This is a genomic window from Klebsiella sp. CD33, from assembly GCF_051992865.1.
GTDB lineage: Bacteria > Pseudomonadota > Gammaproteobacteria > Enterobacterales > Enterobacteriaceae > Klebsiella > Klebsiella pneumoniae.
Genome location: NZ_CP197023.1, coordinates 56783 through 112809, shown reverse-complemented (window position 1 = coordinate 112809; position 56027 = coordinate 56783). Strand labels below are relative to the sequence as shown.

The following is a 56027-nucleotide window of genomic DNA, read 5'->3' as shown; positions in this document are numbered from 1 at the left end:
GACTTACTGCGCGATCAGGCGATGATCCCCGATGTCCAGCGCATTGCTCGCCACATTCATGAACGCTATCCGCTGCAGGCCCAGGCGCTTATCGAGCGCTGGATGCCGGAAACCGAACGCTATTCCAACGCGTAGCGCGCTTTTGCCGCGCTGCGGGCAATTTTTCTACACAACGAGTGGATTATGAAACGAGAACTGGCCATCGAATTTTCGCGTGTCACCGAAGCCGCCGCGCTGGCGGGCTATAAATGGCTGGGCCGCGGCGATAAGAATACCGCCGACGGCGCAGCGGTTAACGCCATGCGCATTATGCTTAACCTCGTCAATATCGACGGCACCATCGTCATCGGCGAGGGCGAAATCGATGAAGCGCCGATGCTCTATATCGGCGAAAAAGTGGGTACCGGCAAGGGCGATGCGGTAGATATCGCCGTCGATCCCATCGAAGGCACCCGCATGACGGCGATGGGCCAGGCCAACGCCCTGGCGGTGATGGCGGTCGGCGATAAGGGCTGCTTCCTCAACGCGCCGGATATGTATATGGAAAAGCTGATCGTCGGCCCGGGCGCTAAAGGCGCTATCGACCTTAATCTGCCGCTGGAAGAGAACCTGCACAATATCGCCCGCGCCCTGAACAAGCCGCTGGGCGAGCTGACCGTCACCGTGCTGGCGAAACCGCGCCACGACGCGGTCATTGCCCAGCTGCAGCAGCTGGGCGTGCGCGTGTTCGCTATTCCCGATGGCGACGTCGCGGCCTCTATTCTCACCTGCATGCCGGATAGCGAAGTCGACGTACTGTACGGCATCGGCGGCGCACCGGAAGGGGTGGTTTCCGCCGCGGTGATCCGCGCCCTCGACGGGGATATGCAGGGGCGCCTGCTGGCTCGCCACCACGTGAAGGGCGATAACGAAGAGAACCGCCGCATCGGTGAAAATGAGCTGGCGCGCTGCAAAACCATGGGCATTGAAGCGGGCAAAGTGCTGCGTCTGGATGAAATGGCGCGCAGCGATAACGTCGTCTTCTCCGCCACCGGGATCACCAAAGGCGATCTGCTGGACGGCATCACCCGCAAGGGCAACATGGCCACCACCGAGACGCTGCTGATCCGCGGCAAGTCGCGCACTATCCGTCGTATTCAGTCGATTCATTACCTCGACCGTAAAGATCCGGACATTCAGCAGCACATCCTGTAATACCGCTTTTTCTCTCCCAGGCAACCGTCCGCAGGCGGTTGCCCTGTTCTTCGTTTATATTTGATCAATAGAGCTTTCTTGCGCCTTCGGGGTGGAAATCTGGCTCGTCTGGACCGAAGATAAGGCATCGCTTGGCAACAGGAGAAGACGATGGCGGACTGGGTTAGCGGCAAAGTGACAAAAGTGGAGTACTGGACGGACGCCTTGTTCAGTTTATACGTGCGGGCGCCTGTTCATCCGTTTACCGCCGGGCAATTTACCAAGCTCGGGCTGGAAATCGACGGCGAACGCGTGCAGCGCGCCTACTCCTACGTCAACGCCCCCGGCAATCCCGACCTCGAGTTCTATTTGGTCACCGTCCCGGAAGGCAAGCTGAGCCCGCGTCTGGCGGCGCTGAAGCCGGGCGATGAAGTCCTGGTGGTGAGTGAAGCGGCAGGTTTCTTCGTCCTCGAGGAAGTACCGGATTGCGATACCCTGTGGATGCTGGCGACCGGCACTGCGCTGGGGCCGTACCTGTCAATTTTGCAGGAAGGCAAGGACCTTGAGCGCTTTAACAACCTGGTGCTGGTCCACGCCGTCCGCTACGCCGCGGACCTGAGCTATCTGCCGCTAATGCGCGAACTGGAGCAGCGCTATGCCGGCAAACTCCGTATTCAGACGGTGGTCAGCCGCGAAACCGTGGAAGGCTCGCTGACCGGCCGGGTGCCGTTTCTGATTGAAACCGGCGCGCTGGAAGAGGCCGTCGGCCTGCCGATGACCACCGACACCAGCCATGTGATGCTGTGCGGCAACCCGCAAATGGTGCGCGATACCCAACAGCTGTTAAAAGAGACCCGGCAGATGACCAAACATCTGCGTCGCCGGCCAGGCCACATGACGGCTGAGCACTACTGGTAATCAGGCGTCCGCTTTCCAGCGCACGTCCTGGGTCTCCTTGCCGAACTTATTCTCGCCCTGGGTGCCGACAAACGCCCCCAGGTCGATCAGCATCATGACGATAATCAGCGTCGGCACAAAGCGCCCGACGCCCCACTGCCAGACCTGCGGCAACATCGCCCAGTTCCCCGCCAGCAGCATCCACGCCAGAACCATCAGCAGCGCCCACAGCCCGGATTTGCCGCGATCGTGCAGCCGCTTGACCACCACCGCCGCCGTCGGCCACAGCAGGCAGACGATAATAAACGCCGCCGTCTGCAGGTTGAGCAGATTGCTGCCTGCCAGGGTAAACAGGGCGCTCATGGTCACCAGCCAGATGGCAATCCAGATCCAGAAATCGCGGCGGCCAATGCGCCCTTTAATTGAGAATAACCACTGCTGTAGGGTCATGCGTTTTTCCTTATCATCATCGTCTGCGTAGTTTACCCTGGCGTCGTGACTTTTTGACAAGCGCCGCGCTTCCCGATTTAATCGTCAGCAGGCAAAAAAAGGAACGACGGGCATGAAGAAGTGGACAATTTTGTGGTTAAGTGGGCTGATGGGCCTTGCCGTCGGCCCGCACGCGTTGTCCGCAGAGAGCGAATCGACGACCGCGGCAGCGCCCTACCTGCTCGCCGGCGCGCCGAGCTTTGACCAGTCGATCAGTCAGTTCCGCGAGAAATTCAACGCCGATAACCCAAAGCTGCCTCTGAACGAATTCCGTTCCATCGCCACCAGTCGCGATCGGGCTAACCTGACCCGCGCCGCCAGCAAAATTAACGAAAATCTCTATGCCTCCACCGCGCTGGAGCGCGGCACGCTGAAGATCAAATCCATGCAGATCACCTGGCTGCCGATCCAGGGGCCGGAGCAAAAGTCGGCCAGGACCAAAGCGCTGGAGTATATGAGCGCCATGATCCGCGCCTTCGTGCCGACTTTTAGCCAGGCGCAAAGCCAGCAAAAACTGCAGAAACTGCTGGCCGCCGGCAAGGGCAAGCGCTACTTCGCCGATACCGAAGGCGCCGTGCGCTATGTGGTGGCAGATCATGGGGAAAAGGGCCTGACCTTCGCCATTGAACCGATTAAGCTGGCGCTATCTGAAACGCTGGAAGGTAACAATAAATGACAAAAAGCAAAGCCTTTCCAGTGACGAGTCTCTATACTGTTTCACAGACCATGCTGCCCTCTGGGGCGGCTATATTCCTTAATTCGCTTAAGTAGCGTGGAGAATTAAAATGCGACATCCTTTAGTGATGGGTAACTGGAAACTGAACGGCAGCCGCCACATGGTAAACGAACTGGTTGCGAACCTGCGTACCGAGCTGGCTGGCGTAAGCGGCTGTGCAGTTGCCATCGCCCCGCCGGAAATGTATCTGGACCTGGCTAAGCGCGCGGCAGAAGGCAGCCACATTCACCTGGGCGCGCAGAACGTTGACGTGAACCTGTCCGGCGCATTCACCGGTGAAACCTCCGCCGAAATGCTGAAAGATATCGGCGCGCAGTACATCATCATCGGCCACTCCGAGCGTCGTACCTACCACAAAGAATCCGACGAGCTGATCGCGAAGAAATTCGCGGTGCTGAAAGAGCAGGGTCTGACCCCGGTTCTGTGCATCGGTGAAACCGAAGCCGAAAACGAAGCGGGCAAAACGGAAGAAGTTTGCGCGCGTCAGATCGACGCCGTGCTGAAAACCCAGGGCGCTGCCGCTTTCGAAGGCGTGGTTATCGCTTACGAACCAGTATGGGCTATCGGTACCGGCAAATCAGCGACCCCGGCTCAGGCGCAGGCGGTGCACAAATTCATCCGTGACCACATTGCTAAAGCTGACGCCAAAATCGCTGAGCAAGTGATCATCCAGTACGGCGGTTCCGTTAACGCTGGCAACGCCGCAGAGCTGTTCACCCAGCCGGACATCGACGGCGCGCTGGTTGGCGGCGCCTCCCTGAAAGCTGACGCTTTCGCGGTGATCGTTAAAGCAGCAGAAGCAGCGAAAAAAGCGTAATTCGCTTTTCCCGGTGGCGACACGCGACCGGGTTGACTGACAAAACGTGGGAGCCCGGCCTAGCACAGCGCAAGCCGGGCTTTCTTTTGCCGTTACAGTTTTCCCAACAGCTGATACCAGGCGTAGTCCAGCGGCAGTAAAATCAGATAACTCACCGCCGCCAGCGCCAGACACAGTTGCATCCCCGCCCTCGCCGGGACCTTGCCTAACCCCATCGCCACCACGATCGGCGACGCCTGATAGGGCAGCAGCGGCGTGGAATAGCCCAGCACCTGAATCATAATCACGCTTAGCAGCGGGAAGCCGGTGGCGTCGGCAAAGCTCTGGGCAAAGGTGGTGTAGAGCGCCGGCACGCCGTTGGCGGTCATAATAAAGTTCAGCGCGCTGGTTATCCCGGTCAGGGCGAGAAAGCTGGTGAAAGGATTGTCTTTATCCAGGGGCATCACCTGCAGCAGCGCATTGCCCACCGCGCCGCCAATCCCGGTTTGGGTGACGGCGATCGCTAGCCCCAGAATCCCGGCGACGTAAATGCAGGTGCGCATATTCACCCCGCTGGCAAACTCCTCGCCGTTGATAAAGCCCACCCGCGGCAGCAGCGTGATCACAGCCGCCGCCAGGCCGGTCCACGCCGGGCCGACGCCGTGCCAGCTCTCGGTCACCCATAGCGAGAGGACCACCGCCAGCAGCCACGCCAGACGTTTCTCGTCGCGGCTCATCGGCGGCAGCGGCGTCAGGTCGCGCGGTGGATGCGGCTTGCCGGGAAACAGCCAGCAAATCAGCGCCACCAGCACCGCCCCTTTCAGCCAGCCAAGCACCGGCGTATGCAGCAGTAAATAGGGAACATAATTCAGATGGATACCGTACGAGCCTTCCGCCGCGCCACTCATCACCAGATTCGGCACGTTGGCGGGCAAAATCGTCGCCGACAGCTGAAAGGTGCCGAACCCCACCGCCAGCGCCAGGCCGAACCAGCCGCGGCTACCGTCGGCAATGCCCGCGCGGCGGGCCATCGCCGCCACGATCGGCATCAGCAGCGCGATGCGCCCCATGTTGGAGGGCATCACGAACGCCAGGGCGTAGCTCAGGAGTACCACGCTGGCGACCATCCGCGGCCAGGAGTCGGTGAGCCTGGCCGACAGCGCCTGCGCCGCCCGGTCCGCCAGTCCGGTTTTACGGATGGCGATGCCGAGCACAAAGCCGCTGAACACCAGCCAGAACGCCGAAGAGGCAAAGCCGCCGAAGATCACCTCCGGCGGAGCGATTTTCGCCATCATTGCCGCTGCGAAGAACAGCAGCGCGGTGATAAATTCCGGCAGCAGCGACGTCGCCCAGAGCACGATGGTGACGCCGACAATCAATGAAGGAAGGAACAGCGGGTGGGTAAGCCAGAGCGACATGCCTGTCTCCTGTCGTTTTTTTCAGCAAGAATACGACGACAGGTAAGACAGGTAAACGCCAGAACTAGTGGTTTGCGTTAAGGATGGCGCAGCGATGATCCTGAATTTCTTCCGCTGAAGCCCGGTTCAGGGTCAGCAGGTTACGCTCCGTCGCCAGCAGCACCAGCGAGCCGTCGCTCTGTTGCGCCATTGCCAGCGCGAAGCGTCCCATATGTTCACGCGCCTCCGGCACCTCTTCCGCCAGCATCAGGAACGGGCTACGCTGGGTCAGCTCCGCCTCCGTCACCCGGCGCGCCAGGTATTCGTGGCCCTGAAGCCCGCCCGGTAGCGGCAGCCAGCGGCTGCTGATCGCTGCGGCATCCTTATCTAACTGCGCGCGCACATCGGGGCGCAGGCAGGAGATATGAATATGGAAATGGTTTTGCGTACGTCCACTGCGCGAGTTGATCGCCAGCGATACCGCGTTATCAGGAACCGGCGCGCCGTGGCGCTGGCTCATGATTTCACGCCCCTGCCAGGCCTGCCAGAAAAAGTTCGGCGTCAACGGATCCAGCAGCAGCGGGCTTTCGGTGCCGTTGATGCGGTAGGTCGGCATCAGCAAATACTGCAGCGGGCCGTTACGGTCTTTAAACAGCACATAGCCGCCCTTGAGGTTCACTTCCGCGCACGGCGACGGGTTTTGCTGCTGTTGCTGATGGGGTACGCACTGCTGCAGGACAATCTTGCGTAATGCGTCCGGGTTGCCAGAGTGCAGCCAGTAGTAGCCGCCCGCCAGCGCCGCGAGGATCGCCACCAGCAGCGCCAGCAAAAAGTATCTTACTCTTCTCATTTTCATTCCCTGTTAAGCCTGAAGCGGAAGAGTAGCGTAATTTGATGACTAAATGAAAACAGATGATGGACGGGGCGTTATCCCGGGTAGCGGCTGATGCCTTACCCGGGCTACGCACCGCACAAAACTGTAGCCCTGCTAAGCGTAGCGCAAGCAGGGACAAGAGAATTAACGCTGGCTAATCTGGTCGAAGGTGCCGCCGTTGGAGAAGTGCTCTTTCTGCGCTTTCGTCCAGCCGCCGAACTCCTGATCGATGGTAAACAGCTTCAGTTTCGGGAACTCGTTAGCATATTTCTTCGCCACATTCGGATCGCGCGGGCGGTAGAAGTTCTTCGCCGCAATCTCCTGGCCTTCCGGCGAGTAGAGATACTTCAGGTACGCTTCCGCCACCTGACGCGTGCCTTTCTTATCCACCACTTTGTCGACCACCGAGACGGTCGGCTCAGCCAGAATCGACTCACTCGGGGTCACGATTTCAAACTTGTCTTTGCCCAGTTCGTTGGTCGCCAGCAGCGCTTCGTTTTCCCAGGCGATCAGCACATCGCCGATGCCGCGTTCTACGAAGGTATTGGTCGAACCGCGCGCGCCGGAGTCCAGCACTTCCACGTTTTTATACAGCGCCTTGACGAATTCCTGGGCTTTCGCCTGGTCGCCGTGATTCTGATGCAGAGCATAGCCCCAGGCCGCCAGGTAGTTCCAGCGGGCGCCGCCGGAGCTTTTCGGGTTCGGGGTAATGACCGACACGCCCGGTTTGATCAGATCGTTCCAGTCATGGATCTGTTTCGGATTGCCCTTGCGGACGAGGAACACGATGGTGGAGGTATACGGCGCGGAGTTATCCGGCAGGCGTTTCAGCCAGTTTTTATCGATGCGGCCGCGTTCGGCAATAGCGTCGACATCGTAGGCCAGCGCCAGCGTGACCACATCCGCTTCAATACCGTTAATCACCGAGGTCGCCTGTTTGCCAGAGCCACCATGCGACTGGCGGATCACCACGTTGTCGCCGGTCTCCTGCTTCCAGTGTGCGCTAAACGCTTTGTTGTACTGTTCGTACAGCTCGCGCGTTGGATCATAAGATACGTTTAATAGCTGAATGTCTTTTGCCAGAACGCTGGCGGATGCCAGCAACAGAGTTAACCCTACGCCCCACTTATTCATCGCACCGCTCTCTTTATGTGTGTTGTGATGGGTTAAGCGTGCCAGAAAGCGATTCAATGATTAAAGAATAAAAAAAGATTGGCTATAACTTGCGGGTATAAAGACGCGAGTAAGGATGACCCCCTCCCGGGCGGGAGAGGGCGCGAAGCGATTAGACTTCTTCCATGCGACCCAGCAGCGCCTGCAGACGTTCCTGCCAGCCCTGCTGCTGCTCTTTCAGCTGGCTGTTTTCGCGCTCCAGCTCTTCACGACCATGCTGCGCGCTCTGAACTTCCTGCACCAGGGTGTTGTTCTTTTCTTTCAGCTCTTCGATTTCCATCTGCAACAGAGTGATGGTATCAATCGCCTGCTGAACCTTAGATTCTAATTTCTCAAACACTTCTAATGACATCGTCATACCTCTCCTGAACTTGCAAGGCGTTGATAGAAACTCGTGTTTCGTATACGCGGTCCCGCCTTAACGAAAATTAGCGCACATAGCGGTGTTATCGTCGATTGTATGAATCCCCGCCGCCCCTGTCCAGCGGCAAGCCGCGTAGATTGCGGTTTGCAACACTTTTCAGTCTTTACCTGGTGCTTTCAGCGCAGTTCGCTCGTAGTTCATGGGTCAATGTTAATTTTATGGTTAACAAAATGCGTGGTGAAACGCTCCGGCAGCGCTCTCGATGCGCGCAAATGGCGCGAAAACGCTCATTTTCTTGACGAGGCACACACATTTGAAGTTCGATATTTCTCGTTTTTGCTCGTTAACGATAAATTAACACTATGCCTACATGGCAATATGGTCGTCTGTGACCACCCTACATACAATAATCATCACCACGCTTCAGGATTCGATTATGAGCCAAACATCAACCTTAAAAGGCCAGTGCATCGCAGAGTTCCTCGGTACCGGGTTGTTGATCTTTTTCGGCGTTGGGTGCGTGGCTGCGCTCAAGGTCGCGGGAGCCAGCTTCGGACAATGGGAAATCAGCATCATCTGGGGTCTGGGCGTCGCCATGGCGATCTACCTGACCGCCGGGGTCTCCGGTGCGCACCTTAACCCAGCGGTGACTATCGCGCTGTGGCTGTTCGCCTGCTTCGAAGGCCGCAAAGTGGTTCCTTTTATTATTTCGCAATTCGCTGGCGCCTTTTGCGCTGCGGCATTAGTTTACGGGCTTTACTACAATCTTTTCCTCGATTATGAAACCACCCACCATATGATTCGCGGCAGCGTGGAAAGCCTCGATCTGGCCGGCATTTTCTCCACTTACCCGAACCCGCACATCAATTTTGTGCAGGCCTTCGCGGTAGAGATGGTGATTACCGCTATCCTGATGGGCGTCATCCTGGCGCTGACCGACGATGGCAACGGCATACCGCGCGGCCCGCTGGCCCCTCTGCTGATTGGCCTGCTGATTGCGGTGATTGGCGCCTCCATGGGACCGCTGACCGGCTTCGCCATGAACCCGGCGCGTGACATCGGCCCGAAAGCCTTCGCCTGGCTGGCGGGGTGGGGTGACGTCGCCTTCACCGGCGGCAAAGATATTCCTTATTTCCTGGTGCCGCTGTGCGCACCGGTGGTCGGCGCGGCGCTGGGCGCATTCAGCTATCGTAAGCTGATTGGCCGTCACCTGCCTTGCGACACCTGCGTGGAGGAAGAGCAACAGAGCCCCTCCTCTTCCACCGCTCAACATAAAGCTTCGCTGTAATCTGACTACGGGACACCGACTATGACCGACAAAAAATATATCGTTGCGCTTGACCAGGGCACTACCAGCTCCCGGGCCGTTGTGATGGATCATGATGCCAATATCGTCAGCGTCTCCCAGCGAGAATTTGAACAGATTTATCCTAAGCCAGGCTGGGTCGAACACGACCCGATGGAAATCTGGGCTTCCCAAAGCTCGACGCTGGTCGAAGCGCTGGCCAAAGCGGATATCAACTCCGATCAGATCGCGGCCATCGGCATCACCAATCAGCGTGAGACAGTGGTGGTGTGGGAGCGAGAGACCGGTAAACCCATCTACAACGCTATCGTCTGGCAGTGCCGCCGTACCGCGGAGATCTGCGAGCAGCTCAAGCGTGACGGGATGGAAGAGTATATCCGCAAGGCCACAGGCCTGGTGGTGGACCCGTACTTCTCTGGCACCAAGGTGAAATGGATCCTCGACCATGTCGAAGGTTCCCGTGAGCGTGCGAAGCGCGGCGAGCTGCTGTTCGGCACCGTTGATACCTGGCTTATCTGGAAGATGACCCAGGGCCGCGTGCACGTCACCGACTACACCAACGCCTCGCGTACCATGCTGTTCAACATCCACGAGCTGGACTGGGACGACAAAATGCTCGACGCGCTGGACATTCCGCGCGCCATGCTGCCGGAAGTGCGCAAGTCTTCCGAAGTGTACGGCCAGACCAACATCGGTGGTAAAGGCGGGACCCGTATTCCTATCGCCGGGATCGCCGGTGACCAGCAGGCGGCCCTGTTCGGCCAGCTGTGCGTCAAGGAAGGGATGGCGAAAAACACCTACGGCACCGGCTGCTTTATGCTGATGAATACCGGCGAAAAAGCGGTCACCTCCACCCACGGTCTGCTGACCACCATCGCCTGCGGCCCGCGCGGCGAGGTGAACTACGCTCTGGAAGGGGCGGTGTTTATGGCCGGGGCGTCTATTCAGTGGCTGCGCGACGAGATGAAGCTCATCAGCGATGCCTTCGACTCCGAGTACTTCGCCACCAAAGTGAAGGATACCAACGGCGTATACGTGGTACCCGCGTTCACCGGTCTTGGCGCACCGTACTGGGACCCGTATGCCCGCGGCGCGATTTTCGGCCTCACCCGCGGCGTGAACTCCAACCACATTATCCGTGCGACGCTGGAGTCCATCGCCTTTCAGACCCGCGACGTGCTGGAAGCGATGCAGGCTGACTCCGGCATTCGTCTGCACGCCCTGCGCGTAGACGGCGGCGCGGTGGCTAACAACTTCCTGATGCAGTTCCAGTCCGATATCCTCGGCACCCGTGTCGAGCGTCCGGAAGTACGCGAAGTGACGGCGCTGGGCGCGGCCTATCTGGCCGGTCTGGCGGTCGGTTTCTGGCAGAATCTGGATGAACTGCAGGAGAAAGCGGTGATTGAGCGCGAATTCCGCCCGGGGATTGAAACTACTGAGCGTAACTATCGTTACAGCGGCTGGAAGAAAGCGGTGAAACGCGCGTTAGCGTGGGAAGAGCACGACGAAGCGTAAGATTGTGAAGTTATTCCCGGCTTGCGGCGTAAACGCCTGAGCCGGGCTACAAAACCCCAAACAGCACGATCTTGTAGCCCGGATAGGTGCGCAGCACCGCTTCCGGGTTTTTTATCAACCAAACATCGGCAGCAGCAGGTACAGCTTAATCACCAGCGCGTTGACGATATCGATAAAGAACGCCCCCACCATCGGCACGACCAGGAAGGCCATATGCGATGGCCCGAAACGGTCGGTAATCGCCTGCATATTGGCGATCGCCGTCGGCGTTGCCCCCAGGCCAAACCCGCAATGCCCGGCTGCCAGCACCGCGGCATCGTAGTTTTTGCCCATCATCCGATAGGTGACGAACACCGCATACAGCGCCATCGCCAGCGCCTGCACCGCCAGGATAATAATCATCGGCAGCGCCAGCGAGGCCAACTCCCACAGCTTGAGGCTCATCAGCGCCATGGCGAGGAACAGCGACAGGCTGACGTTGCCCAACACCGATACCGCGCGATCGAACACCCGATACAACCCCGCCAGCGCCAGGCTGTTGCTGAGGATCACGCCGATAAACAGCACGCAGACGAAGGTCGGCAGCTCGAAGACGCTCCCCGCCAGCAGTTGCGCAACCACCTTGCCCAGCGTCAGACAGATGGCGATCAGGGCGATACTTTCGATCAGCACCAGCGAGGTGATCACCCGCCCCACGTCCGGCTTTTCAAAGGCGGTTGGCGCCACCTGATCGTCCGGTGTCCCGTCCGGTGAGGAAGAGTGCTTCACCAGATAACGCGCCACCGGGCCGCCGATCAGGCCGCCCAGCACCAGGCCGAAAGTCGCGCAGGCCATCGCCACCTCGGTGGCGTTGGCAAAACCGTAGCGCTCAACGAACAGCTTACTCCACGCCGCCCCGGTGCCGTGGCCGCCGGATAAGGTAATCGACCCGGCCAGCAGACCCATTAGCGGATCCAGCCCCAGCAGCGTCGCCATGCCGATACCGAGGGCGTTCTGCAGCAGCAGCAGGCCAACCACCACGATCAGGAAAGTGCCCAGCACCTTGCCGCCGGCCCGCAGGCTGGCGAGGTTGGCGTTAAGACCGATGGTGGCGAAGAACGCCAGCATCAGCGGATCTTTCAGACTCATATCGAAATCAATTTCGATATCCATGCTTTTTTTCAGCGCCAGCAGCGCCAGCGCCACCAGCAGACCGCCGGCAACGGGTTCAGGAATAGTGTATTTCTTAAGGAAGGGAACGGTTTGTACGAGTTTTCTGCCGAGTAACAGCACGAGCGTTGCGGCAACGAGCGTCGATAAGGTATCGAGATGAAACATAAAAAGCTCCTTATGGGCGCATGATCCATTCACACGCGACGATATTCCTGGTGTCTTTAGCTTCTCATCATGAGGAGTCAGAGGGGGATTTTACGCAGAACGGCGGAAAAATTGACAGAAAAAGATATTTTGTATCCTTAATGATGCGATTTAGCATACAAAATGTTAATTACCTCGTTGCGCATATTCACGGTATAAATTTTTATGAGCAAACGCTGGCAAACGTTTGCTTTTGGTCTACAGTCCGATAAAATTCCCGCTTTGCCACCTTGGGATTGCTTGTGATGTCCGTAAACACCGCAGAGTCAGAAAATGCGCAACCGGTTGCGCATAAACCAGCCAGCGAATTAATCTACCGCCTCGAAGATCGCCCGCCGCTACCGCAAACCCTGTTCGCCGCCTTCCAGCACCTGCTGGCGATGTTTGTCGCGGTGATCACCCCGGCGCTGTTAATCTGCCAGGCTCTCGGTCTCCCGGCGCAAGATACCCAACATATCATCAGCATGTCGCTGTTCGCCTCCGGCGTCGCCTCTATTATTCAGATCAAAGCCTGGGGCCCGGTCGGCTCCGGGCTGCTCTCCATCCAGGGCACCAGCTTCAACTTTGTCGCCCCGCTGATCATGGGCGGTACCGCCTTGAAAACCGGCGGCGCCGACGTCCCCACCATGATGGCCGCCCTCTTCGGCACCCTGATGCTGGCCAGCTGCACCGAAATGGTCCTCTCCCGGATCCTGCACCTGGCGCGCCGTATCATTACCCCGCTGGTTTCCGGCGTGGTGGTGATGATTATCGGCCTGTCGCTGATTCAGGTCGGACTGACCTCCATCGGCGGCGGCTACGCGGCGATGGCTGACCACACCTTTGGTGCGCCGAAAAATCTGCTGCTGGCGGGTATCGTGCTGGCGCTGATTATTATCCTCAACCGCCAGCGCAACCCGTACCTGCGCATCGCCTCGCTAGTGATTGCCATGGCTGCCGGTTATCTGGCGGCGTGGTTCCTCGATATGCTGCCAGCCAACACCGCCCCGACCAACAGCAGCCTCATCACCGTCCCGACGCCGCTCTATTATGGCCTCGGCATCGACTGGAGTCTGCTGCTGCCCCTGATGCTGGTGTTTATGATCACCTCCCTGGAAACCATCGGCGATATCACCGCCACCTCCGACGTCTCCGAACAGCCGGTCTCGGGTCCGCTGTATATGAAACGCCTGAAAGGCGGCGTGCTGGCTAACGGCCTGAACTCCTTCGTTTCCGCGGTCTTCAACACCTTCCCGAACTCCTGCTTCGGCCAGAACAACGGCGTGATCCAGCTGACCGGGGTCGCCAGCCGCTACGTCGGCTTTGTGGTTGCCCTGATGCTGATCGTCCTCGGCCTGTTCCCGGCGGTGAGCGGCTTTGTCCAGCATATCCCTGAGCCAGTGCTCGGCGGCGCCACGCTGGTGATGTTCGGCACCATCGCCGCGTCCGGCGTGCGCATCGTCTCCCGTGAACCGCTGAACCGTCGGGCGATCCTGATTATCGCTCTGTCGCTGGCGGTAGGCCTCGGCGTGTCGCAGCAGCCGCTGATCCTGCAGTTCGCCCCGGACTGGCTGAAAAACCTGCTTTCCTCCGGGATTGCCGCCGGCGGTATCACGGCGATTGTTCTGAATTTAATTTTCCCGCCAGAAAAGGCGTGATCTCATGCGTTCCCGGTCGCGCATCGGCCGGGACGTCCTCCAACCACCTGCCCCATCACGGAAATAAACCACGCCTGCCTTGAGAAGTGCGCCTAAATCGGGCATAACACGGTGATGTGCATCTCACAGAATGGAAGACCATGAAATTTCTTGGAAAGCTGATTCTCTGGCTGCTAGTCGCTCTGCTGCTCGTCATTATTGGCGCGTGGTTCCTGCTGCAAACCCACTGGGGCGCCCGCCAGGCCAGCGCCTGGCTCAGCAATGGCACCGGCTGGCAGGTCTCCTTCGATGAGATGGAGCACGATTTCTCCTCCCCCCTTCATGTACAGTTGCGAAACGTCACCTTTGGTCGGGAAGGCAAGCCTGCCACTTTGGTGGCAAAAACGGTCGATATTGGCTTCAGCACCCGCCAGTTTAGCGATCCGCTGCATGCGGATGAGATAGTCCTTAACGACGGCACTCTGAATCTGTCACCCCACTCTGCAGACCTGCCGTTCGCTGCCGACCGGCTGATGTTGCGCAATATGGCTTTCAACAGCCCGGAAACCGGCTGGGCGCTCAGCGCGCAGCGCGTCACCGGCGGCGTCAGCCCATGGACGCCGGAGGCGGGCAATGTGCTGGGGAAAACGGCGCAGATCCAGATGAGCGCGGGCTCGATGACGCTCAATGGCGTCGAAGCCAGCAACGTTCTGATTCAGGGTAAGATTGATCAGGGCGAGGTCACCCTCTCCACCCTCGGCGCCGATGTCGCCCGCGGCACCTTAACCGGCAATGCCAAACGCAGCGCCGATGGCAGCTGGCGGGTGGATAACCTCCAGCTCAACGAGATTCGACTGCAGAGCCCCGCCTCGCTGGCCGAGTTTTTCGCACCGTTAACCACGGTCCCCTCTCTGCAGATTGGCCGCCTGGACATCACCGACGCCCGCCTGCAGGGACCGGACTGGGCGGTAACCGACCTCGACCTGAGCCTGCGCAACCTGACCCTTAGCCACGGCGGCTGGCAGAGTGAGGACGGCACGCTGTCGATGAACGCCAGCGAATTTATCTACGGCTCGCTGCATCTTTTCGACCCGATCCTCAATGCCGAATTCTCTCCCCAGGGCATTGCGCTGCGCCAGTTCACTTCGCGCTGGGAGGGCGGCATGGTGCGCACCTCCGGCAACTGGCTGCGCGCCGGGAACGCCCTGGTGCTCGACGACACCGCCTTCGCCGGACTGGAGTACACGCTGCCGGCGAACTGGAAACAGCTGTGGATGACGCCGCTGCCAACCTGGCTGCAAAGCCTGACGCTGAAAAAATTCAGCGCCAGCCGCAATCTGATCATCGATGTGGACCCTGCTTTCCCGTGGCAAATTACCGCCCTCGATGGCTATGGCGGCGAGCTACAGCTGGTGAAAAACGGCAGCTGGGGAGTATGGAACGGCAGCGCGACGCTGAACGCCGCGGCGGCGACTTTCAACCGGATCGACGTGCGCCGCCCATCACTCAAACTGAACGCCACAGCCTCGACGGTCAATATCACTGAGCTTAGCGCCTTCACCGAGCGCGGCATTTTGCAGGCCACCGCCGCGGTATCCCAGCTGCCGCAGCGCCAGGTCAATCTGAGCTTCAGCGGCCGCGGCGTGCCGCTGAATATTCTGCAAGCCTGGGGCTGGCCGTCGCTACCTATAAGCGGGGATGGCAATCTCCAGCTGACCGCCAGCGGCAGCGTGCAGGCCGATGCCCCGCTCAAACCGACGGTCAACGGGCAGCTCAGCGCCGTGAATATGGAGAAACAGCAGGTGGCGCAAATCATGCGCAACGGCGAGGTCAGCCCCGCCCCCGCCGCGCCAGCGCCCACTCCCGTCACCCCATAGCGATGCCCATTCCCTCTCCTCTATGGGGAGAGGGATTGCTTCCCGGCAAAACTCCACTCTGACAACTCTCTCCCTTTCAGGGAGAGAGTTGGGGTGCGAGTCCTGAAACCTGTGCGCAATACGCGGCTATCTGTACCTATTTAGCGCAACAGGTTCCTTTCAAATATCAGAGTTGCTATAACCAAATCACTGGAAGTCGATAAAAAACCGCTCCCTGTACCTACAAAAATATAAAAGGATCAATCATGCCTGAAATACGTCAGCGTATTCTGGAGAATATGCAAAAATTCTCCCGGGCCATGATCGGCGCCGTATTGTTCTTGCCGGTCATTGGCTTAATTCTGGCCCTCAGTTCAGTATTAACTAATCCGACATTAATTGCTGAAACCAGTTTCTTACATCAGCTTGGGCAAATGCTCGGCGACACCTTTTGGCCTTTATTTGGCAACCTCGGCTTATTATTTTGCGTCGGCATCAGCTATGGCCTGGCAAAGGATAAAAAAACCGAAGTCGCACTGGTTTCAGTGATGTGCTTTATTATGTTTCTTGGCGCCAACCACTCCTGGCTGGAACACACCCATGGACTCGCCGAAAAAATTAACGGTGAATATTATGGCACCGGGCAAACCCAGCTGCTGGGCTTTGTGGTGGTGGATATGGGCGTTTTCCTGGGCATTATTCTCGGCTGCACGATTGCGTGGGTGCACAATAAAGTCTCTGCCATTGAGCTGCCTGGCGCGCTGTCGATGTACGGCGGCGCCAAGCTGACGCTGGTGGCGATGACGCCGGTGGTTATCTTCTACGCCATCGCCTTTACCTGGATTTGGCCCTTTATGACCCACGGCATCTCCGCCCTCACCGGTTTTATGAAAAATGCCGGGGTCGCCGGGGTCTTCGTCTATGGTTTCTTTGAAAAATTCCTTATCCCCACCGGCCTGCACCATTTCGTCTGGTCCCCCTTCCAGCTCACCCAGATTGGCGGCACGCTGAACGTGGATGGTCAGGTGGTCTCCGGCACCCAGGCCATTTTCCTCGCCTATATGCGCCATCCCGACCTGACGCCGGTCATGAACGACGCATTACGTTTTTCGCAGCAAGGGATGACCACTATCTTTGGCCTGGCGGGCGCCTCGCTGGCGTTCTACCACACCGCGAAACCGGAGAAGAAAGCGATGGCGAAGGCGATTCTGCTGCCGGCGATTATCACCTCGATGCTGACCGGCATCACCGAGCCGATTGAGTTCACCTTCTTATTTGTCTCACCGCTGCTGTGGGTGATCCACGCGACGTTAACCGCCGCCTCGCAGGCCATTTGCGACATCTTCACCGTACGTCCCTGGGGAGCATCGGGCCTGATCGAGTTTCTGATCTATAACCTGCCGCTGCCGGTCTCCTTAACGCGCTGGCCGGGCTATGTCCTTATCGGTATCGGCCAGTTCGCCGTCTACTACGTGATTTTCCGCACCCTGGTGGTGAAGCTGAACCTGAAAACGCCGGGCCGGGAAGATGACGAGAACGTGAAGCTCTACAGCAAAGCAGAGTACCGCCAGAAAGTCGCGCAACCGCAGTCGGTCACCGATGACATTATCCGCGGCCTCGGGGGCAAGGAGAATATTCTTTCCGTCGATAATTGTTTTACTCGCCTGCGCGTGGCCGTGCGCGATATGGCGCGGGTTGATGACACGCAATTAAAAAATACCGGCGCCAACGGCGTCGTACGCAATCGAAATGAAGTTCAGGTTATTTATGGCGTCAAAGTGGGACAGGTACGTTCCCGGGTTGATAACTGGTTAGCAGAAAATTAATGAGGAGTATTTATGAAATTAACCGTATTAGGCGGGGGCGGCGTTCGCTCTGCATTTTTAGCGAAATCTCTGGCCTATAACGCTCACCGCATTGGTTTAACAGAAGTCGTTTTTCTCGATAACTCTGCTGATAATCTGGCGATATTTGGCGAAATTGCCCGCTATGTATTTAATACCATTCGCCCGGATATTCAGTTTAGTACCACCACCGACCCGGTCGCAGCGCTGCAGGACGCCAACTATATCATTACCACCCTGCGGGTTGGCGGCGATGAAAGCCGCATTCGCGACGAACGTATTGCGCTTGAGCATAACACTCTCGGCCAGGAGACCACCGGCGCCGGCGGTTTCGCGATGGCCATGCGCTCGATCCCGGCGATCCTTCGCTATTGCCGGCTGATCGAAGAACATGCCGCCGAAGACGCCATTCTGTTTAACTTTACCAACCCGTCAGGTCTGGTGACGGAAGCGATTATTAAGTCCGGCTTTAAGCGCCGGGTCTATGGGATCTGCGATGCCCCCTCCGAGCTGATTCGTGAACTGCCGGCGATCCTTGGCTGTGAGGAGCGCGACCTCAGCGTGGAATGCTATGGGCTGAACCATTTCTCCTGGTTTACCCACTTCACCGTCCGTGGGGAAGAGGTGACCGAACGGCTGATCGCCAGCCCGGAACTGTACCAGAAGACGGCGATGCAGTACTTCTCCCCGGAGCTGGTACGGCTTTGCGATAATCAGCTCCTCAATGAATATCTCTATTATTACTACTATCGCGACGAGGCGCTGAAGGCGATTCAGGGGGCCGGCGAGACGCGCGGAGAGCAGATCGCCCGCATCAATCAGGAGATGCGCGAGGCACTGCGCACCGTGGATGCCAGAACGCAACCGGAGGCCGCCTTCACCATCTGGATGCAGCATTACCTACGCCGGGAAAACAGCTATATGCAGAACGAATCCCGGCAGGAGAAATTCCACACCCGCGAACCGCTGACGCTGCGCCAGTTTATCGAAGAGCCGGACACCGGCGGCTATGCCGGAGTGGCGCTGGATATCCTGGAAGCGGTGAACAGCACCACCACTAAGCGGATCGTGGTGTCGATCCAGAATAATGGCACGCTCGATTTTTTACGCCCGGACGACGTGATCGAGATCAGCTGCGACCTGAGCCGGGATGGCCTCAAGCCGGTGACGCCGGTGAAGGTGCCGACGGCGCAGAAGAATATGATTGCCTGCGTGAAAGAGTATGAGCGGCTGGCGGTGGCGGCAATCCTGCAGCAGGATAAATCGCTGGCGGTGCGGGCGCTGATGGCGCACCCGCTGATCGGTTCCTATTCGCTGGCGAAAACCCTGGTCGAAGCCTATCTCGACGATGAGCAGTTCGCCGCCTGGCGGTAATCCGCTGCCGATGGGATTCCCCCGCTCGCACCGCGCTTAGCGGGGGCTAACTATTGCTACGTAGACTGGTAAACCACATCTTCAATAGTCGCTCAAAGCCTAAGATGCAGTAGCCGAAAAACGGGTTGCTCCAGTAAATATCATCATCGAACTTCTGCGGGTCGTGAATAATAAACGCCGTATCCGCGGCCTGCGCCAGCGGGCTTTGGTAGTCGCCGGTAAAGCAGACCAGATTAATCTCCTTCCCCTCCAGGGCCTTAACCCAGTTGAGCGCCGAGCTGCTGAGCCCGGATTTAGAAATGATCCAGATGGAGTCGAAGCAGGCGGCGTTTTTCTGTTCGAGGATTTCGTAATCGGGCCACAGCGCCAGGCTGGCATTCACGCCGGTGACGAGAAACTTGTTGTAAATATACTGGGCGATCAGCTGTGAAAAGCCGCTGCCGTGGATCAGGATGCGCTGCTGTTTAAGGCTTGCCAGCAGCGGCGTCAGCGCTTCTTCCGGCTGAACGCTCATGTAGTCGATATCGTTGGTGACATCGAGCTTCGGCATGGTGATATTGAACTTGATAAAGTAAACCAGCTCCAGCCAGCCGCTGAACTTCAGTTTCTTTGCCAGCCGGACCAGGGAAGAGGGGTTGCTGTAGCACTGTTCGGCCACAGCGCGAACTCCCTGGCGGATACACTGCTCCGGGTCGTTCTGAATAAAGCGCAGCACGGTCATTTCCGTTTTGCTTAGCTTCACGTCACGAAAGATATTTTCTACGTCCATGGCGGGCTCCTCTCAGCGGCAGAATACGCTAACACCGTTCGACAACCGCGTCTGCGGCCTGAGTCACCACAATGAAATGAACGTTACTTTTTGTACAAAAATGGAATAAAAAAACCCTCTCCGCCTGGCGAAGAGGGCTGCTGCTGTTAACCTATTTACAACGTAATCGTCAGCGTATTACCCTCGGCGCTCACCACCACGCCCAGTTCGCTACCGGTCTGCGTACCGCCCTGCACGCCCGCGACCTGCGGGATATTGCGCAGACACAGCGTCCAGCCGCGGGCCTCGCCTTCGCCGCTCACAGCGATGGCGTTACCCTGGCGCCTGGCCTTCAGGGTGAAGATCGTCGAGCCGTCTGCCGCCGGAACGTCACAGCGTGCCTCGCGTCCATCCTCAAGGTGGAACAGCTGGAAGGCGGTGCCCTCATGCCAGGCGTAATCCGGCTTCTGGTCATTGTTGCCCAGCGCCAGCAGGCTGTTGTCGCGAACGTAGACCGGCAGGCTCAGCGCATCGTGATGCTGCTTATGCCAGCGGCTACCCGGCAATTCATCGTTATGCCACAGATGCGTCCAGTGCCCTTCCGGCAGATAAAACTGCACTTCGCCGGCCTCGGAGAACACCGGCGCCACCAGGACCGAATCGCCCAGCATATACTGGCGGTCGAGATAGTCGCAGGCCGGATCGTCCGGGAACTCGAGCAGCATCGCGCGCAGCATCGGCGTGCCGCACTCGTTGGCCAGCGCCGCCTGACGATAGAGATACGGCATCATGCGGCATTTCAGCTGCGTGAAGTGGCGCACCACGTCGCAGGACTCGTCATCGTAGGCCCATGGCACCCGATAGGATTTGCTGCCGTGCAGGCGGCTGTGGCTGGAGAGCAGACCGAAGGCGCACCAGCGCTTGTAGACGTGGGCCGGCGCGGTGTTTTCGAAACCGCCGATATCGTGACTCCAGAAACCGAAGCCGGACATGCCGATCGACAGCCCGCCGCGCAGGCTTTCCGCCATCGATTCGTAGTTGGCGTAGCAGTCGCCGCCCCAGTGCACCGGGAACTGCTGCGCGCCCACCGAGGCGGAGCGGGCGAACAGCACCGCCTCCTGCTCGCCGACGGTCTCTTTCAGCACCTTCCACACCAGCTCGTTATAGATGAAGGCGTAGTGGTTGTGCATTTTCTGCGGATCGGAACCATCAAACCACTGGACGTCGGTCGGGATACGCTCGCCAAAGTCGGTCTTGAAGCAATCGACCCCCATCGCCACCAGGCTTTTTAGTTTGTCAGCGTACCACTGGCGGGCTTCCGGATTGGTGAAGTCATAAATCGCCAGCCCCGGCTGCCACTTATCCCACTGCCACAGCGAACCGTCCGGGCGCTTCAGCAGATAACCCTTCTCTTTCAGCTCCTTGAACACCGGCGAGCGCTGGCCGATGTACGGGTTGATCCACACGCAGACCTTCAGCCCTTTCGCCTTCAGGCGCTTGATCATCCCTTCCGGGTCCGGGAAGGTCTGCGGATCCCATTCAAAATCGCACCACTGGAAGGCCTTCATCCAGAAGCAGTCGAAGTGGAAGACGTGCAGCGGCAGATGGCGCTCAGCCATACCGTCGATAAAACTATTCACCGTCGCTTCGTCATAGTTGGTGGTGAACGAGGTCGTCAGCCACAGACCAAACGACCATGCCGGCGGCAGCGCCGGGCGGCCGGTGAACTGCGTATAGCGGTTAAGCACCGCTTTCGGCGTCGGGCCGTCGATGACGAAGTACTCGAGGTATTCGCCTTCAACGCTGAACTGGACTTTAGAGACTTTCTCCGAGCCCACCTCGAAGGAGACGCGCTGCGGATGGTTGACCAGCACGCCGTAGCCGCGGTTGGTCAGATAGAACGGGATATTTTTGTAGGATTGCTCGGTGCTGGTGCCGCCGTCCTCGTTCCAGGTTTCTACCGTCTGGCCGTTGCGCACCAGGGCGGTAAAGCGCTCGCCGAGGCCGTAGACGGTTTCGCCGACGCCGAGGTCGAGGCGCTCAAACATGTAGTTGCGCTGGGTCTTACTATCCTGCACGTAGCCGTTGTTTTTTAGCTGGCTACCGGTGATACGCACGCCGTCGCGCAGAAAATCCAGCCCCCAGAATTCGCCTTTTGTCACCCGCACGCTTAGGCTGCCGCTTTTCAGCTCGGCGAACCCGGCCGTATTTTCTATTTCGACATGGACGTCTTTCTGCACGTTCAGCGGATAGTGCGGACCGTTATCCAGCGCGCCCTGAAAGTGCTCCATGCGCACGCCGATTATCCCTTCCTGCGGCGAGAAAAAGCGCAGGGTGAACAATGGCGTATCCAGCTGCCAGGCGCGTTCGCGGACATCGCGCGGCGCGGCATAGACCACCATTTCATTCCCCTGCTGCTCTACCTCGTAAACCTGTACGGGTTGGATCAGGTTGAGCCCTGGTTGAATGAGCCAGTTTCCATCACTGATTTTCATTAAAACGTCCTCTTAGTTTTGCCATTCTTTTTCGATCGGGGCTGCCGTGAATTCTTGTTCGTTGCGACGCGCGCCCTTGGCCAGCTCGGCCATCATTTTTTTCAGGAACGGCGTTTTTAGCGTGTAGTAGCGTTTGGCGATTACCGCGCTCAGCAGGTAGCACACCGCCGGAACGAGGGTGAACAAGGCGATAATGATGGTGAGGGTGGCGCTGTTCTGGGTTTTAGCGGCGGCGTCATAGCCGCCGCCGGCCAGCATCCAGCCGATCAGCGCGCCGCCCAGCGCCAGCCCCAGCTTGAGCACGAACAGGGTGCCGGCGAAGCTGATGCCGGTCAGGCGTTTGCCGTTACACCATTCGCCGTAGTCGACGGTGTCGGACATCATTACCCACTGGATTGGCGTCACCAGCTGGTGCAGTACGCCAATGACGAAGATAAAGACAAACATGGTGATTTCGGCGTCCATCGGTACGAAGAACATCGCCACGCTGAGCACCGCCAGGAGGGCGTTGGTCCACCAGAAGACGCTGACTTTGCATTTCCAGTCGGTCAGCGGTTTCGCCAGCGCCGAGCCAATCAGGTTGCCGACGCAGTAGGTCGTGAGGAAGGCGGTGAACAGCGCCGCCGAGCCCATGATCCAGGTGGTGTAGTACATCATCGCGCCGCCGCGAACGCAGACCGCGAGGATATTGAGGATGGTGAGTACTCCGACCACACGCCACTGGTCATTGCGCCAGATATCGCGCAGGTCTTCACGCATCGAGGTACTGCTCGGCGGCGCTTCGACACGCTCTTTGGTGGTAAAGAAGCAGAAGGCCAGCATCAGGAAGGCAATCACCGACAGCACCGCGATGCCCCCCTGGAAGCCGAGCGCTTTGTCTTCGCCGCCGATAAAGTTGACCAGCGGCATCATCAGCACGGTGGAGAGCATGCCCCCCGCCGTCGCCAGCACGAAGCGCCAGGACTGCAGCGAGATGCGCTGCGTCGGGTTGTCGGTGATCACGCCGCCCAGCGCGCAGTAAGGGATATTCACCACGGTGTAGAGCAGGGTCAGCAGCGTGTAGGTCACGGCGGCGTAGATCAGCTTGCCGTTGTGGCTTAAATCCGGCGAGCTGTAGGCCAGCACGCAGACGAGGCCGAACGGGATAGCGCCGAAGAGGATCCATGGGCGGAACTTACCCCAGCGGCTGCGGGTACGGTCGGCAAGCAGACCCATACACGGGTCGGAAATCGCGTCCAGCGCGCGCGCCAGCAGGAACATGGTGCCGACAAAGCCGGCGGGGATACCAAAAATATCAGTGTAGAAAAACATCATGTACAACATGACGTTATCAAAAATAATGTGGCTGGCGGCATCACCCATGCCGTAACCAATTTTCTCTTTGACGGACAAAATGTGATCTTTCATATGCGCACTATTCCCTTAGTGGCACCGAGGGTTGGTACCGGTTACGGTTTTTGTAAACCTTTGCCGCACTAAGATGAATTGCGATATCTCGTTATCAGATTACGTTTCTTGTTTTCTGTGATCGCGGTAGGGAATCAGGGAGTGAAAAAGTGTAACTCACGGATTTTGTGAGGATTTGTCCAGGACTGTTCTGTAAAGTCCAGTTTTAACAGTAAAAAAGTGCGTTTAGGTATGTGGTAAACGGCTGAAAGTAGCTATAATGCGCCCCGCCTCCATGTAGCAATCGAGGCGCGGAAGATCGTCATCTCCGGTGAGGTGGCTGGACTTCAAATCCAGTTGGGGCCGCCAGCGGTCCCGGGCAGGTTCAACTCCTGTGATCTTCCGCCAGTTTGCCCCTGCTCCCCCACAGCCACGCCATACCAACCTGACCCCCCCCAAACTCATCATCCCAGCCAATCATTTTCATCCAAACCCTGCGTTATTTTGTCTCTCGCAAACCCGTTACACTGGCGCGGTGGCCGCGTGCCGTTACCAACCGAAACAGGAGAGCCATAATGACCCCCGAACTCAGACACTGTTTTTCCATTACCATCCAGGTTGATAAACCGATAATCGTCTCCCGCAGCCCGCAGACCGGTAAGCGCCAGCTGATCCCGATTGTCGGCGGCAGCGTCTCGGGTCAACTTCGCGGCCACGTATTACCCGGCGGCGTCGACAGCCAGATAATCGAACCCGACGGCACCTGCAGGCTGTCCGCCCGCTATGCCCTGCAGGTGGCGGAAGGCACGGTCTATGTGGAAAACAATGGCATCCGCCGGGTGCCGGCCCAGTATCATGACCAGCTTTTCGCCGACGATATGCGCTTTTTTAGCGATATTCCGCCTGAAGCCATCTATTTTCGCACCGTGCCCACCTTTGAGGTGGATGCTCCCGCGCTCAGCTGGCTAACCACCTCGCTGTTTATCTGCGCCGGTGGCCGGACCCAGGATGGGGTGATGCTCGACTTCTATCAGGTGGGCTGATTTTCACTTTCTGCATATAACTGTTATTGCCGTTAGCCCGTTTTTCCCCTCCCGGCAGCGGTCTACGATGGCTCCATCTTTTCATTCACCCGAATCACAGACCGGAGCAGTTATGAAAGCTATCGCCATTACTCAAGCCGCCGCTGACGGCAACAACATCCCTTCTTTAACCGAGATCGACCTGCCGATCCCCACCGCCCACGGGCGTGATCTGCTGGTCGCTGTGAAGGCTATCTCGGTCAATCCGGTAGACACCAAAGTGCGCGCCGGCTTTCAGGGTGACACGCCGCGGGTGCTGGGCTGGGACGCCGTTGGCGTGGTGCAGTCCGTCGGTGAGGAAGTGACGCTGTTCGCGCCCGGGGACGAGGTCTGGTACGCCGGCGCGCTGGGCCGGGCCGGCAGCAACAGTGAATATCAGCTGGTGGATGAGCGCCTGGTGGCGCACAAACCGCGCACCCTCGATAATGCCTCCGCCGCCGCGCTGCCGCTGACGGCGATTACCGCCTGGGAGCTGCTGTTTCACCGTCTCGGCGTTGAGGAAGGCGGCAATGCGGGCGACACGCTGCTAATCGTCGGCGCGGCGGGCGGCGTGGGGTCTATCCTGACCCAGCTGGCCAGTAAACTGACCGCCATGACGGTGATCGGCACCGCCTCGCGTCCCGAGAGCCAGCAGTGGGTCCGCGAGGCGGGCGCGCACCATGTGATCGATCATAGCAAGCCGCTCGCCGACGAGCTGGCGCGCATTGGTATCACGTCGGTAACCCATGTCGCCAGCCTGACCAATACCGAGCAGCACTTCAACGCGCTGATCGACGCCCTCGCCCCGCAGGGCAAGCTGGCGCTGATTGATGACCCGGAGACCCTGGACGTGGTGCCGCTGAAAGCGAAAAGCCTGTCCCTGCACTGGGAATTTATGTTCACCCGTTCAATGTTTGAGACGGATGATATGATCGCCCAGCATCAGCTGCTCACCCGCGTGGCGGCGCTGATCGACAACCACACTATCAAAACCACCCTTGGCGAACACTACGGCGCCATCACCGCCGCCAATCTGCAGAAAGCGCATCGCCAGCTGGAAACCGGACGCGCCGTCGGCAAGATCGTGCTGGAGGGGTTTTAAGATGATATCGCTTATCGCCGTGCTCAAGGCGAAACCGGGCCAAACGGACGCCCTGCGCCAGGCCCTGCAGGCGCTGCTCCTGCCGACGAGACAGGAGCCGGGCAACCTCGACTATGCCCTGTTTCAGCTGCGCGACGCGCCGGACACCTTCTATATGCGCGAGGCGTGGCAGGGACAGGACGCCCTCGATGCCCATGTCGCGATGCCCTATTTTCAGGCGTTTATGGCGCAGATGGAGTCTCTGCTGGCTGAGCCGCTGCGGCTGGACTTTCTGACGCCGGTTGAGCCTTAGCCCACCGGCTGACGAGGGGTGGGAAAATCACGCCCCTCCGCCGCGCGGGTTTAAAAGTGGGCGGGAAGCGTGCGGGTTATCTTTTCCAGCACCCCGCGATGGACCGTAATGTAACCACCTTTGCGCAGCTCTGCCAGAATCGACATAACACGGCTGCGCGACAGGTTGGTGCGGCGCTGTATAAAGCTTAACGCGTTAATTTGGCGACGATATTCCTCCGGGTAGTCCGCCAACTCTGTTAGCAGGGTTCGCACCATCGGATAAGAATCCACCCCCACCATCTCCTGCGAACGCATCCTCAACACCATCAGTCGCTGCGCCAGAATATGAGCCATCTCCTGCCACAGGTTTTTCTCATTGAGGATCTCGACCGCCACCTGGTGTCCTATCCAGCCTCCGCGCAAATCCGTCTCAGCAAATACGGAACAGTGGCTTTTTTCCGGGATACCATTAAACGCGCCGTAACCATCGATTAATCCCAATAGCGAAGGGGCAAATATCGTTGATACAACCATGCTCTTCTCCGCATGGCAAACGGAGGCAATCCCCTCTTCGATTAAAATTATTCCAGATTCTTCCCGGGTCGGCGGAAAACGATAATAGGTCGATCGCGGCAGCGCAAAGGGTGAGCTGACGGGCAGGAACGCAGATAACAGGGATTTCACCGCCAATAACGGCTTTGTCTGTCTTCCGTAGTAAAAGGACGTTAACGCCTGGTCGGTAGAGGGGCTGGCTGCAGGTATCGACATGGTTTTTATGCCATCAGGTCTGGTTGAAAAAGTGATTCGTTGAGAATCATAGTATCAACAGGTGAAATAACGAATAAAAGACAAGACGTTACGGGGATAAAAAGAGTGTAAGCATCATTATCTGCAATAACTATTTATCTCTATTCTACAGGAATAAATAATACTATATGCCGTAAATACCTATAAGGCTTAGCGGCGATAAAGATAAGGCCATCTTATTATTTACTGCGCTGGTTAAGGCCGCGCCTGAGGGTTTCTCTACCGCTTTCCCCCTCGCATCTCGGCCAGTCCAGGCTACGCTTATCGATGCCACTGACTACCCGCATTCCCCTCCCGTTCTATTGAGTCCATTCATCAAGAAGAGGTTTCGCTATGCTGATCAACGCTATTGGTACCTACTCCGCCAGCCAGCCGCTGGAATCAATGGCCATCACCCGCCGCGACCCGGGGCCGCAGGATGTACAGATCGCCATCGCTTACTGCGGCGTCTGCCACTCCGATCTCCACCAGGCGCGATCGGAATGGGCGGGAACGCTGTATCCCTGCGTGCCGGGGCATGAAATTGTGGGTCGGGTGACCGCGGTCGGCAACGCCGTCTCGCGCTACGCCGTCGGCGATCTGGTGGGCGTCGGCTGTATGGTCGATAGCTGTCAACAGTGCGAAGAGTGCGCTGAGGGGCTGGAAAACTACTGCGACCACATGGTGCTGACCTATAACGGGCCGACCCAGGACGCGCCGGGACACACGCTTGGCGGTTATTCACAGCAGATCGTGGTCAATGAACGCTACGTGCTGCGGATAACCCATCCCGAAGCGCAGCTGGCCGCCGTCGCGCCGCTGCTGTGCGCTGGGATCACGACATACTCGCCGCTGCGCCACTGGCACGTCGGGCCGGGTAAAAAAGTCGGCGTGGTCGGCATCGGCGGCCTGGGGCATATGGGGATCAAGTTGGCCCATGCCATGGGGGCCCACGTGGTGGCCTTTACCACCTCCGAATCCAAGCGTAATGCGGCCAGAGCGCTGGGCGCCGATGACGTGGTGGTGTCGCGCAACGACGACGAAATGGCGGCCCACGTCAAAAGCTTCGACTTCATCCTCAACACCGTGGCGGCGCCGCACAATCTCGATGCCTTCACCACGCTGCTGAAACGCGATGGCACCATGACGCTGGTTGGCGCCCCGGCTACGCCGCATCCGTCGCCGGAAGTGTTCAATCTGATCTTCCGCCGCCGGTCAATTGCCGGCTCGATGATCGGCGGTATTCCGGAAACTCAGGAGATGCTCGACTTCTGCGCCGAACACGGCATCGTCGCCGATATCGAACTGATCCGCGGCGATGAGATCAACGAAGCCTGGGAAAGAATGGTCAAGGGTGACGTGAAATACCGCTTCGTGATCGACAGTGCGACCCTCGCCGGCTAAGCGCCGCGACGAAAGGTACGCCGCCATTCCGTCGGGCTGACGCCAAAGCGCGCTTTAAACTGCTGGCGCCAGGTGACCGCTGAAAGATAGCCCACCGCCTCCGCCACCTGCTCGACCGGCAGATCGCCCGCCTCAAGCAGAGTCTGGCTGCGGCGCAGACGTTCGGCGGTCAGCCAGTCGGTAATGCTCATCCCGGTTGCCCGGGCGAAGTGGCGGGTCAGGGTACGGCGGCTCATCGCCACCACCCGGGCCAGCGAATCGAGACTGTGCGGCTCGGCAATATGCTGCTGCAGATAATCCAGCAGGCAGTTGATTCGCGCATCGCGGGTGTTTTTCGGCACCGGCTGGGCGATAAACTGCGCCTGGCCGCCCTCGCGGTGCGGCGAAACAATCATCCGCCGGGCGATCTGGTTGGCCGCGAGGCTGCCGAAACGCTGGCGGATGATGTAGAGGCAACAGTCCAGCGCCGCCGCGGTGCCCGCCGAAGTAATGATCCGCTGGTCGTCGACGTACAGGGCGTTGATATCCAGCTGCACCTGCGGAAACCGGCGCTGGAAATCCTGCTCGAACTCCCAGTGAGTCGCCGCTCGCCTGCCATCCAGCAGCCCGGCGTAGCCGAGGACAAACGCGCCGAGACACAGGCCGACAATCTCCGCGCCGTTATCCCGGGCCCGCACCAGGCTATCAAGCAGCGCCTGCGGCGGACGTCGATCGACCTCGCCCCAGTAAGGCACCACCACGATATCCGCCTGTTCCAGCGCGGCATAATCGCCGGTGGCGTACAGCGCAAAACCATCGCGGGCGCGCAGCAGCCCCGGCCGCTCGGCGCAAATGTGCAGATTAAAGCGTTTGATTTCCGAAACCGAATCGCCAAACAGCATGCAGGGGACGGCGTAGTGAAACGGGCTAAAGCCCTCTACAGCGACAATCGCCACGTCGGTGAGTTTCATCGTCTCTTCCCCTTACGCATGTTAATAAACGACGGTTTCTCCATCCTGCGGGATAGAAACCACATCGGCAATCTGATTATCCAGCGCATACTGGCGCATCTCTTCCCGACTCACCAGGCAGTGGTTGACCGCCTCGAGGTGGATAGCCATGATTTTCGCTTCCGGCAGGGCGAAGTGCACGTTCAGGAGATCTTCCTTGCCCATGATAATCGGGCCAAAGCCGATGACGTGGGCGTAGCCGGCGTTGAGGACCACCACGTCCGGGCGCAGCTTCAGCAGGTCGGCTGCAATATCATCGCGCCAGATAGTATCCCCCACCAGCCACAGCGTCTTCTCCTGCGGATGGCGAAACACCACGCCGCAGGCCTCGCCCAGGCGTTCAGCCATCGCCGGCACCGCGTAGGTGCGGTCGCTGCCGTGTTGGCCGGAAGTGGTTTTCTGCAGGCGCACGCCGGCAAATTCGCTGTCTGCCGACAGCAGGCGCAGATCCTGAAATCCCTGGCTGCGCAGCAGCGCGGCGTCGGCCTCATGCTGGACGAACACCGGCAGGGTTTTCGGGATCGCGGCGATCGCCGCCGCGTCCCAGTGATCGTCATGGGTGTGGGTGACGATCACCGCGTCAACGTCGACAATTTTATCGCGGGAAAACGGCAGCTCAACCAGCGGATTGCGCAATTCGCTGCGCGCGGTGCCCGGAAAACCCGGCCAGGCGCCTTTGTCCGCCAGCATCGGATCGATGAGAAATCTTTTCCCGGCGTAGTGAATAATCTGGGTCGCATTACGGATGTGGGTGATGTTCATGTTGGCATTCCTCTGGGGTCATCTGACGAACATCGTACTGAGTCCCCGCCTGGCTCAACAGGGGCGTTTGGGCAATGATCGATGAAATCGGGCCAACCTGCGGCGGTTGCCATCCGCCTCCGGCTATGTTGTTCTTAAGGCTCAATTTTTGACAGGAGTGGCAGGATGAAAAAGAAACTGACCGCCGCCGATATGCACGACCCGCAGGTCATCGCCGAGACGCCGTGGTTCAGCATGCGCAAGGTGGGTATTGATATCGCCCCCGGCGAGCGCCGCGACTTTTACGCCATTCACTATCCCCGCCCGGCGGTGGGGGTTGTGGCTATCCAGGAGGGCAAAGTGCTGCTGATTCGCCACTACCGCTACCTGATCGACAAGGTGGTGTGGGCCATTCCGTCTGGCGGCGTTGACGAAGGGGAAGATCCGGCGGCGGCCGCGCTGCGCGAGCTGCGGGAAGAGACCGGCTGGCAGGCGCAACGCGTCGAGGAGATCATTCGCTTCAACCCCTCCTACGGCAGCAGCGATCAGCTGTTTATCACCTGGCTGGCTACCGGTTTACGCTGGGTGGGGATGGATGCGGATCAGGATGAGGTAATGGAAACCGGCTGGTTTACCTTTAAGGAGATAAACCAGCTGATCGCCCGTGGCGAAATGCCGGACGGGCTGTCGCTGGTGCCGCTGCTGCAATTGATGGCGCAGCCGCGCACCGGGCAGGCTACGGCTTAAGCATTCGCCAGCGGAACCACAGCTGGGCAACCAGGATCAGCACGCCGCCGATAATTTTCTGCAGCGGCAGCTGTTCGCCGTACCACAGCGCGGCGGCAATGACCGTCAGCAGCGGTTCGAGCACCATAATGATCGCCGCGCTGGCCACCGCCGCGTACTTTTGCCCCTTCATCTGCAGACCGAAGCGCAGGCTGGTGGCGATGATTATGCTGGCCACCAGCCAGCCGAAGGTCGGCAGGGTCATCGGCTGGTCCCAGCGTTCAACGGCAGCGGAGATGGTCAACCCGACGATACCAGTGATCGCCAGCTGCACGGTGGTCAGGGGGATCAGCGGTACTTCACGCGCGCAGCGGTTGGTGTAACAGAACCAGATCGACTGCACCAGCGCCGTCAGCAAAAACCAGCCCTGGCTGGGATGGAAGGCTATCGGCATGTGCAGGCTGAGCAGGCCCAGGCCCACCACCGCGATCGGCAGGCACTCCCACCAGGCCCGCGGCGGACGCACCTTCATCATCACCCACGCGGTCAGCGGGACGAACATCATCGACAGGCTCATAATAAACGCCCCTTCGCCGAGCGACGCCGTCGTGGAGACCGAGTAGATCCACAGGCAGAGGTTGAGCGCAAACCACAGCCCGCTGATGATGAGCTTTGGCCAGTGCTGCTTTTGCGGGCGAAACCCGCGGCAGAACGGCAGCAGCAGCAGGGCGGCGAAGAAGAAGCGCAGCCCAAGGAACGCGAATACCGGCATGCCGGCGATCGCCTCGCGGGAAAAAATCCAGCCGCAGGCGGCAATCACCGTCGCGGCAATCAGCAGCAGGTCAGCCTGCCGTTGGCGTACCATACGCGCCTCTCCCTGTGTGTTGGCTTACCAGCCCGGCACCGCGCCGCCGTTGAAGATAGTCTCAGCCGCCTTCGCCACCTCCGGCGACTGGTACGACTGCATAAACTCCTTCACGTTTTCCGCGTCTTTATTGTCTTCCCGGGTCACGATGATGTTCACGTAGGGCGAGTTTTTATCTTCGATAAAGATGCCGTCACGAACCGGCGACAGCCCGGTTTGCTGCAGGTAGGTGGTGCTGATGATAGCCACGTCGACTTTGGGATCGTCGAGTACGCGCGGCAGTTGCGCCCCTTCCAGCTCCATGATCTTCAGGTTATGCGGGTTGTCGGTGATGTCCACCGCCGTCGGCAGCAGGCCGGTCCCGGCTTTGAGGGTAATCAGCTTCTCTTTTTGCAGCAGCAGTAGCGCCCGCCCGAGGTTGGTCGGATCGTTGGGGATAGCGATCGTCGCGCCGTCTTTCAGTTCGGCGACTGACTTGATCTTGCGCGAATAGCCGGCCATCGGGAAGACGAAGGTATTCCCGACCGCCACCAGATGATAGTTATGCGCTTTGTTGTCCTGCTCAAGGAAAGGCCGATGCTGGAAGACGTTGGCGTCCAGATCCCCGGCGTTGGTCGACTCGTTGGGCAGCAGTGAGCCGCTGAACCCCACCAGCTCGACCTCCAGACCGTACTTCTCTTTGGCCACCTTCTTCGCCACTTCCGCCACATCCTGCTCGGCGCCGTTAATCACACCGACCTTAATGTGCTTCGCTTCATTACCCTTTTGGTCGCAGCCGACCAGCGCCAGACCCGCCAGCATCACTGCGGCGGCGGCCCGTAAACGTAATCTCATCCTCTTCACCCTGTCTGTCCTGACTGTCATTGTTTTTTTCGTGCAAAACTATAGCGACTTTCGGGTCGGGTAATAAACAGCAAACCACGCAACTGGAAATAAAATCATCTTCGCGAAACGCGAGGCGCTAGCCCCGTCGCCACTCGCCCGGCGTCACGCCATAGCGCATTTTGAAGCGCTTCGAGAAGGACGCCAGCGACTGAAAGCCGCAGCGTTCGGCAATGACCTCGAGGTTGGTCTGACGCTCCAGGCGCAGCAGCCGGGCGGCCAGCGCCATTCGCAACTGCGACAGCCACGCCTGCGGCGTCAGGTGATAGACGCGGGCAAAATGACGGGCAAAGGTGGCCCGTGATAAAAACGCGCGGGCGGCCATACTCTCCAGCGTCCACGGTTGCTCCGGGGTCGCCATCACCGCCAGCACCGCCGGCATCAGGCGTTCATCGCTCATCAGGCGCAGCAGCCCGCCGGGCGGCTGTTGCTCGCCAAGCAGCATGCGCAGCAGGAGCACCAGCAGCGTATCGCCGAGGCTGCGCACGATAGCGCTGCCGCCGGGACGCTGCGCCAGGCTCTCGCGCACCAGTATATTAAGCAGCGCGTCCAGCTCCGGGCAGTCTTCACGCGCATCGGTATGGAGATGGATCAGCGTCGATGCTTCACTGAACAGCCAGCTGACGTGCGGACCAAAATAGAATTCGCCGCACAGTATCTCCAGCGCCCCCTCCGCCGGGCCGGCGCGCATTTCCGTCACCGTGCCGTTAAACCGGTGCGCCACCGGCAGCACCTGGCCCCACTCCACCAGGCTCTCCATCAGATGCGGCGAACCGTGCGGCAAGAGGACCACATCTCCCGCGCGCAGGTGATGGGTCTGGCCGCCGACGTTGAGCCGCCCCTCGCCGCGCAGCACCACGTGCCAGGGCACCACGCCGCTGCGCATTTGCTGGTGCCCGGCCTGCCAGCGGCCGCCGAAGCGACAGTGCAGGTTCACTTCGCAGCGCGGCGCCAGCAGCGCCAGCAGATGACTGAGACTGTCCATGCTTCTCCTGAGACGATAAGACAAAAAGGTGAGACGAAGACCGCCAGTCTAGCATGCGGCAAGCGCCTAAGATGACCCCATTGCCAACACACCCTCGATAACAACAGGAGTTAATCATGAGCCGTTTAGCAGATATCCGTGAACAAGACGCCACCGGCAAAGCCGCCGATATTTTCGCCGGGATCAAAAAAGCGATGGGCAAAGTGCCGAACGCCTACCTGACCATCGGCGGCCACTCGCCGGCGGCGCTGCAGCAGGCGCTGGCGCACAATGCGATGCTCCATAAAGGCAGCCTCAGCGCCCAACAGCTGGAGGCGATTAATCTGTCGGTCAGCGAAGCCACCGGCTGTGACTACTGCCTGGCCGCGCACACCCTGATGGCGAAAAAAGCCGGCTTCAGCAGCGAGCAGATCCATGCCCTGCGCCGCGGGGAGTATGCGGAAGAGGCGCAGCTTGATGCGCTGGTGAAATTCGCGCAGACCCTGGTGACCACCACCGGTACGCTGCCGAAAGCCGACGTCGCCGCGCTGCGCAACGCCGGTTTTAGCGACCAGCAGGTGATTGAGATTATCAGCGCCATCAGCGCCATCCTGTTCACCAACATGGTGAACCGGGTTAACGACACGGTGGTCGACTTCCCGAAAGCCGATTAATCCGTCGCGCAGCGCCGGTTTTACAGCCCCAGATCGCTGAGCCCCGGATGATCGTCCGGGCGGCGCCCCTGCGGCCAGTGGAACAGGCGCTCGCTTTCGCTAATTGGCAGATCGTTGATGCAGGCGTAGCGCGTCTGCATCAGTCCATGCTTATCAAACTCCCAGTTCTCATTGCCATACGAGCGAAACCAGTTGCCGCTGTCGTCGCACCACTCATAGGCGAAGCGCACGGCAATGCGATTCTCCTGCCATGCCCACAGCTCCTTAATCAGCCGGTATTGCTGCTCCTTGCGCCATTTTCGCTGCAGGAACTCAACAATTTGCCCCCGACCGTGGACAAATTCGCTGCGGTTGCGCCATTCGCTATCCACGGTGTAGGCCAGGGCGACTTTTTCCGCATCGCGGCTGTTCCAGCCATCTTCCGCGGCGCGGACCTTCTGGATAGCGCTGTCGCGGGTAAACGGCGGTAACGGGGGACGTTGTTCGGTCATGCTTACTCTCCTCTACGGGCTAATTGCTGCTGCAGGCGCTGATTCTCCTGCTCCAGGTCATGAATACGTTGCTGCAGGTTCTGGCTGTACTCCGCCACCTGCTGCGCGCTGTAGCGCGGCGTAATGTGCTGCGGGCAGTTCCAGTCAAACGCCTGCAAATGAAAAAGAAACAGACGTTCAATGCGGGCGCGATAGTTGGCCGGCGCCACCTGCGCCAGCAGCTGCGGGTGGTCCTCTGCCGCCAGGACCTCGACGGTGGCGTAGATTTTCAGCCTGGCACGGCGCGGATAATCCATCAAAAACAGGCAGGCCCGGTCGCTGCCGCGCAGATTGCCGGTAGTAATGTACTGGCGGTTACCACCGAAATCGGCCATCGCCAGGGTGGTGTCATCCAGCAGATGCAGAAACCCCGGCGGGCCGCCGCGATGCTGAATGTAGGGCCAGCCGCTCTGCGACACCGTCGCCAGATAAAAGCTGTCGCGGGTGGCGATCATCCCCGCTTCGCTGTCGCCGAAGCGGTCGGCCTGGCGGCGACTGCGCGGCGTTTGCCACAGCGAGTCGCTGCCCATTTCATGCTGCACATCCATCACGTCCGGGGTGATAGCGATATCAAGAAAGGTTGCTGCCATAGCGCCTCCTGTTGTCTGGCGCCATCATGGACTGTACTGTAAAGAATGATAATACGGGTAAAGTGGCAATCATCTTTCCGCAAAACGGGAGAATAATGGATCGATTAAGCGCGATGGCGCTGCTGGTGAAAGTGACCGAGCTGGGGAGCATGTCGGCGGCAGCGCGGGCGCTGAATATGCCGTTGACCACCGTCAGCCGCCATATTGGCGAACTGGAGAGCGCGCTGGGCGTACGCCTGCTGGCGCGAACCACCCGCAAACTGACGCTCACCGACGCCGGGGTCGATTATGTTGCCGCCGCGCGGCGGATCCTTGAGGAGGTGGAAAACGCCGAACGCCAGGCGACGGGCGAATATCAGGAGCCAAAAGGCGAGCTGGTGATCTCCGCGCCAACGATGTTTGGACGCCAGCACGTTCTTCCGGTAATCAGTGAATTTATAGCCCGCTACCCGCTAATTCGCGTCCGTTTGCTGCTCAGCGATCGCAATGCCGACCTGGTGAGCGACCATGTCGATCTGGCGGTGCGGATTGGCGACCTGGCGGACAGCAGCATGGTGGCCACCCGCCTCGGCACCATGCGGATTGTGGCCTGCGCCCATCCGGCGCTGCTGGCGAAATACGGCGAGCCGCAGCGGCCACGCGATCTGGCGGCGCTGCCGATCATCCGCATTGAATCGCCGATGCCCTATCGCGGCTGGCGCTTTCGCGCCGCTGAGCGCGAGGACCAGCTGATTAACCTGCCGCCGGTGCTATCCGTCACCACGCCGGAGAGCGCCGCCGATGCCGCGCGGCTGGGGGTGGGGGTGGCCCGCTTACTGCATTATCAGGCGCTGGATGGCCTGCGCCACGGGGAGCTCCGTCTGCTGCTGGAAAACGTCGAGCCGGATCCGGCGCCGGTCCATTTGCTGTATACCGCTCGGGATCTGGCGCCGCTTAAGCTGCGCAAATTTATCGATTTTGCCGCACCGGCGCTGCGTCAGGCACTGCTGCGCATCGCCGGGGCCGCTTAATGCGTCGCGGTCTTCAGCGGCGCCTCCTTTAACAGCCATGAGAGGACAAACGCCACCGCCATAATGCCGGCCGCCATCAGAAACGCCGCGTGGATCGCCGCGCCGAAGGCGTCGAGGTAGTCGAGGCGGATATCCGCGGGCAGGTGCTGGACCGCCACCGGATTCATTCCCGGCGGCAGCACCGCGCCTTCCGGCAGCAGTTGTTGCAGGTTGCTCTGCAGCACGTGCGTGAACACCGCGCCAAACAGCGCCACGCCGATGGAGCCGCCAATCGAGCGGAACAGGGTCACGCCGGAGGTGGCGACGCCGTACATCTGCGCCGGCATCGCATTCTGCACCGCCAGGACCAGCACCTGCATCACCAGCCCCAGACCCGCTCCCAGCACGCCGGTAAACAGGTACAGCTGCCACAGCGGCGAGTGAATGGTGATGCGGGTCAGCAGTACCATGCCGGTCACGCCGAGCAGGGTGCCGAGGATCGGAAACAGGCGATATTTACCGGTACGGCTGATAATCCGCCCGCTGATAATCGAGGTCAGCAGCAGGCCGCCCATCAGAGGGATCAGCTGCAGCCCGGCTTCGGTGGGCGTCGCCTCCTTCACCACCTGCAGATAGAGCGGCAGGAAGGTGACTGACCCGAACAGCGACATGCCGATGACGAAGCCGATCAGGCTGCACAGCAGGAAGCTGCGGTTGCGGAACAGCGCCAGCGGAATAATCGGCTCGGCGGCCATCCGTTCTTCGTAAATAAAGCCGATGATCCCCACGATGCCGAAGGCCAGAATGCACCACAGCTGCGGGTCATTCCACGCATGGACGCTGCCCCCTTCCGAGGTAAACAGGATGATGCACAGCAGCGCCATGCTGAGATAAATCGCCCCCAGCCAGTCAATCTGATGCTGGCTGCGTTTATTGCTGCTGCGGAATACCGCGCCGATCACCAGCAGCGCGAACAGGCCGAGCGGCAGGTTGATATAGAAGATCCAGCGCCAGGAGGCGTGCTGCACCAGAAAACCGCCGATCAGCGGGCCGATCACCGTCGCCAGGCCGAAAACGCCGCCGAACAGCCCCTGATAGCGGCCGCGGTTGGCGGGCGGGATGACGTCGGCGACCGCCGCCATGCTGATCACCATCAGGCCGCCGCCGCCGAGCCCCTGCAGGCCGCGCATCAGCACCAGTTGGGTCATATTCTGCGCCAGCCCGCAGAGCGCGGAGCCGACGAGAAACAGCCCAATCGCCACCTGCAGCACGATTTTGCGGCCGAACAGATCGCCAAATTTACCGTACAGCGGCACCGCGATGGTGGAGCTGAGGATATAGGCCGTGACCACCCAGGAAAGCTTGTCCAGCCCGCCCAGTTCGCCGACAATCGTCGGCAGCGCGGTGGAGACAATGGTCTGATCCAGCGCTGAAAGCAGCATCACCAGCAGCAATGCGCTGAACAGCAGGCGTATCGACTGCACCGGTGGGTTAGCGACTTGAGAAGTCATTACAACGCTCGCTTGAAATTAATTAAATGCATAATTAATATTTAGTGAAAGAATGAGTCGGGTCAAGAGATCGCCATATCATGACAGCACAAAAGGATCAGGATGCTCCCCGCCGCCCGGGTCGGCCGCGCGGTAAAAAACCGGGTACCGCCAACCGCGAACAGTTGATGGACATCGCCCTGACGCTGTTTGCCCGCGACGGGGCGGGCCGCGTATCGTTGAACGCCATCGCCAAAGAGGCCGGGGTGACGCCGGCGATGCTGCATTACTACTTCAGCTCGCGGGATGCGCTGGTGACTCAGCTGATTGAGGAGCGCTTTATGCCGCTGCGCAATCACATCAGCCGCATCTTTGTCGATCATCCACAGGACCCGGTACTGGCGCTGACGATGATGGTCGAGACGCTGGCGCATATGGCGGAGAAAAACGCCTGGTTCGCGCCGCTGTGGATGCAGGAGATCATCGGCGAAATGCCGATTCTGCGCCAGCATATGGATGCCCGCTTCGGCGAGGAGCGTTTTCAGGTGATGCTGGGGACGGTGCGTCGCTGGCAGCAGGAAGGCAAGATCAATCCGGCGCTGGCGCCGGAGCTGCTGTTTACCACGGTGATTAGCCTGGTGCTGGTGCCATTTTCACGCATCCACAGCGATCCGCGTTTACAGGCGGTCAACCGTCAGACCATCGTCAGCCACGCGCTGGCGTTAATGGGCCACGGCGTTGGAGGTTAAGGCGTGGTTTTGACGCTTTTGTAGTCCGGATAAGACACCATGGGTCGCCATCCGGGATTTTCCCTGCTCGCGCTACGCTTAGCAGGGCTACAGAAATAACGGCACAACCGGAAATGTCCCTGTTCGCACTATGTTTAGCAGGGCTACAACTTCTATGTTAATTCCCGGCAGATTGCGCTCCCGGTTGATCTTCTGCGTTATGTCTCTTATGCCGCAGGGAGCGCACAGGGGGCGGCCAGTCGCCGCCGCCCCCCTGTACCCCCGGGCTCCGGCCAGCACCGGCAGTTTCAGTCGCGCATGTGGTTAAATTAACAACAGGTCGCACGAACCCCAGGACGGGTAAGGCGACAGCCGCCACCCGGCAAGAATACAGGTGCCGTGCCTGATATCCTGCCCGGCGGCGCTGCGCTTGCCGGTCCTGGGTGGGGCGAAACTACGGGAGGACTGTGTAGGCCGGATAAGGCATTTATGCCGCCATCCGGCACAACCACAGGTACGGTACCTGACCGCCCGGGGATACCAGGATCGTTACAGCCCCTTCGACAAATAGTGGCGCTGCATGCCTGCGTGCGGGAAGTCGGGCAGCGACATCTGCAGCTGATAGCCTAATTTCTGATAAAACGGCAGCGCCTGGAAGCTAAAGGTATCCACCAGCAGATGGCTGCAGCCTTGCGCCTGCGCCTGCTGTTCCGCCTCCTGCATCAGTTCGCTCCCCAGCCCGCGCCCGCGCGTCGTCTCGCTAACCCACAGATACTCAATGCACAGCCAGTTGCCCTTGCGTTTGGCAATCAGCCCGCCCTGCATTACCCCTTGCGCATCGCGCGAGTAAATCCCCAGATCGCCAAACTGCGCCGCATCGAGATACTGCTGATTATACTGCCGCAGACCGGAAAATAATTCTTGTTGATCGTTGGGATTAATGCTTTTTGTAATGATTAGTGTCATTAACTATCTCCAGTATCGCGCTGCCGAATGGTTATTTTCCCTCTCCACTTTCACAAAATATTCTTATTTTCTCCATGATTATTTGCCTTAATTTTTTGCGTTCTAAAAGTAAGCAAAAAAACCTTTCCATTATCGCGACGGATCGTATAATGGGGAAAAATGAGAATGATCATTCTCACCACAAAACCAGAGGAGATGCGCTTTTCACCTCCTGAAGACCGAAGAGGTTGGCTTCAGCGGAGACACAATAACAATCACGTTCAGGAACATCTGTGTTCCTTTTTTGTCATTTTCGCTCACCCGAAAATGCCTCAGCGCCCAACCTATTCCCTCGTTTTTAAATAAACGGGGCGGACGTCTTATATCTTGAGAAAATATAATGAAATACATCATAGCTCCCATCGCGACAGCATTATTTCTCCTTAGCGGATGCGATAATGCGCAGACATCTGCTCCGCAGCAACCCACGCCGGAAGTGGGCGTGGTCACCCTGCAAAGCCAGCCGGTGCCGGTAGTCAGCCAGCTCACCGGCCGCACCACCGCCTCGCTCAGCGCCGAAGTTCGCCCGCAGGTGGGCGGCATCATCCAGAAACGCCTGTTTACCGAAGGCGATATGGTGAAGGCCGGGCAGGCCCTTTACCAGATCGATCCCTCCAGCTATCGCGCGACCTGGAACGAAGCGGCGGCGGCGCTGAAACAGGCCCAGGCGCTGGTGGTCTCCGATTGCCAGAAGGCCCAGCGCTACGCGTCGCTGGTCAGGGATAACGGCGTTTCCCGCCAGGATGCTGACGACGCCGCCTCCACCTGCGCCCAGGACAAGGCCAGCGTGGAATCGAAGAAAGCGGCGCTGGAGAGCGCGCGCATTAACCTGAACTGGACCACCGTCACCGCGCCGATTGCCGGGCGCATCGGCATCTCGTCGGTTACGCCGGGGGCGCTGGTCTCCGCCGATCAGGATACCGCGCTGGCGACGATCCGCGGGCTCGACACCATGTATGTTGATCTGACGCGATCCAGCGTCGATCTCCTGCGTTTACGCAAGCAAAGCCTGGCCAGCAACAGCGACACCCTCAGCGTGACGTTAACCCTGGAAGATGGCAGTACCTATCCCGAAAAAGGGCGTCTGGCGCTCACCGAAGTCGCCGTCGATGAATCTACCGGCTCGGTAACCCTGCGCGCTATCTTCCCCAACCCGCAGCACGTCCTGCTGCCGGGGATGTTCGTCCGCGCGCGCATCGATGAAGGCATCATGAACGACGCGATCCTCGCCCCGCAGCAGGGGATCACCCGCGATGCCAAAGGCGACGCCACGGCGCTGGTGGTCGATGCCGCCAACAAAGTTGAGCAGCGTACCGTGGAAACCGGCGACACCTACGGCGATAAATGGCTGGTGCTGAGCGGCCTGAAAGCGGGCGACAAGCTGATTGTCGAAGGCACCGGTAAAGTGGCCCCCGGACAGACAGTGAAGGCCGTCGCCGTCAACAATAACGGAGGCAACGCCTGATGTTCTCCCGTTTCTTCGTGCGTCGCCCGGTCTTTGCCTGGGTGATCGCCATTCTGATTATGCTCGCCGGGGTGCTGGCGATCCGCACCCTGCCGGTAGGCCAGTACCCGGACGTCGCCCCGCCGGCGGTGAAAATCTCCGCCACCTATACCGGGGCGTCCGCCGAAACCCTGGAGAACAGCGTCACCCAGGTCATCGAGCAGCAGCTCACCGGCCTCGACCATCTGCTCTACTTCAGCTCCACCAGCAGCTCCGACGGCTCGGTCAGCATCACCGTCACCTTTGAGCAGGGGACCGATCCGGACACCGCCCAGGTGCAGGTGCAAAACAAAGTGCAGCAGGCGGAATCGCGGCTGCCGAGCGAAGTCCAGCAGTCCGGCGTAACGGTGGAAAAATCGCAGAGCAGCTTTCTGCTGATCCTTGCGGTGTATGACAAAACCAACCGCGCCACCAGCTCCGATATCTCCGACTGGCTGGTCAGCAATATGCAGGACCCGCTGGCGCGCGTGGAGGGCGTCGGCAGCCTGCAGGTATTCGGCGCCGAATACGCGATGCGCGTCTGGATGGACCCGACCAAACTCGCCTCCTACTCGCTGATGCCTTCCGACGTCCAGTCGGCGATTGAGGCGCAGAACGTGCAGGTCTCCGCCGGTAAAATCGGCGCCCTGCCGTCGTCCAATGCCCAGCAATTAACCGCCACCGTGCGCGCGCAGTCCCGGCTGCAAACCCCTGACCAGTTCAAAGCGATCATCGTGAAAAGCCAGGCCGATGGCTCGGTAGTACGCCTGAGCGATGTCGCGCGGGTGGAGATGGGTAGCGAGGATTACACCGCCACCGCCAATCTGAACGGCCACCCGGCCGCCGGGATCGCGGTGATGATGGCCCCCGGCGCCAACGCGCTGGACACCGCGACCCTGGTGAAAAGCAAAATCGCCGAATTCCAGCGTCAGATGCCGCAGGGTTACGATATTGCCTATCCGAAGGACAGCACCGAGTTCATCAAAATCTCGGTCGAGGACGTGATTCAGACCCTGTTCGAAGCGATTATCCTCGTCGTCTGCGTGATGTATCTGTTCCTGCAGAACTTCCGCGCGACGCTCATTCCGGCGGTGGCGGTGCCGGTGGTGCTGCTTGGCACCTTCGGCGTGCTGGCCCTGTTCGGCTACTCGATTAACACCCTGACGCTGTTCGCCATGGTGCTGGCGATCGGCCTGCTGGTGGATGACGCCATCGTGGTGGTGGAGAACGTGGAGCGCATTATGCGCGACGAAGGGCTCCCCGCTCGCGAAGCCACCGAAAAATCGATGGGCGAAATCTCCGGCGCGCTGGTGGCGATTGCCCTGGTGCTGTCGGCGGTGTTCCTGCCGATGGCCTTCTTCGGCGGTTCGACCGGGGTCATCTATCGCCAGTTCTCGGTAACCATTATCTCGGCGATGATGCTGTCGGTGGTGGTAGCGCTGACCCTCACCCCGGCGCTGTGCGGCGCGCTGCTCAGCCACTCCAAACCGCACACCAAAGGGTTCTTCGGCGCCTTTAACCGCCTGTGGGGACGCACGGAGGCGGGCTACCAGCGCCGGGTGCTCGGCGGCCTGCGCCGGGGCGCAGTGATGATGGGCGCTTACGCGCTGATTTGTGGGGCGATGGCGCTGGCGATGTGGAAGCTGCCGGGCAGCTTCCTGCCGGTGGAGGACCAGGGGGAGATCATGGTCCAGTACACCCTGCCCGCCGGGGCGACGGCGGTGCGTACCGCCGAGGTGCGCCGCCAGGTCACCGACTGGTTCCTCACCAAAGAGAAAGCCAATACCGATGTCATTTTCACCGTCGACGGCTTCAGCTTTAGCGGCAGCGGGCAGAACGCCGGGATGGCCTTCGTGTCGCTGAAAAACTGGTCGCAACGCAAAGGGGACGACAACACCGCCCAGGCCATCGCCCTGCGCGCCACCAAAGAGCTGGGGACGATCCGCGACGCCACCCTCTTCGCCATGACCCCGCCGTCGGTAGACGGTCTCGGGCAGAGCAACGGCTTCACCTTCGAACTGATGGCCAGCGGCGGTACTGACCGTGACAGCCTGATGAAGCTGCGCAGCCAGCTGCTGGCGGCGGCCAACCAGAGCAGCGAACTGCAGTCGGTGCGCGCTAACGACCTGCCGCAGATGCCGCAGCTGCAGGTGGATATCGACAGCAACAAAGCCGTCTCGCTGGGGCTGTCGCTGAGCGACGTGACCGATACGCTCTCCAGCGCCTGGGGCGGTACCTACGTGAATGACTTTATCGATCGCGGCCGGGTGAAGAAGGTCTATATCCAGGGCGAAAGCGACGCGCGCGCGGTGCCGTCGGACCTTGGCAAATGGTTCGTTCGCGGCAGCGATAACAGCATGACGCCGTTCTCCGCCTTCGCCACCACCCACTGGCAATACGGCCCGGAAAGCCTGGTGCGCTACAACGGCTCCGCCGCCTTTGAGATCCAGGGCGAAAACGCCGCCGGCTTCAGCTCCGGCGCGGCGATGGACAAGATGGAAAAGCTGGCCGACAGCCTGCCGGCGGGCTCCACCTGGGCGTGGAGCGGCATTTCGCTGCAGGAAAAGCTGGCCAGCGGCCAGGCGATGAGCCTGTACGCCATCTCGATTCTGGTGGTGTTCCTGTGCCTGGCGGCGCTGTATGAGAGCTGGTCGGTGCCGTTCTCGGTGATCATGGTCATCCCGCTCGGCCTGCTTGGCGCGGCGCTGGCGGCGACGCTGCGCGGCTTAAGCAACGACGTCTACTTCCAGGTGGCGCTGCTGACCACCATCGGCCTGTCGTCGAAAAACGCCATCCTGATCGTGGAGTTCGCTGAATCCGCCGTGGATGAGGGGTATTCGCTCTCCCGGGCGGCGATCCGCGCCGCGCAGACTCGCCTGCGCCCGATTGTCATGACCTCGCTGGCGTTTATCGCCGGGGTGCTGCCGCTGGCCATCGCCACCGGCGCCGGAGCCAACAGCCGCGTGGCGATCGGCACCGGGATTATCGGCGGCACCCTGACGGCCACCCTGCTGGCGGTGTTCTTCGTACCGCTGTTCTTCGTGCTGGTGAAGCGTCTCTTCACCCGCCAACGTCCTTCTCAGGAGTAAGGTATGTTTCGTTTAAGTTTTATGTTTATCGCGCTCCTGACCGCGGGCTGCGTCTCGCTTGACCCGCATTATGATCGCCCGGCCGCGCCGGTGCCGGCCACCCTGCCCGGGGCGCACGGCGAATCGACGGCGGTGGTCGGCGACTGGCAGAAAGTGGTCAATGACGCCCGGCTGAAAAAAGTGGTCAGCATCGCGCTGAACAGCAACCGCGATGTGCAAAAGGCGCTGGCCGATATCGAGGCCGCGCGCGCCCAGTATGGCGAAACGCGGGCATCGCTGTTTCCCACCGTTGATGCCGAACTGAGCCACACCCGCAGCAAAACGGTGGCCAGCGGCCTGAGTTCCGCTTCGCAGGCCGACGGCGCGGTCTCCAGCTTCGAACTGGACTTGTTCGGCAAGAACCAGAGCCTGTCGCGCGCGGCGCGCGAAACCTGGCTTGCCAGCGAATTCACCGCGCAGAATACCCGGCTGACGATGATTGCCGATTTGACCACCGCCTGGGTGACGCTGGCGACGGATAACAGCAATCTGGCGCTGGCGCAGCAGACGATGGACAGCGCGGCAAACTCGCGCAACATCGTCGCCCGCCAGATGGCGGTTGGCACCGCCTCCGCGGGTGATTTAAGCTCGGCGGAAAGCGTCTATCAGCAGGCGCGCGCCAGCGTCGCCAGCTATCGCACGCTGGTGGCGCAGGATAAAAACGCCATTAACCTGCTGGCGGGGGAAACCGTGCCGGAGAGCCTGCTGCCCGGCACTCTCGAGAGTCTCGGGGATAACAGCATCGCGCTGGTGCCGGCGGGCGTGTCGTCGTCGGTGCTGCTGCGTCGGCCGGACATTCAGGAAGCGGAGCACAATCTGAAGAGCGCCAATGCCGATATCGGCGCGGCGCGGGCGAACTTCTTCCCGTCGATTTCCCTGACCGCCAGCGCCGGGGTCGGCAGCGACTCGCTGTCGTCGCTGTTCAGCCACGGGATGCAGGTGTGGTCGTTCGCCCCCTCCATCAGCCTGCCGCTGTTCACCGGCGGCAGCAACCTGGCCCAGCTGCGCTATGCGGAAGCGGAGAAAAAGGGGCTGATCGCCACCTACGAGAAATCGATTCAGAGCGCGTTTAAGGACGTTGCCGATGCGCTGGCGCGCCGGGAAACGCTGAGCGAAGAGCTTGATGCTCAGCGGCAGTATGTCGCCGCCGAGCAGACATCGCTGGATATCGCCATGAAGAGCTATCAGGCCGGGGTCGGCGATTATCTGTCGGTGCTCACCGCTCAGCGCACGCTGTGGTCGGCGAAAACGACGCTGCTGTCCCTGCAGCAGACCGACCTCAATAACCGGATCACCCTCTGGCAGTCGCTGGGCGGCGGCGCCAGTTAAACTTACCCGCCGGGCGACCGAGCCCGGCCTCTACAAGGAATCGTTATGGCACGTGTTTCCCTCTCCTGGGCGCTGATCCTCGGCCTGCTGTCGGGTATCGGCCCGCTGTGCACGGATTTTTATCTACCGGCGCTGCCGGAGATCACTCAGCAGCTGCAGGCCACCAGCACCCAGACCCAGCTGTCGCTGACCGCCGCGCTGATTGGTCTCGGCCTGGGTCAGCTGTTTTTCGGCCCGCTGAGCGACCGCATTGGCCGCCTGAAACCGCTGGCGCTGTCGCTGCTGCTGTTTATCTTCTCTTCGGCGATGTGCGCCCTGACCCGCGATATCAACATGCTGATTGTCTGGCGCTTTTTACAAGGCTTTGCCGGCGCCGGCGGCTCGGTGCTGTCGCGATCCATCGCCCGCGATAAATACCAGGGCACCCTGCTGACCCAGTTTTTCGCCCTGCTGATGACCGTGAACGGCATTGCGCCGGTGCTGTCCCCGGTGCTGGGCGGCTACGTTATCACCGCCTTCGACTGGCGAATTCTCTTCTGGACGATGGCCGCCATTGGCGGCGTGCTGCTGGTGATGAGCCTGGCGATCCTGCGGGAAACGCGCCCGGCCACAGCGGCGCATGCCAGCCGCCAACGGCCCGGCCAGCCGGTGCTGAAAAATCGCCGCTTTCTGCGCTTCTGCCTGATCCAGGCCTTTATGATGGCCGGGCTGTTCTCCTACATCGGCTCTTCTTCCTTCGTGATGCAGAGCGAATACGGCATGAGCGCCATGCAGTTCAGTCTGCTGTTCGGTCTGAATGGTATCGGGCTGATCATCGCCGCGATGATCTTTTCCCGTCTGGCGCGCCGCTTTAGCGCCGAAAGCCTGCTGCGCGGCGGCCTGACGCTGGCCGTGAGCTGTGCGGCGATCATGCTGCTGTTTGCCTGGCTGCATCTGCCGGTGCTGGCGCTGGTCGGCCTGTTCTTTACCGTGTCGCTGATGAGCGGCATCAGCACCGTCGCCGGCGCGGAGGCGATGAGCGCCGTCGACGCCGCGCAGTCCGGGACCGCGTCCGCGCTGATGGGCACCCTGATGTTTGTCTTCGGCGGCATCGCCGCGCCGCTGGCGGGTCTCGGCGGCGAAACGATGCTGAAAATGAGCCTCGCGATGGCCATCTGCTACCTGCTGGCGCTGCTGCTGGGCCTCAGCAAACCGCGCGACGCACGCTAATCTCCTGCTGCGGTAATAAAATATTCCAGATTTATTACCGCACTATTTCCCGCCATATCTACCATTCTCGTATTATTCTCCACGTACTAATCGTGATACTCTTCACAGGAAAGGAATAAATAATTCCTTATACTGCGCGCCACTGAGAATAACGAGGTTTCTATGAGTATCGACCTGAGCAAACTGCTGACCGAGCGACGTAACGCCAACAGCGCCAACATTGACACCCTCTCCACCCTCGAGATGTTGACGGTGATAAACCAGGAAGACCAGCAGGTAGCCCAGGCGATAACGCCCTATCTGCCGCAGATTGCCGAGGTGGTGGATAAGGTCGCGGCGGCGCTGCAGGCCGGTGGCCGCTTGATTTACATTGGCGCGGGTACCTCAGGGCGTCTGGGGATCCTCGATGCCAGTGAATGCCCACCGACCTTCGGCACCCGCCCGGAGCAGGTGGTGGGGATCATCGCCGGCGGACATAAAGCGATTCTCAGCGCCGTGGAAAACGTGGAAGACAACAAAGCGCAGGGGGCGATGGATCTGCAGAACCTGAACTTCAGCAACCGCGATGTGCTGGTGGGGCTGGCGGCCAGCGGACGCACGCCGTACGTCATTGGCGCCATGGAATACGCCCATAGTCAGAATGCCTTTGTCGCCATCGTCAGCTGTAACCCGCATGGCGAAATGGCCCAGCTGGCGGACGTGGCGATCACCCCGGTGGTCGGCCCGGAAGTGGTCACTGGCTCTACCCGCCTGAAAGCCGGCACCGCGCAGAAGCTGGTGCTGAACATGATCTCCACCGGGGCGATGATCCGCGTCGGCAAGGTGTACAGCAACCTGATGGTCGACGTCGAAGCGACCAACGCCAAGCTGATTGAGCGCCAGGTCTCTATCGTGATGGAGGCCACCGACTGCGATCGCGCCACCGCCCAGAAGGCGCTGGAGGCCTGCGGCCGCCACTGTAAAACGGCGATCGTGATGGTGCTGGCGGACTTAAGCGCCGCAGAGGCGCAGTCGCTGCTGGCGAAAAACAACGGCTATATCCGCAAGGCGCTCAGCAACACCTGAGCGCCGACAGACAGGTAACGGGCAATGGCAAAAATAACGAAAGAGATGATAGCGCGGATCCTCGTCCACGTGGGCGGCGCCGCAAACGTCGCGCAGGCGGGCAACTGCATGACGCGCCTGCGCTTGACCCTGCGCGATGAAAGTCTGGCCGACAGCGCCGCCATCCGCCAGATTGACGGCGTGATGGGGGTGATCGTCAGCGACGAGCAGTTCCAGGTGGTGCTCGGCCCCGGCAAGGCGCAAACCGCCGCCGAAATGATGAACGGCCTGCTGGAGGCGGCGCCCGCCGCCGTGCCGACGCTGGCCGACGTCGCGGCGGAGAAAAAGCAGGCGCTGAAGGGCAAGCAGACCAGCGCGGTGCAGAAGTTTCTCGCCAAATTCGCCACCATCTTTACGCCGCTGATCCCCGGCTTTATTGCCGTCGGGCTGCTGCTGGGCTTCGCCACCCTGGCGGAACAGGTTTTCGTACTGGAGAACGCCCATCCGAACGCCAGCCTGGTGGCGCTGATTGGCTATATGAAGGTCTTCAGCAAAGGGATGTTCACCTTTCTGAGTATCCTGATTGGCTATAACGCGCAGAAGGCGTTCGGCGGCTCCGGCGTGAACGGCGCGATTATCGCCTCGCTGTTCGTGCTGGGCTACAACCCGGAGGCAACCAGCGGCTTCTACGCCGGCATTTCCACCTTCTTCGGCCATGGCATCGATCCGCGCGGCAATATCATCGGCGTACTGATCGCCGCTATCCTTGGCGCGTGGGTTGAACGCCAGGTGCGGCGGGTGATGCCGGCCAACCTCGATATGATCCTCACTTCGGCGGTGACGCTGCTGATCATGGGCGCGGTGACCTTTACGGTGATCATGCCGATTGGCGGCTGGTTGTTTACCGGCATGTCGTGGCTGTTCCTGCATCTTAACGGCAACCCGTTTGGCTCGGCGGTGCTGGCCGGCCTGTTCCTGCTGGCGGTGATGTTCGGCGTCCATCAGGGGTTTGTCCCGGTCTATTTTGCGCTGGTGGACGCCCAGGGCTTTAACTCGCTGTTCCCGATCCTGGCGATGGCCGGGGCCGGGCAGGTGGGGGCGGCGCTGGCGCTGTTCTGGCGGGCGAAGCGCGATTCGCTGCTGCGAACCCAGATTAAAGGGGCGATTATTCCGGGCTTCCTCGGGATTGGCGAGCCGCTGATCTACGGCGTCACCCTGCCGCGGATGAAGCCGTTTGTCACCGCCTGCCTCGGCGGCGCCTGCGGCGGGTTCTTCGTCGGACTGATCGCCTGGCTGGGGCTGCCGGTCGGCCTGAACACGGTGTTCGGTCCGTCCGGTCTGGTGGCGCTGCCGCTGATGACCTCCGGCAGCGGAATTTACGCCGGGATGGCGGTCTACGCCGGCGGGCTGGCGGTCTCCTACCTGTGCGGTTTTGTCCTCACCTGGCTGTTCGGCAGTAAAAATGTCGATTTAAGCTAGAACGCGACTATCGGTTAATGCCCGGCGGCGGCTTCGCCTTACCGGGCCTGCAAAATAGTTACGCCGCCGCGCCCGACTACCATTTCCTGCCCCGCCGCCCGGGCGCGCGCATGCTATGATTCCCCTTTGTCATATTTCGCTTGAGGAAAAGATGGGCTCCAGCAAAAAAGGGATGCTGAACGTACTGATTGCCGCCGTGCTGTGGGGCAGTTCCGGGGTGTGTGCGCAATTTATTATGCAGGAAAGCCAGATGTCGTCGCCGTTTCTGACCATGACGCGTCTGCTGTTCGCCGGGCTGATCCTGCTGATGCTCGGCTTTGTTCACGGCGACCGCATTTTCCGCGTGCTGCAAAACCGCCGCGACGCCCTAAGCCTGCTGTTTTTCTCGCTGTTTGGCGCGCTAACCGTGCAGTTCACCTTTCTGATGACCATTGAAAAGTCCAATGCCGCCACGGCCACGGTGCTGCAGTTTCTGTCGCCGACGATCATCGTCGCCTGGTTCGCCCTCGCCCGAAAAGCGCGTCCCACTCCGCTGGTGCTGGGGGCTATCTGCACCTCGCTGGCGGGCACCTTTCTGCTGGTGACCCACGGCAACCCAACGACGCTGTCGATTTCGCCGGCGGCGCTGTTCTGGGGGATCGCCTCGGCGTTTGCCGCCGCCTTTTATACCACCTATCCTTCAACGCTGATTGCCCGCTACGGGACGCTGCCCATCGTCGGCTGGAGCATGCTGTTCGGCGGCGCGATGTTATTGCCGTTTTACGGCGGCCAGGGCACCGATTTTGTGGTTAACGGCAGCCTGCTGTTAGCTTTTTTCTACCTGGTGGTGATCGGTACTTCGCTGACCTTCAGCCTCTATCTCAACGGCGCGCAGAAGATTGGCGGCGCAAAGGCCGGGATCCTCAGTTGCGCCGAACCGCTGAGCAGCGCCCTGCTGTCGCTCCTGCTGCTGGGGATCACCTTCACGCTGCCGGACTGGCTGGGCACTCTGCTGATCCTCGCGTCGGTGGTGCTGATCGCCATCGACTCGCGGCGGCGGGTGAGAGCCGCCTGAGCAGGCGAGAAAAAGCGCATTTTCAATAAGTTAAACTGACCACTATTTGCGTGTTTTCGCGCCTGCGCATATAGTTGACGGAAGCGATTACGGAAGGAGAAGCCTGATGAAAGCATGTTGGATGGTATGCCTGGTCACCGCCCTGAGCGCCACGTCGGCGTGGGCCGAATCACCGCTGCAAAGCCTGCAGTTCGAGCAGCAAAAACAGCAGGTGCTCAAAGCGGTGAAGGAAAAATGCGCGCCAGCAAGCCACCTCAGCGACAACGATTTTGCCAATAAAGTGCTGGCGACCGACGGTAACAAGAACGCGGTCCGCGAAGCAACGCTGGCGAAGGAGCGCAATAACCAGAAAAGCTACCAGGCCGCAATCGACAAAATCGTCTGTCCGGCCAAATAGCGGTTATTTCAGCCTCGCGACCAGCGTTTTCCAGTCAAACGGCGTAAGCTGCCTGTAGCTCAGGCTACGGGCGGCCATCTGCTCCGGCAGCTGGCGCTGGCTTTTCGCGATCGCCTCGCTCATTATCCCGGCGCTCCCCACGTCACGCAGGGTTTTCACCACCTCTTCCATCTCTTCGCTGCGCCGAATGCCATGTTCCGCCACCCGGCTGATCAGATAGTCGGGGAACGCGCCTGTCCAGCCCAGAGAGGGGAAACTATGATGCAAGGAGCTAAGCACCTCCTCCTCAACGCCGTATTCACGAGCCGCGAACAGGCATTCTGTGGTAAGCGCTTCAAGACCTTTGATCATCACGCTACGGCACATTTTTATCGCCGACACCTGGCCCACCGTACTGGCGCCATAGCGGGCATTCAGCCCCAGCCCCTGCAGACGCGGCGCGATCGCCTCCGCCTGCGGCCCGCCGATCAATAACGGTGTCTGCAATCGGGCCGGCGGTACCGGCGCCATCACCGCGACATCGATGTAGGCGCCCGGCAGAAAATGTTCAGCCGCCTGCCGTTTCGTCTCCGGCGCCACGGAGTTGAGATCGAGGAAATATTGTCCCGGCTGCAGCAGCGCGGCCGCCTGCTGCGCCACCTTTAGCGCCTCACCGGCGGTCACAGTAGAAAAAACCAGCGTGGCCCCCTCCAGCGCCTGCGCCAGCGAATTTCCCACCTGAACGCGCGAATCACGGGCTTTTTTGCCCATCGCCTCTCGCTCCGGGCCATTGAGCTTGCAATCCCAAATGGTCACCGCATGCTCACGGGCCAGATCCGCCGCCAGAATGCCACCCGCCTCGCCAAAACCAATAAACGCGATTGTCATCATCACTCCTCACGCGGCCAGACGCGGGCCGGAATAAAAACCTCGCCAGCAAACAGCAGTCGCGCCGTGCGTAACAGGCCGCAGCCAGCCAGGGCGCCGTCAGCATCAAGCTGAAGCGTCACGCTAAATTCGCCTGTCGGATGCTCGACGCTGAGCAGCGGCGTATCGCCTGGCGCTACCTGCGCCAGGCCCTGCGCGACAGAGCCGGGGAGCAGACAAGCGCTGGCCACGCTCACCGCGCCAAATACGCCGATCGACGCGTGGCAGCGGTGGGGGATAAAGGTGCGGCTGCTGATGGCGCCGCCGTGTCGCGGCTCGGCGATCAGGGTCATCTTGGGCACCGTGCGCTGGCTGACGTCGCCAAGCTGCATCAGCGGCCCGGCCTGCAGGCGAATCGACTCCAGGCGACGTTTAAGCGCGTCGTCATTATCCAGCTGTTCGCGCGTCTCATAGCCGGTGCAACCGAGGTCGCAAGCGCGCAGCAGGATCACCGGCATTCCGTTATCGATGCAGGTCACCTCAATGCCGTCGAAACGATCACGAACCCGGCCGGTCGGCAGCAGGGCCCCGCAGCTGGAGCCGGCGACATCAAGAAAATGGAGCAGGATCGGGCTGGCGCTGCCCGGCACGCCATCGATACGACTCTCGCCGACGTAGTCGACCCCGTCGGCATCGCAGGGGATCTCTGCCACCGCCAGTTGCCCCGTGTTCTCCATAAAAATACGCACCCGAGTGAGCGGCGCATCGTGGCGAACCAGACCGCGCTCGATGGCGAAAGGGCCAACGGCGGCGAGAATATTGCCGCAGTTTTGGCCATAATCCACGGTAGCCGCCGCCACGTTCACCTGGGCAAACAGATAGTCCACATCGGCGTCAGGCCGTGCGGAGCGGCGGATAATCGCCACTTTGCTGGTCAGCGGATCGGCGCCGCCGATCCCGTCAATTTGCCGGGGATCAGGCGAGCCCATCACCGCCAGCAGCACCGCATCACGTCGCACCGGATCGGCAGGCAGATCGTCGGCCAGAAAACAGGCCGCTTTAGAGGTGCCGCCGCGCATCCATAGACAGGGGATTCCGCGTTGCGCCATTTATTCCTCCACCTCATCTGCGCGGTCGTAATACCGCAGGCCCTTTTCCGCCAGACGCGGACGCATAGCGTAAATATCCAGCCCCAGCTCGCCATTGCGCATCCGCTCACGTTTCGCAAGCTCATTGCTCATGCGGGCTTCCGCTTTATGGAGCACATCACGGACCCGGGCGTGAGGCAGCACCACGACGCCATCGTCGTCGGCCACCACGACATCGCCCGGCTGTACAAGCTGACCTGCGCATATCACCGGGACGTTAACCGAACCGAGGCTCTCTTTCACCGTCCCCTGGGCATAAACCTGGCGGGACCAGACGGCGAATCCCATTTCCCGCAACGTTTGCGAATCACGAATGCCGATATCGCCCACCAGCCCGACCACGCCGCGCGATTGTAGTGACGTCGCCAGTAGATCGCCGAAGAAGCCATCGCCGCACGGCGAGGTCGGGGCCACCACCAGAATATCGCCGGCGCGGCACTGCTCGACCGCCACATGAAACATCCAGTTGTCGCCAGGCGTCACCAGCACGGTTACCGCGTTGCCCGCCCGGCTGACGCCCTGCTGAATCGGACGGATTGCCGGCCCCATCAGCCCCTGACGATCCCAGGCTTCATGGAGCGTCGCCATCCCGGCCGCCTCACAGCGGCGCAAAACCGCCTCGTCATGGCGCGGCAGGTGGCGGATCACAAGGCCTTTTTTATTTAACAGGTTCATGCCAGGTTCTCCGTTACGCGGGGGAAGATGCTCTGGAAGGCTTCGCCGTGAACGATATCGCGCGCGGCCGTGATGCCGATATTGCGCTTGGCCTGCACCCCGCGCTGCAGCGCCACGCGGGTGTAGTATTCCCACAGATGCTCCTGACCCTGCATGCACTGAATGGCCTGATACTTTTTCTCCCAGACGGCGGTGATGTCCAGCAACACATCGGGTTTCCAGTTGCACTGCTCCGGCTGGTGCGGTTCGAAACAGTAAACCGGGGGAGCAGCGACAATTTTCTCACCGGGGCGATAGCCTTCTGCCTGGGCGATAATCCGTGCTTCCTGCGCCAGATGGGAGGCCAGCGGATGATCGTAGTTATAGGGATCGTGCAGGGAGTGCGTCAGGACAAAGTGGGGCTGGATACGGCGATACACATCCGCCAGACGAAATAGCGTCTCTTTATCGGCGCGCAGCGGATAATCGCCGATATCAAAGAATTCGACGCTGGCGCCCAGGATCGCGGCGGCGGCCTGCGCCTCTTCGCGACGCACCTGCTTCACCGCCTCCTCGGCCATGTTGCCTTTACGCCACAGTTTGGCGGACTCGCCGCGCTCGCCAAAGGATAAACAGACCACATGGACCTGATAGCCCTGCAGGGCATGCAGCGCTATCGCACCGCCCGCGCGCCAGACGAAATCGGCCGAGTGGGCGCTGACGACAAGGGCACTTTTTTCGCTAACCGGATGAGACATGATGGCTTCCTCTGTTGTTTTTTTCAGCTTGTCATGTCCCGTCGTGGGGAGGTAATTCGTTAACTTGCGAAGGCTATGATTTTTATTTATGTTGTCGTCTCACTCACTTTTTCAGGCCTGACGAACAATGCTAAAGAGAAAGCACGATAAAATTATAAATATCATGCAGCTGCGCTTTTTCTGTCAGGTCGCGCTGCGCGGTAGCGTCTCACGCGCGGCCGATGACTTATTCCGCACGCAGTCAGCGATAACCCGGGCTATTCGCGATCTTGAAGCCGCGTTGAACGTCACGCTGTTCGAACGCCATTACAGCGGCATGGTGCCCACCGAGTATGGCAAGTGCATCCTGCCGCGCGCCCGGCGGGCGATTGACGACCTGCAGGCCATCCCGGCGCTGCTGCAGAAGCACCATACCCGCAGCAGCGGCCCGCTGGCGGACGCCGGCTGGCTGTTCAATACCCGCCGCTTAGCCATTTTTATTCAGCTCTATCACGTCAACCATACCCAAACCGTCGCGCAACAGTTGGGGATCACTCAGCCGGCGGTCAGTGCCGCGCTGAAGGTCCTGGAAAAAGGAGCGGATTCGGCGCTATTTCGCCGGACGCCAGAGGGGGTGCGTCCCACGCCTGCCGCGGAGCTACTCTATCCCCCGGTGAGCAGAGCGCTCAACGAGCTGGAAAACATCTGGAGCGATCTCGCTGCCCGTCGCGGGGTGCTGGAGGGCACCGTGCGCATTGGCGCCCTGCCGCTGAGCCGGACCCGGCTACTGCCCTCCGCCATCGCCGCCTTTCTGGCCCAGCACCCGGGCATCACCCTCATGACCAATGAAAGCCCGTATGAGTCGCTGGTCGCCGATATGCGGGCAGGTAATATCGATTTTATTATCGGCGCCCTGCGCCAGGATGAAGATCTCCCGGACCTCTGTAGCGAAGCGTTATTCGAAGAGGATATGTTGATTTTACTGCGTAATAACCACCCGCTGCTTCGCCATCCGGACCCGCGCAGCCAGCTGGCGACAGCGCAATGGGTGCTGCCGCGCGCCAACGCGCCGGCGCGCAATTTGCTGGATAAGGCGTTTGTCACCCTGGGGCTGCCGCTGCCCCAGCCGACGGTGGAGACCGGGGATGCGGCGATGGTGCGAGGATTGCTGCAGGGCTCCGACATGCTGGCGGCGGTCTCCGCCAGCCAGATGCGTTTTGAAACTGACAATGGGCTGCTCAGCGTGTTGCCGGTTCCCCTGCCCGATACCACCCGGCGTATCGGGCTGACGTTTCGCGCAGGCAGCCTGCCCTCCCCGGCGACGCAGGCGCTGTTGCGTTTTATTTATCAGCAGGTTCAGGACGGGGCCGTTTAACGTTTACCCGCCACCGAATAGGTTACCTGCTGGTTGCGCGTTTGCTGAAACGCCTCCAGCGTCTGCCCGCGCATCGCGGCGTAAATATGCAGGTTGGATACGCCGACCACCGCGCCCATTTTCTCCAGCAGGAAGAAGCTGGCGCCATATTGAATTAATCCCCGCCAGTCGCGCGCGTTGAGCAACTGCTGTTCCTCCTCACTCAGTCCGGCTTCGGCATAAAGCGACTGAGGCGACTGCAGAAAACGTTCACGCCAGGCAGGCTCAATCAGCCGATGCAGGAAACGGTTAAGCCGCAAGCCATTCAGGCTGCGCTCGTGGGTAAAAGGATAGGTTCCCGGCAGTTTCTCCACCCCGGCCAGCTGCTGCGCCATATGCTGGCGATGGCGCGTCAGGGTATCGACGGGGGGCTGGCGCGCATTGTTCTCAAGGATCAGCGTGGCGATACCGGTCATCGACGGCAGGTAATAGTCGCGCCAGGTTTCGGTGACATTGGCTGATAGCGCGCCGCGCATCACCAGCCACATGATCACTTCGGACCCCTCCATCCCCCCCAGCTCGGCATATTCGCCAAGGGTCATTTCGGTAAGCTTTTCCGGGTCATTAACCAGCATATCAACAAACTGGGCATCCCAGTCGGGATTATTAAATCCGCAGCGCTCGCCATGAACCTGATGCGAGAGCCCGCCGGTCGCGACAATCGCCACATTGATATCTTCCGGGAAGCTTTCAATCGCCCGGCGCAGCGCCTGGCCGAGTTTGTAACAACGGCGCGCGCTTGGTACCGGAAATTGCAGCACGCCGATCTGTAACGGGATCACCGCCGTCGGCCACCCCTGCGCTTCATCCCAGGGCAACAGCGCCGAAAGCGGCGAGAAAAGGCCGTGGTCGAGCTTTTTATCCATAAAGAACGACATATCAAACTCGTCGGCCATCAGGCTGGCGCCAAT

General features: G+C 60.2%; 54 protein-coding genes and 1 tRNA gene (2 of these 55 running past the window's edge). 30 read left to right on the top strand and 25 right to left on the bottom strand.

The window, feature by feature from the left end:
* The 3 genes from recG to fpr all read left to right on the top strand — a co-directional run.
* Positions 1-135: the end of an ATP-dependent DNA helicase RecG gene (gene recG / locus ACR809_RS00560; RefSeq protein ID WP_023284397.1), read on the top strand. Its footprint begins 1947 nt before the window's first position; the window shows 135 of its 2082 coding nt (coding positions 1948-2082); its start codon lies beyond the left edge, outside the window; the stop codon is at positions 133-135.
* A 48-nt stretch (positions 136-183) separates the two neighbouring features.
* Positions 184-1194: a class II fructose-bisphosphatase gene (glpX, locus tag ACR809_RS00555; protein ID WP_002922903.1), complete on the top strand. Its 1011-nt coding sequence runs from the start codon at positions 184-186 to the stop codon at positions 1192-1194.
* A 150-nt stretch (positions 1195-1344) separates the two neighbouring features.
* A complete protein-coding gene (gene fpr, locus ACR809_RS00550) occupies positions 1345-2091 on the top strand; it encodes a ferredoxin--NADP(+) reductase (protein WP_004173895.1) in 747 nt (248 codons plus the stop codon).
* Here the strand turns inward: fpr and ACR809_RS00545 are convergent, their stop codons facing one another.
* Complete coding sequence (locus tag ACR809_RS00545) at positions 2092-2520, bottom strand: DUF805 domain-containing protein (protein ID WP_002922907.1); 429 nt, start codon at positions 2518-2520, stop codon at positions 2092-2094.
* Between the two features lie 112 nt (positions 2521-2632).
* Here ACR809_RS00545 and ACR809_RS00540 point away from each other — a divergent pair, with 112 nt between their 5' ends.
* Positions 2633-3235, top strand: coding sequence for a YiiQ family protein (locus ACR809_RS00540; protein WP_060176178.1), 603 nt, complete (start codon positions 2633-2635; stop codon positions 3233-3235).
* Positions 3236-3344: 109 nt separating this feature from the next.
* Positions 3345-4112 carry a triose-phosphate isomerase gene (gene tpiA / locus ACR809_RS00535; protein ID WP_002922909.1) on the top strand — a complete coding sequence of 256 codons (768 nt, stop codon included), beginning with the start codon at positions 3345-3347 and terminating at the stop codon, positions 4110-4112.
* A 92-nt stretch (positions 4113-4204) separates the two neighbouring features.
* On the opposite strand, the gene ACR809_RS00530 is transcribed toward tpiA, so the two are convergent.
* The 4 genes from ACR809_RS00530 to zapB form a co-directional block, all read right to left on the bottom strand.
* Positions 4205-5509 carry an SLC13 family permease gene (locus ACR809_RS00530; protein ID WP_019724988.1) on the bottom strand — a complete coding sequence of 435 codons (1305 nt, stop codon included), beginning with the start codon at positions 5507-5509 and terminating at the stop codon, positions 4205-4207.
* A gap of 64 nt (positions 5510-5573) precedes the next feature.
* Positions 5574-6344: a CDP-diacylglycerol diphosphatase gene (locus ACR809_RS00525; protein WP_162828893.1), complete on the bottom strand. Its 771-nt coding sequence runs from the start codon at positions 6342-6344 to the stop codon at positions 5574-5576.
* 162 nt (positions 6345-6506) lie between these two features.
* Positions 6507-7496: a sulfate ABC transporter substrate-binding protein gene (locus ACR809_RS00520; protein WP_002922936.1), complete on the bottom strand. Its 990-nt coding sequence runs from the start codon at positions 7494-7496 to the stop codon at positions 6507-6509.
* A gap of 151 nt (positions 7497-7647) precedes the next feature.
* On the bottom strand, positions 7648-7893 hold the full coding sequence (gene zapB / locus ACR809_RS00515; RefSeq protein ID WP_004150222.1) for a septal ring assembly protein ZapB: 246 nt from the start codon (positions 7891-7893) through the stop codon (positions 7648-7650).
* A gap of 442 nt (positions 7894-8335) precedes the next feature.
* Between zapB and ACR809_RS00510 the strand changes: the two genes are divergently transcribed.
* Positions 8336-9187, top strand: a complete 852-nt coding sequence (locus ACR809_RS00510) for an MIP/aquaporin family protein (protein WP_002922941.1) — start codon at positions 8336-8338, stop codon at positions 9185-9187.
* 21 nt (positions 9188-9208) lie between these two features.
* Entirely contained in the window at positions 9209-10720 is a 1512-nt protein-coding gene (gene glpK / locus ACR809_RS00505) for a glycerol kinase GlpK (protein ID WP_064179082.1), read from the top strand.
* Between the two features lie 114 nt (positions 10721-10834).
* On the opposite strand, the gene gltS is transcribed toward glpK, so the two are convergent.
* A complete protein-coding gene (gene gltS / locus ACR809_RS00500; protein ID WP_002922948.1) occupies positions 10835-12037 on the bottom strand; it encodes a sodium/glutamate symporter in 1203 nt (400 codons plus the stop codon).
* 284 nt (positions 12038-12321) lie between these two features.
* Between gltS and ACR809_RS00495 the strand changes: the two genes are divergently transcribed.
* From ACR809_RS00495 to ACR809_RS00480, 4 genes are all read left to right on the top strand, one after another.
* Positions 12322-13713 carry a nucleobase:cation symporter-2 family protein gene (locus tag ACR809_RS00495; protein ID WP_002922950.1) on the top strand — a complete coding sequence of 464 codons (1392 nt, stop codon included), beginning with the start codon at positions 12322-12324 and terminating at the stop codon, positions 13711-13713.
* A gap of 140 nt (positions 13714-13853) precedes the next feature.
* The gene (locus ACR809_RS00490) at positions 13854-15569 is read left to right on the top strand and encodes an AsmA family protein (RefSeq protein ID WP_122051022.1); all 1716 of its coding nucleotides are present in this window, start codon (positions 13854-13856) and stop codon (positions 15567-15569) included.
* A gap of 245 nt (positions 15570-15814) precedes the next feature.
* Positions 15815-17374, top strand: a complete 1560-nt coding sequence (locus ACR809_RS00485; protein WP_002922953.1) for a PTS transporter subunit EIIC — start codon at positions 15815-15817, stop codon at positions 17372-17374.
* Between the two features lie 12 nt (positions 17375-17386).
* Positions 17387-18766: a family 4 glycosyl hydrolase gene (locus tag ACR809_RS00480; RefSeq protein WP_004150228.1), complete on the top strand. Its 1380-nt coding sequence runs from the start codon at positions 17387-17389 to the stop codon at positions 18764-18766.
* A gap of 46 nt (positions 18767-18812) precedes the next feature.
* Here the strand turns inward: ACR809_RS00480 and ACR809_RS00475 are convergent, their stop codons facing one another.
* The 3 genes from ACR809_RS00475 to ACR809_RS00465 form a co-directional block, all read right to left on the bottom strand.
* A complete protein-coding gene (locus ACR809_RS00475; protein ID WP_102098108.1) occupies positions 18813-19535 on the bottom strand; it encodes a MurR/RpiR family transcriptional regulator in 723 nt (240 codons plus the stop codon).
* 155 nt (positions 19536-19690) lie between these two features.
* Complete coding sequence (gene yicI / locus ACR809_RS00470; RefSeq protein WP_102098107.1) at positions 19691-22009, bottom strand: alpha-xylosidase; 2319 nt, start codon at positions 22007-22009, stop codon at positions 19691-19693.
* 12 nt (positions 22010-22021) lie between these two features.
* Positions 22022-23416 carry a glycoside-pentoside-hexuronide family transporter gene (locus tag ACR809_RS00465; protein ID WP_122051021.1) on the bottom strand — a complete coding sequence of 465 codons (1395 nt, stop codon included), beginning with the start codon at positions 23414-23416 and terminating at the stop codon, positions 22022-22024.
* 292 nt (positions 23417-23708) lie between these two features.
* Between ACR809_RS00465 and ACR809_RS00460 the strand changes: the two genes are divergently transcribed.
* The 4 genes from ACR809_RS00460 to ACR809_RS00445 all read left to right on the top strand — a co-directional run bounded on the left by ACR809_RS00460 (position 23709) and on the right by ACR809_RS00445 (position 25850).
* Positions 23709-23803: transfer RNA gene (locus ACR809_RS00460), tRNA-Sec, on the top strand.
* A gap of 167 nt (positions 23804-23970) precedes the next feature.
* On the top strand, positions 23971-24438 hold the full coding sequence (locus tag ACR809_RS00455; protein WP_002922963.1) for a DUF3237 domain-containing protein: 468 nt from the start codon (positions 23971-23973) through the stop codon (positions 24436-24438).
* Positions 24439-24550: 112 nt separating this feature from the next.
* Positions 24551-25558, top strand: a complete 1008-nt coding sequence (locus tag ACR809_RS00450) for a zinc-binding alcohol dehydrogenase family protein (RefSeq protein WP_002922964.1) — start codon at positions 24551-24553, stop codon at positions 25556-25558.
* Position 25559: 1 nt separating this feature from the next.
* A complete protein-coding gene (locus tag ACR809_RS00445) occupies positions 25560-25850 on the top strand; it encodes a putative quinol monooxygenase (protein ID WP_004889187.1) in 291 nt (96 codons plus the stop codon).
* A gap of 50 nt (positions 25851-25900) precedes the next feature.
* Here the strand turns inward: ACR809_RS00445 and ACR809_RS00440 are convergent, their stop codons facing one another.
* The gene (locus tag ACR809_RS00440; protein ID WP_020801609.1) at positions 25901-26599 is read right to left on the bottom strand and encodes a winged helix-turn-helix transcriptional regulator; all 699 of its coding nucleotides are present in this window, start codon (positions 26597-26599) and stop codon (positions 25901-25903) included.
* A gap of 372 nt (positions 26600-26971) precedes the next feature.
* On the opposite strand from ACR809_RS00440, the gene ACR809_RS00435 reads away from it, so the two are divergent.
* Positions 26972-28021 carry an NAD(P)-dependent alcohol dehydrogenase gene (locus ACR809_RS00435; protein WP_004901462.1) on the top strand — a complete coding sequence of 350 codons (1050 nt, stop codon included), beginning with the start codon at positions 26972-26974 and terminating at the stop codon, positions 28019-28021.
* On the opposite strand, the gene ACR809_RS00430 is transcribed toward ACR809_RS00435, so the two are convergent.
* Positions 28018-28971, bottom strand: coding sequence for a GlxA family transcriptional regulator (locus tag ACR809_RS00430; RefSeq protein ID WP_004145010.1), 954 nt, complete (start codon positions 28969-28971; stop codon positions 28018-28020). The two genes, ACR809_RS00435 and ACR809_RS00430, sit on opposite strands and share 4 nt — an antisense overlap.
* A gap of 21 nt (positions 28972-28992) precedes the next feature.
* Positions 28993-29772, bottom strand: a complete 780-nt coding sequence (locus ACR809_RS00425) for an MBL fold metallo-hydrolase (RefSeq protein ID WP_004901469.1) — start codon at positions 29770-29772, stop codon at positions 28993-28995.
* A 165-nt stretch (positions 29773-29937) separates the two neighbouring features.
* Here ACR809_RS00425 and ACR809_RS00420 point away from each other — a divergent pair, with 165 nt between their 5' ends.
* The gene (locus ACR809_RS00420; RefSeq protein WP_102098113.1) at positions 29938-30498 is read left to right on the top strand and encodes an NUDIX domain-containing protein; all 561 of its coding nucleotides are present in this window, start codon (positions 29938-29940) and stop codon (positions 30496-30498) included.
* Here ACR809_RS00420 and ACR809_RS00415 read toward each other — a convergent pair.
* The 3 genes from ACR809_RS00415 to ACR809_RS00405 form a co-directional block, all read right to left on the bottom strand.
* A complete protein-coding gene (locus ACR809_RS00415) occupies positions 30488-31342 on the bottom strand; it encodes a DMT family transporter (protein ID WP_122051020.1) in 855 nt (284 codons plus the stop codon). The two genes, ACR809_RS00420 and ACR809_RS00415, sit on opposite strands and share 11 nt — an antisense overlap.
* Positions 31343-31366: 24 nt before the next feature.
* Positions 31367-32176 (bottom strand): lipoprotein NlpA, encoded by an 810-nt coding sequence (gene nlpA, locus ACR809_RS00410; RefSeq protein WP_004212461.1) that lies wholly within the window; start codon positions 32174-32176, stop codon positions 31367-31369.
* Between the two features lie 127 nt (positions 32177-32303).
* A complete protein-coding gene (locus ACR809_RS00405) occupies positions 32304-33209 on the bottom strand; it encodes an AraC family transcriptional regulator (RefSeq protein ID WP_102098869.1) in 906 nt (301 codons plus the stop codon).
* A gap of 116 nt (positions 33210-33325) precedes the next feature.
* Here ACR809_RS00405 and ACR809_RS00400 point away from each other — a divergent pair, with 116 nt between their 5' ends.
* Complete coding sequence (locus ACR809_RS00400) at positions 33326-33862, top strand: carboxymuconolactone decarboxylase family protein (protein ID WP_057222622.1); 537 nt, start codon at positions 33326-33328, stop codon at positions 33860-33862.
* A gap of 20 nt (positions 33863-33882) precedes the next feature.
* On the opposite strand, the gene ACR809_RS00395 is transcribed toward ACR809_RS00400, so the two are convergent.
* On the bottom strand, positions 33883-34353 hold the full coding sequence (locus ACR809_RS00395; protein ID WP_002923016.1) for a nuclear transport factor 2 family protein: 471 nt from the start codon (positions 34351-34353) through the stop codon (positions 33883-33885).
* Between the two features lie 2 nt (positions 34354-34355).
* Positions 34356-34982: a pyridoxamine 5'-phosphate oxidase family protein gene (locus ACR809_RS00390; protein ID WP_002923018.1), complete on the bottom strand. Its 627-nt coding sequence runs from the start codon at positions 34980-34982 to the stop codon at positions 34356-34358.
* A gap of 95 nt (positions 34983-35077) precedes the next feature.
* Between ACR809_RS00390 and ACR809_RS00385 the strand changes: the two genes are divergently transcribed.
* Positions 35078-35992, top strand: coding sequence for a LysR family transcriptional regulator (locus tag ACR809_RS00385; RefSeq protein ID WP_002923020.1), 915 nt, complete (start codon positions 35078-35080; stop codon positions 35990-35992).
* Here the strand turns inward: ACR809_RS00385 and ACR809_RS00380 are convergent.
* The gene (locus ACR809_RS00380; RefSeq protein ID WP_048266068.1) at positions 35989-37482 is read right to left on the bottom strand and encodes an MDR family MFS transporter; all 1494 of its coding nucleotides are present in this window, start codon (positions 37480-37482) and stop codon (positions 35989-35991) included. The two genes, ACR809_RS00385 and ACR809_RS00380, sit on opposite strands and share 4 nt — an antisense overlap.
* Positions 37483-37562: 80 nt before the next feature.
* Between ACR809_RS00380 and ACR809_RS00375 the strand changes: the two genes are divergently transcribed.
* Positions 37563-38210, top strand: coding sequence for a TetR/AcrR family transcriptional regulator (locus ACR809_RS00375; protein ID WP_004181564.1), 648 nt, complete (start codon positions 37563-37565; stop codon positions 38208-38210).
* 528 nt (positions 38211-38738) lie between these two features.
* Here the strand turns inward: ACR809_RS00375 and ACR809_RS00370 are convergent.
* The gene (locus ACR809_RS00370; RefSeq protein WP_102098215.1) at positions 38739-39155 is read right to left on the bottom strand and encodes a GNAT family N-acetyltransferase; all 417 of its coding nucleotides are present in this window, start codon (positions 39153-39155) and stop codon (positions 38739-38741) included.
* Here ACR809_RS00370 and ACR809_RS00365 point away from each other — a divergent pair.
* Positions 39130-39246 carry a hypothetical protein gene (locus ACR809_RS00365; RefSeq protein ID WP_014343452.1) on the top strand — a complete coding sequence of 39 codons (117 nt, stop codon included), beginning with the start codon at positions 39130-39132 and terminating at the stop codon, positions 39244-39246. The two genes, ACR809_RS00370 and ACR809_RS00365, sit on opposite strands and share 26 nt — an antisense overlap.
* Here ACR809_RS00365 and ACR809_RS00360 read toward each other — a convergent pair.
* A complete protein-coding gene (locus tag ACR809_RS00360; protein WP_004150240.1) occupies positions 39206-39328 on the bottom strand; it encodes a hypothetical protein in 123 nt (40 codons plus the stop codon). The two genes, ACR809_RS00365 and ACR809_RS00360, sit on opposite strands and share 41 nt — an antisense overlap.
* 206 nt (positions 39329-39534) lie before the next feature.
* Here ACR809_RS00360 and eefA point away from each other — a divergent pair, with 206 nt between their 5' ends.
* The 8 genes from eefA to ACR809_RS00320 all read left to right on the top strand — a co-directional run bounded on the left by eefA (position 39535) and on the right by ACR809_RS00320 (position 50317).
* Positions 39535-40659: a multidrug efflux RND transporter periplasmic adaptor subunit EefA gene (gene eefA / locus ACR809_RS00355; protein ID WP_004150241.1), complete on the top strand. Its 1125-nt coding sequence runs from the start codon at positions 39535-39537 to the stop codon at positions 40657-40659.
* Positions 40659-43766, top strand: a complete 3108-nt coding sequence (gene eefB, locus ACR809_RS00350) for a multidrug efflux RND transporter permease subunit EefB (RefSeq protein WP_004186226.1) — start codon at positions 40659-40661, stop codon at positions 43764-43766. Before eefA ends, eefB begins: the two co-directional genes overlap by 1 nt.
* 3 nt (positions 43767-43769) lie before the next feature.
* The gene (gene eefC / locus ACR809_RS00345; protein WP_004186228.1) at positions 43770-45134 is read left to right on the top strand and encodes a multidrug efflux RND transporter outer membrane subunit EefC; all 1365 of its coding nucleotides are present in this window, start codon (positions 43770-43772) and stop codon (positions 45132-45134) included.
* Between the two features lie 45 nt (positions 45135-45179).
* On the top strand, positions 45180-46343 hold the full coding sequence (locus ACR809_RS00340; RefSeq protein ID WP_002923107.1) for a multidrug effflux MFS transporter: 1164 nt from the start codon (positions 45180-45182) through the stop codon (positions 46341-46343).
* Between the two features lie 162 nt (positions 46344-46505).
* Positions 46506-47408, top strand: coding sequence for an N-acetylmuramic acid 6-phosphate etherase (murQ, locus tag ACR809_RS00335; protein WP_002923109.1), 903 nt, complete (start codon positions 46506-46508; stop codon positions 47406-47408).
* A gap of 24 nt (positions 47409-47432) precedes the next feature.
* Positions 47433-48866 (top strand): PTS N-acetylmuramic acid transporter subunit IIBC, encoded by a 1434-nt coding sequence (gene murP / locus ACR809_RS00330; RefSeq protein ID WP_102097956.1) that lies wholly within the window; start codon positions 47433-47435, stop codon positions 48864-48866.
* Between the two features lie 151 nt (positions 48867-49017).
* Positions 49018-49920, top strand: coding sequence for a DMT family transporter (locus ACR809_RS00325; RefSeq protein WP_002923118.1), 903 nt, complete (start codon positions 49018-49020; stop codon positions 49918-49920).
* A gap of 106 nt (positions 49921-50026) precedes the next feature.
* Positions 50027-50317, top strand: a complete 291-nt coding sequence (locus ACR809_RS00320; protein ID WP_002923120.1) for a YicS family protein — start codon at positions 50027-50029, stop codon at positions 50315-50317.
* Between the two features lie 3 nt (positions 50318-50320).
* Here ACR809_RS00320 and ACR809_RS00315 read toward each other — a convergent pair whose 3' ends face one another.
* Genes ACR809_RS00315 through galB form a run of 4 tightly spaced genes read right to left on the bottom strand, consistent with a single transcriptional unit; the run spans position 50321 to position 53723 of the window.
* On the bottom strand, positions 50321-51184 hold the full coding sequence (locus ACR809_RS00315; RefSeq protein WP_004901505.1) for an NAD(P)-dependent oxidoreductase: 864 nt from the start codon (positions 51182-51184) through the stop codon (positions 50321-50323).
* Between the two features lie 2 nt (positions 51185-51186).
* A complete protein-coding gene (locus tag ACR809_RS00310; protein WP_057222626.1) occupies positions 51187-52272 on the bottom strand; it encodes a 4-oxalomesaconate tautomerase in 1086 nt (361 codons plus the stop codon).
* A complete protein-coding gene (locus ACR809_RS00305) occupies positions 52273-52986 on the bottom strand; it encodes a 4-carboxy-4-hydroxy-2-oxoadipate aldolase/oxaloacetate decarboxylase (RefSeq protein ID WP_102098743.1) in 714 nt (237 codons plus the stop codon).
* Positions 52983-53723, bottom strand: coding sequence for a 4-oxalmesaconate hydratase (galB, locus tag ACR809_RS00300; RefSeq protein WP_102098744.1), 741 nt, complete (start codon positions 53721-53723; stop codon positions 52983-52985). The genes ACR809_RS00305 and galB overlap by 4 nt, the downstream gene beginning before the upstream one ends.
* Positions 53724-53850: 127 nt before the next feature.
* Here galB and ACR809_RS00295 point away from each other — a divergent pair, with 127 nt between their 5' ends.
* Positions 53851-55077, top strand: a complete 1227-nt coding sequence (locus ACR809_RS00295; RefSeq protein ID WP_002923147.1) for a LysR family transcriptional regulator — start codon at positions 53851-53853, stop codon at positions 55075-55077.
* On the opposite strand, the gene ACR809_RS00290 is transcribed toward ACR809_RS00295, so the two are convergent.
* Positions 55074-56027, bottom strand: partial view of a gallate dioxygenase gene (locus tag ACR809_RS00290; RefSeq protein WP_032433286.1) — the 3' portion only. Its footprint extends 309 nt past the window's final position; only the last 954 of its 1263 coding nucleotides appear in the window; the start codon falls outside the window, past its right edge; it ends in the stop codon at positions 55074-55076. The two genes, ACR809_RS00295 and ACR809_RS00290, sit on opposite strands and share 4 nt — an antisense overlap.

What these genes read in the sequence shown, in the direction of transcription:
- glpX (WP_002922903.1), top strand. Translation starts at nt 184, where the DNA reads ATGAAACGAGAACTGGCCATCGAATTTTCGCGTGTCACCGAAGCCGCC.
- fpr (WP_004173895.1), top strand. Translation starts at nt 1,345, where the DNA reads ATGGCGGACTGGGTTAGCGGCAAAGTGACAAAAGTGGAGTACTGGACG.
- ACR809_RS00545 (WP_002922907.1), bottom strand. Translation starts at nt 2,520, where the DNA reads ATGACCCTACAGCAGTGGTTATTCTCAATTAAAGGGCGCATTGGCCGC.
- ACR809_RS00540 (WP_060176178.1), top strand. Translation starts at nt 2,633, where the DNA reads ATGAAGAAGTGGACAATTTTGTGGTTAAGTGGGCTGATGGGCCTTGCC.
- tpiA (WP_002922909.1), top strand. Translation starts at nt 3,345, where the DNA reads ATGCGACATCCTTTAGTGATGGGTAACTGGAAACTGAACGGCAGCCGC.
- ACR809_RS00530 (WP_019724988.1), bottom strand. Translation starts at nt 5,509, where the DNA reads ATGTCGCTCTGGCTTACCCACCCGCTGTTCCTTCCTTCATTGATTGTC.
- ACR809_RS00525 (WP_162828893.1), bottom strand. Translation starts at nt 6,344, where the DNA reads ATGAAAATGAGAAGAGTAAGATACTTTTTGCTGGCGCTGCTGGTGGCG.
- ACR809_RS00520 (WP_002922936.1), bottom strand. Translation starts at nt 7,496, where the DNA reads ATGAATAAGTGGGGCGTAGGGTTAACTCTGTTGCTGGCATCCGCCAGC.
- zapB (WP_004150222.1), bottom strand. Translation starts at nt 7,893, where the DNA reads ATGACGATGTCATTAGAAGTGTTTGAGAAATTAGAATCTAAGGTTCAG.
- ACR809_RS00510 (WP_002922941.1), top strand. Translation starts at nt 8,336, where the DNA reads ATGAGCCAAACATCAACCTTAAAAGGCCAGTGCATCGCAGAGTTCCTC.
- glpK (WP_064179082.1), top strand. Translation starts at nt 9,209, where the DNA reads ATGACCGACAAAAAATATATCGTTGCGCTTGACCAGGGCACTACCAGC.
- gltS (WP_002922948.1), bottom strand. Translation starts at nt 12,037, where the DNA reads ATGTTTCATCTCGATACCTTATCGACGCTCGTTGCCGCAACGCTCGTG.
- ACR809_RS00495 (WP_002922950.1), top strand. Translation starts at nt 12,322, where the DNA reads ATGTCCGTAAACACCGCAGAGTCAGAAAATGCGCAACCGGTTGCGCAT.
- ACR809_RS00490 (WP_122051022.1), top strand. Translation starts at nt 13,854, where the DNA reads ATGAAATTTCTTGGAAAGCTGATTCTCTGGCTGCTAGTCGCTCTGCTG.
- ACR809_RS00485 (WP_002922953.1), top strand. Translation starts at nt 15,815, where the DNA reads ATGCCTGAAATACGTCAGCGTATTCTGGAGAATATGCAAAAATTCTCC.
- ACR809_RS00480 (WP_004150228.1), top strand. Translation starts at nt 17,387, where the DNA reads ATGAAATTAACCGTATTAGGCGGGGGCGGCGTTCGCTCTGCATTTTTA.
- ACR809_RS00475 (WP_102098108.1), bottom strand. Translation starts at nt 19,535, where the DNA reads ATGGACGTAGAAAATATCTTTCGTGACGTGAAGCTAAGCAAAACGGAA.
- yicI (WP_102098107.1), bottom strand. Translation starts at nt 22,009, where the DNA reads ATGAAAATCAGTGATGGAAACTGGCTCATTCAACCAGGGCTCAACCTG.
- ACR809_RS00465 (WP_122051021.1), bottom strand. Translation starts at nt 23,416, where the DNA reads ATGAAAGATCACATTTTGTCCGTCAAAGAGAAAATTGGTTACGGCATG.
- ACR809_RS00455 (WP_002922963.1), top strand. Translation starts at nt 23,971, where the DNA reads ATGACCCCCGAACTCAGACACTGTTTTTCCATTACCATCCAGGTTGAT.
- ACR809_RS00450 (WP_002922964.1), top strand. Translation starts at nt 24,551, where the DNA reads ATGAAAGCTATCGCCATTACTCAAGCCGCCGCTGACGGCAACAACATC.
- ACR809_RS00445 (WP_004889187.1), top strand. Translation starts at nt 25,560, where the DNA reads ATGATATCGCTTATCGCCGTGCTCAAGGCGAAACCGGGCCAAACGGAC.
- ACR809_RS00440 (WP_020801609.1), bottom strand. Translation starts at nt 26,599, where the DNA reads ATGTCGATACCTGCAGCCAGCCCCTCTACCGACCAGGCGTTAACGTCC.
- ACR809_RS00435 (WP_004901462.1), top strand. Translation starts at nt 26,972, where the DNA reads ATGCTGATCAACGCTATTGGTACCTACTCCGCCAGCCAGCCGCTGGAA.
- ACR809_RS00430 (WP_004145010.1), bottom strand. Translation starts at nt 28,971, where the DNA reads ATGAAACTCACCGACGTGGCGATTGTCGCTGTAGAGGGCTTTAGCCCG.
- ACR809_RS00425 (WP_004901469.1), bottom strand. Translation starts at nt 29,772, where the DNA reads ATGAACATCACCCACATCCGTAATGCGACCCAGATTATTCACTACGCC.
- ACR809_RS00420 (WP_102098113.1), top strand. Translation starts at nt 29,938, where the DNA reads ATGAAAAAGAAACTGACCGCCGCCGATATGCACGACCCGCAGGTCATC.
- ACR809_RS00415 (WP_122051020.1), bottom strand. Translation starts at nt 31,342, where the DNA reads ATGGTACGCCAACGGCAGGCTGACCTGCTGCTGATTGCCGCGACGGTG.
- nlpA (WP_004212461.1), bottom strand. Translation starts at nt 32,176, where the DNA reads ATGAGATTACGTTTACGGGCCGCCGCCGCAGTGATGCTGGCGGGTCTG.
- ACR809_RS00405 (WP_102098869.1), bottom strand. Translation starts at nt 33,209, where the DNA reads ATGGACAGTCTCAGTCATCTGCTGGCGCTGCTGGCGCCGCGCTGCGAA.
- ACR809_RS00400 (WP_057222622.1), top strand. Translation starts at nt 33,326, where the DNA reads ATGAGCCGTTTAGCAGATATCCGTGAACAAGACGCCACCGGCAAAGCC.
- ACR809_RS00395 (WP_002923016.1), bottom strand. Translation starts at nt 34,353, where the DNA reads ATGACCGAACAACGTCCCCCGTTACCGCCGTTTACCCGCGACAGCGCT.
- ACR809_RS00390 (WP_002923018.1), bottom strand. Translation starts at nt 34,982, where the DNA reads ATGGCAGCAACCTTTCTTGATATCGCTATCACCCCGGACGTGATGGAT.
- ACR809_RS00385 (WP_002923020.1), top strand. Translation starts at nt 35,078, where the DNA reads ATGGATCGATTAAGCGCGATGGCGCTGCTGGTGAAAGTGACCGAGCTG.
- ACR809_RS00380 (WP_048266068.1), bottom strand. Translation starts at nt 37,482, where the DNA reads ATGACTTCTCAAGTCGCTAACCCACCGGTGCAGTCGATACGCCTGCTG.
- ACR809_RS00375 (WP_004181564.1), top strand. Translation starts at nt 37,563, where the DNA reads ATGACAGCACAAAAGGATCAGGATGCTCCCCGCCGCCCGGGTCGGCCG.
- ACR809_RS00365 (WP_014343452.1), top strand. Translation starts at nt 39,130, where the DNA reads ATGCTTTTTGTAATGATTAGTGTCATTAACTATCTCCAGTATCGCGCT.
- ACR809_RS00370 (WP_102098215.1), bottom strand. Translation starts at nt 39,155, where the DNA reads ATGACACTAATCATTACAAAAAGCATTAATCCCAACGATCAACAAGAA.
- ACR809_RS00360 (WP_004150240.1), bottom strand. Translation starts at nt 39,328, where the DNA reads ATGATCATTCTCATTTTTCCCCATTATACGATCCGTCGCGATAATGGA.
- eefA (WP_004150241.1), top strand. Translation starts at nt 39,535, where the DNA reads ATGAAATACATCATAGCTCCCATCGCGACAGCATTATTTCTCCTTAGC.
- eefB (WP_004186226.1), top strand. Translation starts at nt 40,659, where the DNA reads ATGTTCTCCCGTTTCTTCGTGCGTCGCCCGGTCTTTGCCTGGGTGATC.
- eefC (WP_004186228.1), top strand. Translation starts at nt 43,770, where the DNA reads ATGTTTCGTTTAAGTTTTATGTTTATCGCGCTCCTGACCGCGGGCTGC.
- ACR809_RS00340 (WP_002923107.1), top strand. Translation starts at nt 45,180, where the DNA reads ATGGCACGTGTTTCCCTCTCCTGGGCGCTGATCCTCGGCCTGCTGTCG.
- murQ (WP_002923109.1), top strand. Translation starts at nt 46,506, where the DNA reads ATGAGTATCGACCTGAGCAAACTGCTGACCGAGCGACGTAACGCCAAC.
- murP (WP_102097956.1), top strand. Translation starts at nt 47,433, where the DNA reads ATGGCAAAAATAACGAAAGAGATGATAGCGCGGATCCTCGTCCACGTG.
- ACR809_RS00325 (WP_002923118.1), top strand. Translation starts at nt 49,018, where the DNA reads ATGGGCTCCAGCAAAAAAGGGATGCTGAACGTACTGATTGCCGCCGTG.
- ACR809_RS00320 (WP_002923120.1), top strand. Translation starts at nt 50,027, where the DNA reads ATGAAAGCATGTTGGATGGTATGCCTGGTCACCGCCCTGAGCGCCACG.
- ACR809_RS00315 (WP_004901505.1), bottom strand. Translation starts at nt 51,184, where the DNA reads ATGACAATCGCGTTTATTGGTTTTGGCGAGGCGGGTGGCATTCTGGCG.
- ACR809_RS00310 (WP_057222626.1), bottom strand. Translation starts at nt 52,272, where the DNA reads ATGGCGCAACGCGGAATCCCCTGTCTATGGATGCGCGGCGGCACCTCT.
- ACR809_RS00305 (WP_102098743.1), bottom strand. Translation starts at nt 52,986, where the DNA reads ATGAACCTGTTAAATAAAAAAGGCCTTGTGATCCGCCACCTGCCGCGC.
- galB (WP_102098744.1), bottom strand. Translation starts at nt 53,723, where the DNA reads ATGTCTCATCCGGTTAGCGAAAAAAGTGCCCTTGTCGTCAGCGCCCAC.
- ACR809_RS00295 (WP_002923147.1), top strand. Translation starts at nt 53,851, where the DNA reads ATGCTAAAGAGAAAGCACGATAAAATTATAAATATCATGCAGCTGCGC.